Raw genomic sequence first — 57671 nt, 5'->3', positions numbered from 1 at the left:
CATGGTCGTGGCCATCGAACCTATGATAAACCTCGGTGTCCGAAATGTCAAAACACTTAAAGACGGTTGGACAATCGTGACCGCCGACAAAAAACCGAGTGCGCACTTCGAGCACGACGTAGCCTTAATCAACGGAAAACCGGAATTGCTTTCTACGTTCCAGTACATATACAAAGCACTTGGAATCGAAAGCGATGAAGAAAACGAATTCCGAAGCCATGCACTGGTGATTTCATGAAGAAACTGTTCAAATTTGTACTCAACACCATTCCGCGACCAATCCTGATCCGGCTGAGTTATGTGGCGCGTCCCGTCCTTGCCGCGTTTTTGAGCGGAAATGAATTCACAGATCCAATCGATGGCAAAAGCTTCCGCAATTTTTTACCCTACGGATACGGGAATCAGCGCAACAACGTATTATCTCCCAGCACACTTTCATTGGAGCGCCATAGATTATTGTGGCTGTATCTAAAGAATGAAACCGACTTTTTCTCGGCACCAAAAAAAGTGCTCCATTTTGCACCGGAACAAGCGTTTTACAAACTGTTTCGAAACCAGAAAAACCTTGATTACACCACAACTGACCTGAATTCACCATTGGCTGATGTCAAAGCCGATATCTGTAATTTGCCTTTTGAAGACAATGCCTACGATGTGATTCTGTGCAACCACGTTTTGGAACACATTCCGGACGACACCAAAGCGATGCAGGAATTATATCGGATCCTGAAACCCGGCGGTATGGGCATTTTACAGATTCCGCAGGATTTGAAGCGTGGGAAAACATTTGAAGACGATTCGATTACCGATAGAAAACAACGGGCCGAGATCTTTGGCCAATACGACCATGTGCGCGTTTACGGACGCGACTATTTCGACAAGCTCAGAAGCATTGGCTTTACAGTCGAAGAGATAGATTACACCAAAAAACTAAGCCCGGAAGAAGTGCGTCGTTACTGTCTTGCCCCGGGCGAAATCATTCCTGTGGTTTCCAAATAAGTTTCAATCTTTTGGTGTCGGATTGCCTTTGCCTGTATTGATCAGGTTTTGCAGGCTTCCGAGCAAATAATCATTCCAGGCATTGGAACAGGCGTCATAACATTCCACTTTTGGGTCAAGGCCAATTTGCGTAAACGTGACGCGCGTTCCTGATGCTTCAGTCGTAATCTCAAAAACAATTTCCATCCCTTTCCACTCTTCTTTATTTTTCACAAAGTTGAGTCGATTTTCCGTAGTCAGCCAAACGATTTTCCGGTCTGGAATTACAGTTGTGAGTTTGTGTTTCGAGTAATGTATATCTCCAAATTGTACCGAAAATTCATCACCTTCGTCTTTGGATTTTCCTTTTACATGCTGCGTCCACCATTTATCGACGGAACTGATTGCCTCGAAAACATCATGCGGAGACTTTTGCGTTACGAAACTCACGTGGTAATTATCGGATTGTCCTGAATTCATGTTATTTTTCCTGAGCAGATATTCGTTGAATCCGCCTTCCTTTGGATTCGGCTGGCCTTTTCCGGTAACGATCAGGTCCTTGAGGCTGTTCTGGATGTATTGCGCCCAGGCATCGTTGCAAATCTGGAAACATTCGTATTTGGGAGTCAATCCGTGATGTGTGAAATTCAGTTGTGTTTTGCCGCCGGATTCAGAAATGGTGAACTCGATAGTATTCCCAACCCATTCTGATGGATCACTTATAAAATTGAATTTATTTTCAAGCACTTCCCAAACCACCTTCTTATTTGGGATTGATTCGATGATTTTGATTTTGCAAATGTGGACGTCTCGGTAATGGTAATCGAAAACACCACCTGGCTTTTGAGTTTCTCCGGATATTTCCTCACTCCACCAGGCTGACGGATGATTCACCGCGTCGAATACGGCTTTTGCGGGTTTGTCTACAATAAATGATGTGGTAAAATCTTGTGGTTCCATAACTGTTGATTTAGATTGAGCGTGGCCTGTTATTGAAACAATCAGTGCCGAAATGCCGATAATGGCTTTTACTTTTCTCATGATAATTGGTTTGCAGATCAAAGTTACCGTACCGATTGCTACCTGAAGAATGGCAAAATCACCTATATGACGGGTTGATTCAGACAGGCGTTCTGTTTACCTTTATCAAAAATTCCAAACATGAAGCATTTGACAATCCTGGTTCCGGAAGGAAAAGGCAACAACATCAGCAGCATTGCCGGAGCCTATAAGATTTTTTCGCGTGCCAATGATTTCAGGTCACTGAACGGAAGCCGGCCTGTATTTACTATTGAACTCGTTGGGCTCAGTGGTTCGGCGACGTTTTATGACGGATTGTTCAGCGTCAGGCCGCACAAGCAGCTTCGTGAGGTCAAATCGACCGACCTCATCATCATTCCATCATTGAACCATGCGTTTGACGAAGCATTGAAGCAGAACAGTGAACTTGTAAACTGGCTCAAAGAACAGCATGCCAAAGGAGCTGAAATCGCTTCGATATGCACCGGTGCTTTCCTGCTGGCCGCGACAGGAATCATCGACGGCAAGAAATGTTCGACACATTGGGCAGCCGCCGATGAACTCAGAAAAAGATATCCTACAATAAATCTTCAGCCGGATTTATTGATAACTGATGAAGATGGAATTTACACCAACGGTGGTGCCTATTCCTTTTTAAACCTTATGATCTATCTGGTCGAGAAATTCTACGGACGCGAAACGGCCATCTATTGTTCCAAGGTTTTCCAGATTGATACCGGACGCGACAGCCAGGCTTCGTTTGCCATTTTCAACGGACAGAAAAGACATGGAGACGATTTGGTCCTGGCCGCCCAGGAATTCATGGAAAAACGCGTGGCCGAAAAATTCTCGGTAGATGGTTTATGCGATACATTCCGCATTGGAAGACGCAGTTTTGACCGCCGGTTTTTACGGGCGACGGGTAATTCCGCATTGGAATACATGCAGCGCATACGCATTGAAACGGCAAAAAAAGCGCTTGAAAGTTCGGTGGAAACGGTAGCCGAAATCATGTACGGTTCCGGATATTCAGATGCAAAGGCATTCCGGGATGTATTCCGGAAAATAACAGGATTGTCACCTGCGGAATATCGGCTCAAATACCAACAATTGGTTTTTTAGACCTCAAAGCCCAACCCCGATGCGAGCGGTTAGCTTTTGCCACGAACATGGCTTGATTTTTCGCGTATGGGGCAGCGACTAAAAGAAGCTCGCCCCATACGCTGAAAAATGCCATGACCGTGTCAAAACTATGAGCGGGCAGCGGGAACATGCTCCAAAAAATCAAAATAGAAGCCGTTGGTCTTTTTGTTATATTTACAGAATTGCAATTCATTGACCAATGACTAAATTCCTGACCGCCGCCCTGTTGCTGGTTTTCATTTCGATGACAGCCCAGGTGGAAACCGAAGTCCAGCCGCCTTACAATATCAAATCGGTAGCTTTTATCCAGGCCAGCCAAGGCACCATACCTATATTCGGCCTCAACGATGCATTTACGATCCAGTTTGATGATTTATTCGGGAACGAAGCGAATTACTACTATCAGATTGTGCATTGCGATTACGACTGGAAACCTTCGCAATTAGTCAAAAGCGAATATCTGGCGGGTTTTGACGATTTACGGATACAGACCTATACAAATTCATTCAACACCTTACAAGTATATTCACACTATACGTTGAGCCTTCCGAACCGTCAGACGCAACTCCGGGTAAGCGGGAATTACATGCTCAAAATCCTGAATGAAGACCGTGACGTGGTTTTCTCACGCAAGTTCATTTTGGTCGAGGAACTGGTTTCGGTGCCTTTGCAGATAAAACGCTCACGGACTATGTCTACAGTCAATTATATGCACAATATGGATTTTTCGATCAAATCCCAAAGTATCATTTTCCAGAACCCGCTGAGAAACGTAAAAGTATTGCTGATGCAGAACGGTCGTTTCGACAACGCCATCATGAACATCAAACCGCAATACACGATTGGGAACGACCTGATTTACAAATATGACCAGGAAACCCAGTTTTGGGCCGGGAATGAATACCTGTACTGGGAAAACAAAGACGTGAGAGCGGCCGGAAATGGTGTAAGCCGTATCGATTCGAACGGTTCGCTTTACAACACGCATTTATATCCGACACAGGCCAGAGGTTCGCAACCTTACACCTATTTTCCCGACTCGAACGGAAATTATTTCCCGTTGAATATCAATGCAGAAAACAATGATGTCGAGGCAGATTACACTTGGGTTTATTTCAGTCTTTCTGCCCCAGCCTATTTTGGAAATGGAAAAATCTATGTGAACGGCATGTTCAATAATTATGCGCATTCACCGGAATACGAAATGGAATATAACGAAAAAAGTGCCCTTTGGGAAAAGGCGGTCGTTGTAAAGCAAGGTTACACAAACTACCAATACACTATTGTAAATCCAGATGGAAACGTAGATAACGCAAATGCAATAGACGGGAATTTCTACCAAACCGAAAGCAATTATTTCGTCATTGTGTATTACCGCGAGAACAATTCCCGTTATGACCGCGTGATTGGAAAAGGTGTCGCAAGTTCAACGAATATCATCAATTAAGGAAAATTTCATATTGAAACTCACCTCTCTACACGATTTTTTGTAAATTTGGCACGTGTACTTTCACCGTTACTTCCTCAATATGGTATCGCAAATAACAAGAGGCATAAAAATTTCCGTGGCTACGAGTTTTGAAGGAACTTACTTCAAAAACCATAAGTTGCACTATGCGTTCAATTACCATATCACCATTGAAAATCACAGTAAAGATTCCGTTCAGTTGACGACACGTCACTGGGAAATATTCGATTCTCTTAACGATATCGAAACCGTTGACGGCGAAGGTGTAATTGGAAAAAAACCAGTCCTTAAACCGGGCGAAACACATACATACAGTTCCGGTTGCCTTATCGCTTCACCGTTTGGGGCTATGCGCGGCTGGTTCAATATGATCAACTTTACTTCTACCCGTAACTTTCGTGTTGCTGTCCCTACTTTCAGGCTGAGTGCGCCGTTTGCTTTAAACTAATTTGAAATCCGTTTAGATTCGCTCTCGGTTTTTAATCAATTGGTTTCTTCCGATCTCCCGATCTTCAAACTTAATTCCCAACTTCTCCTTATCTTTGAGCTGCCTTAAAAATCAGGCAACTTAAAAATATATAGCCATGCCGAAAGGATTCTTCCATGTACCCAAAGCCATAAACGAACCGGTAAAATCATATGCACCGGATTCACCAGAAAAAGCGTCGGTGCTTGCCGCTTACAAACAACAATGGAACGAGCAGATCGAAGTTCCGTTATTCATAGGAAAAGAGCAGATAAAGACCGGGAATACGCGCAACATGACTGCACCGCACGACCATCAGCATGTTGTAGGGAAATACCATCTGGCAGAAAAACAACACGTAGAAAAAGCAATCGCTTCGTGTCTTGAAGCCCGAAAGGAATGGTCTCAATTGGCGTGGGAACAACGTGCCGCAATCTTCCTCAAAGCCGCCGAACTTATTGCCGGCCCGTATCGTGCCAAAATCAATGCGGCGACCATGATTGCCCAATCCAAAACAATCTTCCAGGCCGAAATTGACGCCGCCTGCGAACTCATCGACTTTTTGCGTTTCAACGTGGAATTCATGGTCCAGATATACAACGATCAGCCAAAATCCACGTCAGATATGTGGAACCGTGTGGAATATCGTCCGCTTGAAGGTTTTGTATATGCCGTGACTCCGTTCAACTTTACTGCGATTTCCGCCAACCTTCCTGCGAGTGCCGCTTTGATGGGCAACGTCGTGGTCTGGAAGCCGAGCGATTCACAGGTTTTTTCTGCAAAAGTCATTATCGATGTTTTCCGTGAAGCAGGTGTTCCGGACGGTGTCATCAACGTGGTTTTTGGCGATGCGAAGATGATTTCAGAAACGGTTTACGCAAGTCCTGATTTCGCAGGAATCCACTTTACAGGATCGACCCACGTGTTCAAGGATATTTTCAAACACATAGGCAACAACATCGAAATCTATAAAACCTACCCCAGAATTGTCGGGGAAACCGGCGGAAAGGATTTTATCGTGGCGCATCCGTCGGCGAATGTACGTCAGGTCGTGACGGGAATCGTCCGGGGTGCCTTTGAATTCCAGGGACAGAAATGTTCGGCGGCTTCACGGGCTTACATTCCGCAGAGTTTGTGGCCGGAAGTCAAATCGGAACTTGAAAAAGACATGAAAACCCTCAAAATGGGTTCGCCGGAAGATTTCTCGAATTTCATCACGGCTGTAATCCATGAAGGTTCTTTCGACAAATTGGCCTCTGCCATAGATCAGGCGAAAAAAGACAATGACGCCGAAGTGATCATCGGCGGAAACTACGACAAATCCAAAGGCTGGTTCATAGAGCCAACCGTCATCTTAACCACGAACCCAAAATACGCGACCATGGAAACCGAATTATTCGGGCCAGTCATGACGATTTATGTTTACGACGATTCCAAATGGGAAGAAACGTTGAAACTTGTAGACCAAACATCTGCTTATGCCTTGACGGGAGCCATTTTCTCACAAGACCGTTACGCGATAAACCAGGCGACTAAAACTTTGGAAAACTGTGCCGGTAACTTCTACATCAATGACAAGCCAACCGGAGCCGTCGTGGGAATGCAGCCTTTTGGCGGCGCAAGGGCTTCCGGAACCAATGATAAAGCGGGTTCGATGCAGAATTTGCTGCGTTGGGTTTCTCCGCGAACCATCAAGGAAACGTTTGTTACGCCGGTGGATTACCGATATCCGTTTCTCGGTGAAAATAAATAAATCATTAAGCCTCTGAAATAGAGGCTTTTTTATTCAACTAAAATTCTATATTTGAAAAACCTTTAAATCCTACTTATGAAAAAACTTCTACTTTTTGCCAGTTTGACTTTTGCAGTTGCCGGATTTTCGCAATCAGAGATAACCCATTTTATGGGAAATACTCAAATTACCGGAGGCGATGATGGCTTTAGCGCAAGAGGGTATTATCGCGGCACTTTCGAATCTGCACCGGACGAGTCCGCTACCGGACCAAATGCAACCTGGGATTTTAGCGGCGTTGTGTTCGAACAAATGGAATCCTATAGTAATGCGCTTCCGACAGATGCCGAAATCGCGAACTACCCGGAATGTAATTTTGTTTCTACCGGATATGACATGGAAACCAGTGCTGAGGTGGGAAAACTGTACGCAAAGTTCTTCAACGTTGGAGAATTCGTAATCCTGGGAAACACGCTGGATGTATTGTCACTGACATTTTCCGGAGACGGCGCATCAGTAGGCCAATTTCCGATGAGCTATGAAAGTACGTCAAGCGATGTCGTTTCCGGAACTTTCGTTTATTCCGGGCCGCAGGGCGATTTCAACGGAGATTTTACCGGAACAATGACATCTACTTATGATGCTTACGGAACAATCGATTATGTCCTTGAAAATACCGAAACGTCTGCCAGTGTAAACAGGCTTAGCGTTGTGCTGAACCTAACTTTCGGGACGGCAGATTTTCCGTCGGCGGGAACACTGATGCAAACCTCGAATTACTATTACGATGGCAATGGGTTCTGGCCTTCCATCAGAAGCGTAAAAAGCCATTTTATGGTGCCGTTGCTGAGCATTGACCAGACCACGACATATCTTGAAAAAAGTACGGATGCCCTTCTTTCTACTCCTGAAACAGTGGCCAACGCACTATCCGTATATCCAAACCCGGTCAAGGACATTCTTAGAATTTCAGGCATATCTGGTAACATCCAAGCCAGCATATTTGATGTGAACGGCCGATTGATGCTAAATCAGCAAATCAATTCAAACGGAATCGACCTGAGCTCATTGCAAAATGGAATCTACCTGGTCAAAGTCTCCGACGATACCGGAACAACAACCCAAAAAGTTGTCAAGCAATAAAAAACAAGCCCTGATCTTCGGGGCTTTTTTAATACAATATTTGTGTACTTTTAATCAGGTAACCCATTCATTATGAAAAGAAAACTACTCTTGTCATTTTTTGTTTTTTCCATTGCCGCGTATGCTCAGCAACCTATAAGCCATTTCCAGGGAACGTTACCTGTTTCGGGTGATGTGGATGGTGTGACGGAAAGATTCTATTTCCGTGGAATCCCAAGCGTTCCCGTAGATCAATCTCCCCAAGGTGTCAATGCATCGTGGGATTTTTCGGCTGTATCTTTTATTCTGGATCACCACGATTATAAGAATAGTATTCCCGATTCTCAGGCAACAACGAACTATCCAGGTTGTAATTTCCAAACAACGATTACAGAAGACATTCCGGAAGAAACCGCAAATGTCTATGCCAATTATACAGATGGGGCTTATTCCATTTTAAGGGCCGATGGGGAAATAATGACGCTCGATTATTCTGTCAACAATGCCTTTGTCGGGCAATTCCCAATGGATTACGGATATATTTCATCCGATGCCACAGGCGGAAACTTTACCTATAACGGAAGCCTGGGAACTTTTCAGGGCACATTTGCGGGAACACTCGATTCTTATTTTGATGCTTACGGAACACTTTCTTATAAAAACGATGATGGTGTAACGGCTTCGACCACCGTTAGCAGGCTTAAGGTAACACAGGTCATTTCGCTTTCGGTTCCCTTTTTGCCAGATGCCGGCAACCTCATACAAACCTCTTATTATTATTTTTCAGAAGATGAATTCGGGATATGGCCATTTATCAGGAGCATCGAAACGACCCTTGTGGTTCCGATATTAGGAATAAACGAAAATTTGGTCATCCTCGAAAAAGGCACCGATGCATTTCTGGGAACTCCGGATGCAACTCTTGCTTCCGTTTCAATCTATCCGAACCCCACGTCAAGTGTATTGCACGTAAATTCACAGCATCTTCTAAAGTCGGTTGAGCTATTTTCCATCGATGGTAAAAAAATCAGCAAATCTCCCGGAAATTCAATTGACGTCAGCAACCTGAATAGCGGTTTGTATAGGGTTGGAATTGATAATGGCTCCGGAATTATCTATAAAAAGTTCATTAAAAAATGATGCTGCATTGTTCCTTTTGACTATTTTACTATCTGATTCAACAAAAAAACTATGAAAAAATACCTACTCGTTTGCCTTATCGGTTTCAGCGCTTTTGCACAATCGCCTATCCCTACATTTTATGGATACGGAAGCTGGCCCGCATACACCGTTTGTACAACTCCAACGCCAATCGACCAGACTGCCTCAGGTGAAAACATAACCTGGAATTTCGATCAGTTGGTGGAACTCGGATTATCTGAATCCCATACCATTGACCCGTTGCCTGCCGAAGTGACCACGTTTCCTAATACCACACTTGTCAACCAGACGAATACCATGGTTGGCGGGACTTCTTACCTGAATAACATTTATTTCTCAGATACGGCCGGAACCGTTTCAGTAACCGGCGTAAGCAATCCAGATGTAACCCTGAATTTCAGTACAAACAATGCGACCCTTGGCGCTTTTCCAATGGCATATGGTTTTTCAAATTCCGATGCGATTGCCGGAACTTTTGCCTATTCTACATACGAAGGAACTTTTACCGGAACGGCCGTTACAACCGTAGATGCCTACGGAACATTGAGCATGAACATATCGGGAATTGGACCGAACACCCCAATTGAAGTTACGCGCCTTAAAACCGTAATGACGCTTTCGCTTAACTATATCCTGCCAAACGTAGGGACAATTATCCAGACAACATATAGTTATTACGCTGCCAATTATCCCGGCTACCCCATTTTCCGTTCCACAACCAACGACATCAGTGTTCCCATTGCGTCCATCAATGATGTAACCACAACGTATGAAAGCTTCCAGATGGCGTTATTAAATGCTCCGGAAGCTTCTGTGCCGCAAATTTCACTCGCTAAAAATCCGGTACGTAATGTTCTTGAAATTGTTGGTGCCGACACTATTGAAAAGATAGAAATCGCCGATTTGAGCGGCAGGATCGTGTCTCAAACCAACTCTTCCGAATCAATCGATGTCAGCGGGCTTAGCAGTGGTGTTTACGTTGCCCTGATTCATATGGGACAAAATACTGTCAGTCGGAAATTCATCAAAATTACTGAGTAATCATTACTTTTTAATTAAGTCACTTTTGTTTTAAATGTCCCGACCCGACTTTAAACGATGCCCTTAAAAACAAAATCCTGCTTTACCGGCAGGATTTTTTTGTGGGTTTTCTTGACTTCATTTTGAATGATGCACCGTCTTCCGGGGCCACATTTCATTCGGTGCGGACCACACGACGTAAACGCGAATCCGGCTACTATTCCTAACAGCATAATCTTTTTCATGCGCAGATAACGCACTCGAATTATAATTATTGCTTCTCCACGAAAGTTAACTGCATGGATTTCAGTGTCTCCAGATAATCACGACTGTTTGAAAGCCTCGGAATCTTATGTTGACCGCCGAGTTTACCCTGATCACGCAGCCAGTCGTAAAATAAGTTGTCGCGGGCCGCATTTACAATTAGCGGATTCAACGTCATGTTGTTGTATCTTTTGGCCTCGTAATCTGAATTGAGGCTTTGGAGCGCTTCATCCAATATGCGTCCGAATTGTTCGACATCGGCAGGCGGAACCTTGAATTCGATCATCCATTCGTGTGCACCTTTTTGCTTTCCATCCATAAACACAGGGGCGACCGTGTAATCTTTGACTTCGCTTGACGTGGCGGCACAGGCTTTCGCTAAAGCAGAATCGGTATTTTCAACCATGAGTTCCTCACCAAAAACATTGATGTAATGTTTGGTGCGTCCGCTTACTTTGATGCGATATGGATTGAATGATGTGAATCTAACCGTATCGCCAATGACATAGCGCCATAAACCTGAATTCGTCGTAAGGACAACTGCATAATTCTTGTGCAGTTCGACTTCGGAAAGCGGAATGACACGCTGGTTTTCCGTTCCAAAAGAATCCATCGGAATAAATTCATAGAAGATGCCGTAATCGAGCATCAGCAGTAATTCAGATGAATCGTTACGGTCCTGTATCGCAAAAAAACCTTCCGATGCATTGTAGATTTCGTAGTATTTGAAATCTGACTTCGGAAGCAATCGCGCATATTGGTCGCGATACGGTTCAAAACTGACGCCTCCGTGGAAATAGACTTCCAAATGCGGCCACAACTCCAACAGATGCATCTTTCCGGAATCTTCGAGAATCCGGTTCATCAACACCAAAAGCCACGATGGAACGCCGGCAAAACTGGTCACGTTTTCATTTCTTGTTTCAGAAACAATCGCCTTGAGTTTGCTTTCCCATTCGCTCATCAATGAAACCTTATTGCTTGGGGTCGAACTGAATTCGGCCCACATAGGCATATTCTCGATCAGGATGGCAGACAAATCGCCAAAGAAACTGTTGTTGTCTTCATAAATCTGCGCACTTCCTCCGAGCCGGAGACTTTTACCCACGAACAATTGGGAATTTTCGTTGTTGTTCAAATACATGCACAACAAATCCTTGCTGCCTTTGTAATGGCAATCTTCAAGGGCTTCGTAGCTTACGGGAATGAATTTGCTTTTGGCATTCGTGGTTCCACTTGATTTGGCGAACCATTTTACAGGCGAATTCCAGAAAACGAATTGTTCACCCAGGCGCGTACGTTCGATCAGTGGCTGTATTTCCTCATAATTCCTGACGGGCACACGTTCGGCGAACTGGCGGTAATTTTTTATGGATGAAAAATCGAATTCTTTGCCGATGACCGTGTTTTCTGAACTTCCAATCAGATTCATCAGCAATTCCTCCTGTACCTCATTCGGATATTTGAGGAACAATTCGATTTGGTGGATGCGCTGTTTCAGCACCCAGGACGCAATCGAATTGATAATGGGAAGCGGCATTTTGTTTTATCTTTACGCTAAAATAACATTTTTTGATGCATTACGAAGGCACGCTTTCAAAAATGGCGACCGAGCCAACCGAGCCAATCCAGTATTTCTTAGTTTTCGAAGACAGTTTTCTCAATATGAATCAGGTTTTAGGACGTGATTTGAGTATAGAATTTACAGGTTATCAATGCCTCGAATGTGGCAAGCGCAAGAAAATTTTCAGACAAGGATTTTGTTACGATTGCTTTTACGCAAGTGCGTCTGCCGGCGATTGGATCATGCGGCCCGAATTGAGTACGGCACATTTAGGAATTGCCGATCGCGACCTCGATTATGAATCAAGTGTCCAATTGCAGCCGCATATCGTGTATCTGGCGTTGTCGAGTGAAGTAAAAGTCGGGGTTACGAGAAAAACCCAGGTTCCGACACGTTGGATCGATCAAGGCGCAGATGAAGCAGTAACTATTCTTGAAGTACCTAACAGATATTTGGCCGGAATCACCGAAGTCGCTCTCAAAAATCATTTTGTAGATAAGACCAACTGGCGCAAAATGTTGCAGAATGAAGTATTGACACTCGATCTGCTCGAAGAAAAAGGGCGCATTTTTGATTTTCTGCCGGAAGAAGTCAGGCCGTATTTCAATACAGATTTAAACGAACACCTCAAAATCAATTATCCGGTTTTGGCCTATCCCAAAAAAGTGACAAGCCTGAATCTGGATAAAACCACGCGATATTCAGGGAAACTTATCGGAATCAAAGGCCAATATCTGATCTTTGAAGACGGAACTGTCTTTAATATTCGCGGTTATGAAGGCTATCGGGTTTCGCTGACAGTCTAAGGTTTCTTTTCTTCTTTTTTCTTTTTCCCGAACATATCCAAAATTCCCTGGGCGGCTTTTTTGACATCATCGTTCTTGGCGGCCTTAGTCGTGTCTGTTTTTGTTCCGGATGAAGATTTCGTTCCATTTAATATATTGGTCAATGCAGACGAACCCTGATTTACCAATTTGTCTTTCTGTGCCGCAACTATCTGATTCGTCAAAGCTGTCATCGATGCTTTCAAGTCTGTATTAACAGTCGGATTCTTGAAATTCCCGCCAATGTTCGCAGTTACCGGAATATTTTTGAGTTTGCTGATGTCGGTAGCCGATAATTTCGCGAGCATACCGCCAGCTTCATTACCCAGATATTTCGCCGGAACGTCAAACGTGAGTTTATACGCCATAGTCTGGTCGAATCCGTGAGATCCTGAAATATCCACATTGATATCCTGATACTTTATCTTGAACGGCTTCACGTTGACGCGGCCATTGGTGAAAGTAAGCACAGCTTTGAGGTCGTTGAGATTGAGTTTGCTCAGGTCGATGAAACTCACATTCTGATCCAGTTTGTTCAGCAAAGGAGACGTCTTTTCATTGACGGTTGTCGACAATAACTGGCCAAGCAAATCTCCGTTGATCGTATTCAAAACCGGCGTCATTTCTTTTGCGTCGAGCTTTCCGTTGACCTTGATCGTAGAATTGAGTTTTCCGTTGACGACACCGGCAATCGGAGCGATGCTTTTCATCATTTCCAATTGGGTGAACGTCTGTTGGATATCCACTTTGTTCATGCCGAGGTCAAGATTGAATGTCGGAACCGCTTCTTTGGTCGACACATCGCCTGTAACCGCAATGGAACCGTCGAAAATATCGGTCTTTACATTTTCAAGCCGTGCCTTTTCATCTTTGAGAATGATTTTTCCCGACACATTTTTCAAAGTCAGGTTGTCATATAAAACCGTATTTGCTTTCGCGTTAAGCGTACAATCCAGAAATCCCGGAATCTTTACGGCTTCCTTAGGTTTTTCTTCAGCTTTCGTCGGAGTCGTTTCGCTCATAAAATCAGATACGGCGAATTGATTCGAAGTCAGGTTGAAATTCCCACGGATGGTTTGTTTCTTGAGCATAAAACCAAGCAGGTTTTCCAACGTCCCGTTGATACGCAAATCTGTCTTTCCGGTTTTGGCTGAGAAATCACGCAGGGTTATTTTGGCTTTGTTGAATTGAAGGTCTGCGGTTTGGATTTGGTATTTTTTCTTTGATTCATCGGTGTAATCGAACCCGGAAAGCACCAGGTTTCCGGAACCGTCGATTCTGTCATAGGCATTTTCTTCAACCGCTTTCATGTCGAAATTCGCGGCGATATCGGCTTTGAGGATTCCAGATAAAGGCGTGTCGAGTTTCACCGGATAGGCTTTGGTCACGTTCGCCAGGTTGATTGTTCCTTTAGCCTTAGCATCGACAAGTGGGTTTTCTGCGAGGTTTTTAATATTCGCGCTCATGTCAAAAACATCCTGATCTATGCGGAAAGAAAGTTTGTCAAGGTTCACATAGGTATCGTTCGGCAAGCCTGTCTCATTCTTGATTTTGGTGTCGATGACGATATTTTGTACCGATTTAGGCAAATCCGGATATTGGAACGAGGCATTGTTCGAAGCGATCGCGAGATTGAATTTCGGAACCGTCGTATCGGTCAAATCACCTTTGGCAAAACCTTCAACCTTGAAATCGCCTGTCGTCTTTACATTTTTAAGGCTTCCGGAATAGGCCGATGGAATAAGCGCAAGGAAATTCTGGAATCCCGATTCGGGTGTCTTGAATGTCAAATCGTAGCGTTGCCCGTTGTCAAGCAGCTGCAGATAACCGTCGAATTCGAGCGGCAGTTTATTGATAAGCGCTTTGTTCTTTTTGAAGCCGAATTTCATCTGATCCAGATCAATCGCAAGAACCGCATCGAGCTGCAAAGCGACTTTATTGAGGTAATTCATTTTGTCCATCGTCAATGAAACCAAAGCCGCCGATTTGGTGTCGAGGTCGAGTTTGCTTCCGGTGAAATCACCCGTTCCGCTATGGTTCAAACTGTCAATGACCATAGCGATTTTCGATTTTTCATCGGCGTATTTAAAACGGAAGTTTTCTATGGAATACTTCTGGACTTTGAATTTTAAAGGTGTGTCGTCACTCGGGCCTTTGTCTTCTTCTTTGTTTTTTAGGGCGATGTCGTAATTCCCGATCCCGTCTTTGTTGAAAAGGATGTTGACCTTTCCGCCTTTGCTTGAAAACGATTCTATTTCCATGCCTTCATCGGCGCTGTTGAAAAGCTGCTTTACCGACATTTTGAGGTTCAGTTCACCGGCATAGAAAAGCGTATCGCCTGCAAACGGCGCTTTATTGATGACGCTGATTTTCTCGATCTGGACATCGGCCATCGGGAATGCAGAAAACAAACTCAATCCGACATCTTCGACGGCAACCGTCGCATCAAGGTTTTTATTGATGGATGAAACCACCATTTCGCGGATTTTATCCTTGAACAGATAAGGGGCTGCAACTAAAATGATGATCAAGACCAATATGGTAATTCCGGTCCATTTGAGGATTTTCTTTAGCATAATCAAATTGTTGGGGAAACAAAAAACCCGCAATTCCAACGAACTGCGGGTCAAACTTAGAATTTTTCTTACGGCATCAAAAACCGACTGCGGAATTTTAGCAGTATTTTAATGTATGTCGATGGTAAACGGCATAGCAGCCTGTATTCCTTTGCGACGTGTGATGGCCTGGATCTTTTGAAGCGTCTGGTAATTCTCGTTCCCGATTTCTTCCTTGATGAATGCTTCGCGGCTCTGTCCGAAAGGGAAATTTGCAAACATGTCTTCAAATTTCTTGTCGTATTCCGGATAATCAACCGTGCGGTAATCATTGGTTTTTCCGAGTGCGGCAGCTTCTTTTATCGCGTCGTCCATACCTCCGATTTTATCCACAAGCCCAATTTTGAGTGCCTGTTCGCCGGTCCACACGCGACCTTGTCCGATTGAATCGACTGCAGCGACATTCATGTTACGGCCTTTAGCCACTTTTGTAGTGAAATCTTTGTAGATACGTTCGATTTCATCCAATACGACCGCGCGGTAGTTGTCATCGAGCGGACGGAACGGGCTATAACCTGCAGCATTTTGGTGTGTCTTGACCTGCTCGGTCGTAATCCCAATTTTGGTGGCAAGAGGTGTCACGTTCGGTAAGGTCCCGAAAACACCTATCGAACCAGTGATGGTACTTTTTTCTGCGAAAATCTTATTGGCGTTACAAGAAATATAATAGCCGCCTGATGCCGCATAATTACCCATGGAAACCACAACCGGCAGTTTCTTTTTGGTCAGTTCGATTTCACGCCAGATCAAATCAGATGTCAACGCGCTTCCGCCTGGACTGTTCACCCGAAGTACGACAGCTTTCACTTTTTTGTCCTTGCGGATTTCCTGAAGTGAACGGATGATTGATTTTTCCCCGATGTAATTCACGTCGCCTTCGCCTTGAAGAATTTCGCCTTGGGCATAGATGACGGCGATTTTATCGGAAGCTCCAATGTTTTTTGGTGTCAACGATACATTCCGGGCATAGTCTGACAAATCGATTTTGTTGTAGTCGTCGTCTTTGTCCTTAACGCCGAGTGCTTTTCTCAAACCCGCGTGATATTCGTCCTCGTAAGCGATTTTATCGATCAGTTTGAGGCTTTTGGCTCCTTCGGGAGTTCTGGCCAATAATCCATTTGCGATAGCATTCAGTTGATCTACAGGAACTTTACGGCTTTGTGAGATATCTTCCACGACAGAACTCCAGATCGAGTTCAACATCGCGGTCAATTGTTCGCGGTTCGGTTCGCTCATGTGGTTTTCAAGGAACGGTTCCACGGCGCTCTTGTATTTTCCATGGCGGATGACTTCCATATGCACACCCGATTTTTCCTGAAGGTCTTTAAAGTACATGACTTCCGTAGCCAAGCCTTTGAAATCGACTTCTCCCTGCGGATTGAGGTAAATGGTATCGGCTACCGAATTGAGGTAATATTCTTTCTGAGAATACGAATTGGAATATGCAACGATGAATTTGCCTGATTTTTTAAAGTCCACAAGCGCATCACGGACCGCTTTTGTCTGCGCTATGCCAATGCCGTTTTCATCGTTTAGAATCGAGATTCCTTTGATATTATCATCCTGGGCGGCTTCTTCAATAGATGCGATCACATCCATAAGGCCGACATTTTTTTCAGTTTCAAAAACAGTTACCCACGGATCCTTGTATTTTCCGGCGTAATCTTCGGTGACCTTACTCAAATTGAACTCAAGGACGGAATTGCTTTTGACCGAGACACTTTCCGAATCGCCTCCGCCAAAAATAGCCGCGACCAGGATCAGCATAAAGAAACCGATTACGAAAAACAGGAACAATCCTACGATTGTCGCCAATACATTACCTAAAAATTTCATCTTGATATTTTGTTTGTTACTAAGTCTTTGGAATAGACAGGATGTTACATCCAAAGCACCCGCTAATTTTGCAGGCACGCAAATATAATCCTATTACACCGATTCTTTTTAGTTATTTTGTGGCCTATGGAACTGCAGCATGAGGTAATTCTGGCCATTGGCAGCAATGAGGGAAATCGGTTGGAACAGGTTTCCGATGCCATCTTTGCATTGCACCAAAAAGTCGGAACGGTCATCAGGCTTTCAAAACTTTACGAGTCTGAATCCTGGGGATTTTCTTCGGAACCTTTTTATAATTGCGCTGTTCTTATACATTCTTTTTTTGAAGCGGAACACATTCTCGACCTGATTCTTTCCATCGAGGAAAAAGCCGGAAGAAAACGTTCAGGTGAACCCGGTTATACAGCACGAACGCTGGATATCGACATGATCACGTTTGATTCGGAAATCATCCAAAACGAACGATTGACCATTCCGCATCCGCTGATGCAGGAAAGGAAATTCGTTTTGTTGCCTATGCGTGATCTACAGACGATGTGGCATCATCCGATCACTGGAAGGACAGTTGCAGAAATGATTGCCGAAACTTCCGATGCATCTGATTGTCATCCGATAGGAAATCTGCCAAAACCATTGGCAAACATCAGGCTTGACCGATTGAATCATATTGCCATTGAAGGAAATATCGGAGCCGGAAAAACCACGCTGGCCAAACGGATTGCCGAAGATTTCAATGCGAAAGTTGTCTTGGAACGATTTGCGGATAATCCGTTCCTGCCCAAATTTTATGAAGACCAGAACCGGTATGCGTTTCCGCTTGAAATGTCGTTCCTGGCTGATAGGTTCCAACAGGTTTCGGATGATTTGTCGCAGTTCGATTTATTCCGCGATTTCATCATTGCCGATTACCATTTGTTCAAATCGCTCATTTTTGCAAAAGTGACGCTTGCCGAAGAAGAGTTCCGATTGTATAGAAAACTGTTCGACATCATTTACCGCGAAGTCCCAAAGCCCGATTTATATGTGTTTTTGTATCAGGATACGCCGAGGCTTCTGGAAAACATCCGAAAACGCGGCCGCAGTTACGAACAACAGATCCCGGCCGATTATCTCGAAAAGATCAACAAAGGCTATCTGGATTACATCCGCAATAATTCCGATACGAATGTGCTGCTGATTGATATAACCCACCGTGATTTCGTGAACCATCAGGAAGACTACATTTTTATCCTCGAAGAAATCAATTCCAAGATTGCCGCACTTAACGCTTAAGGGTAAAATGTCCGCGCACAACCGGTGTTCCGTTTGCCAGATCGAGCAGGAACCAATAATCGTCCGAAGGCATCTGACGTGAAATATACGTTCCATCCCAAACCAGATTGCTTTTATCCAACACCTGTATCAACTTTCCGAACCGGTCAAAAATGCTCAGGCTCGCACCAGGATAAAAGATGAGGCTTGTCGCCGTCCAGATATCGTTGAAACCATCCTGGTTTGGCGTAAAGAACAAGGGTATCGAAACGATCGCAGTAAACGGAACGGAATCATCGCCGCAGCCATGAATTTCGTTCGCCGTTATTTCTGAAATCGGGGAACCGTCGACCCCAAAAACAGGTGATGCCTGAAAAGGCCCGCCATCTATCGAATATTCAAAGTCACCTGCATTCTCTGTATAAACCGTCAGTACATTTCCAATAACCACTACAGAACTTATTATTGGCGCGCGTTTTTCAAGAACCGTAATGGTCTTTACCGCAGAACAATTTTCCGGAGCCGGACTCGTCACGGTAACAGTGTAAACCCCTGATGCACTTACCAGTTTTGTCTGTGTCGTTTCTCCACCTGGATTCCATAAATAGGTTTGTCCGCTTATTCCGGCATCAAGCAGTACGGAGTCGTTTTCACAAATGCCAACATTAGGTTCGTCTGTGACTTGCGGCTTTTCATATACTACAGCCGTTACGGCCTGTCGCGGTCCTCCTGGGCATGTTTGACTGAACGCTTCAAGATAATAGGTCGCAGATTCCGTGAGGAACGGTGTTGTAAAATCGGCACCTGTAAATACCAACGTGCCTGCAACCGGATCGTCGTACCAATTTACTGTGCCTGTTGTTGAAGTTGCATGTATCGTAACGATACCTTCACAGCTTGGTGCGGGCGGAGTAATCGTCAATGCAGGAATTGGGTTTACAGTAGCCGCGACCAATGTGCGTGCACCGGTAGTACATGAAGGCGGAAATGCGGAAGCGTAATAATTGGTAGTCGAAGTAAGAAAAGGAGTCGTAAACGAATTTCCTGTAAAAACAAGATTTCCTCCTGTAGCACTATCATACCAATACACCGATGAAAATTCTGCGGTTGCCGTAAGCGTCAAGGTCCCATCTCCGCAACGCGAAGCAGGAGTAGAAGTCAAAAGTCTCGGAACACTAATGGTGGTACTTGTCGAAATCTGAAGGATAGGATCACCTGGCATTCCGCCATATTCCACTATATACCCTTTAGGCTGATAATCCCCGCTGGCTTCTCCCGTATTGGAAAGATCGTTCCATGACCCCGGAGTTCCTACACCCGGAGCCGTGACGTGGGCGTAATCTTCATTGCCAGCATTGTTTGGCTCACCCACATTCCAATTCGAATACGTAAGCGTAATTCCATTATTCCAGAATATACTGCCATTTTCCGGGCCTGTTACCCACATCCACACCCCTTCAGTGGCCTGATCACTCCCTCCTATCCAACCTGCGCCGCTTGATTGTTCCCCGGAAAGTACAGCTTCATCCTGGGCGCCAATAGTTGCCAGATAACCTTGTAAACCATAATAGGTACTGTTCTCCGCTTCAATCTTTGCCTGAGACCAGGTGATTCCGATCGATGGGATAAACCTGTAATAATGATCTGTAGAAGGCAGATAATTAGCCTGTCCGATAGTAATCGAGAAATTCCTTGTTCCATTAGGAGCAGGAAGTGAAGAATTGTAAACGACATCTTCAATGATATCTTCAAAAACAGTAGTAAGCAACGGTCCGGAAACACTTGTGATGGAGAGTTTACCGGTTGCCGAATTCCATGTTGCAGTGACTTCCGGATGGCTGCCGGAAAGTGAAAGCTGGTCTGTGCCCGCCTGATAGCCGGTCGAAATCTGGATGTAGACCGCATCCAAGAAGTTGTCTGCGGGATCAGGAGTTATACTCATGCTCGTGACGATTGGAATAGGCGATCCGGGGCAATACAGTTGATTGCCCGTTGCTTGTAAAATGGGTTGTGCTTTTACAGAAATGAATCCGAGAAACAGGATTAATAATAAAAGATACTTTCGGAAAATCACTTGACAGACATAAATTTTGAATAAAAATCCCAAACAACAACACCGGCCGATACGGCAATGTTCAGCGAGTGTTTGCTTCCGGATTGTGGAATTTCCAAAGCGGCTTCGCAATATTCCAATGCGTTTTGTGATACGCCAAAGACTTCGTTCCCAAAAACCAATGCATACTTCTGACCATCTTCCGGTTCGAATTCGCGCAAATCGATACTGTTTTCAATTTGTTCCACTGCAAAAACACGGTAACCGTCTTTCTTTAGTTTTTCAAGAGCTGAATCTATGGAAGGAAAATGTTCCCAAGCCACGGTTTCGGTAGCGCCAAGTGCCGTTTTATTGATTTCCTTATTGGGCGGAGTCGCAGTGATGCCACAAAGGAATATCGATTCAACCAGAAAAGCATCGGCCGTGCGGAATACAGATCCTATGTTATTTCCGCTTCTCACGTCGTCAAGTACAATGACCAAAGGCATTTTTTGAGCCTCATGGAATGCTTCGGTCGTAAGCCTGCCGAGTTCTTCGTTCAGGAGTTTTCTCATGGATTAGAAGATAGTCAAATCTTTTGATATAAAAAAAGCCTCCCGTTTGGGAAGCTTTTATATGAATTTAGTTCCGAATTAGCCTTTTGGAGCTTCTTCTGCAAGAACATTACCTTTGATAGTCAAAACTTTAGGTGTTTCAGAGGCGTTTGTAGTAACAGTTACAGTCTTGGTAAATGCACCAACACGGTCCGTAGCATACTTTACACCGATAACTCCTTTTGCACCTGGCATAATTGGTTCAGTTGGCTTGGTAGGAACTGTACAACCACATGATCCGGTAGCATTTGTGACGATAAGCGGCTTGTTTCCGTTGTTAACGAATACGAATTCACGTTTTCCGTCGGCATTTTTGTTAATTGTTCCGTAATCGATGGTTTCGTTCTCAAATACGATTCCAGGTCCGTCAACTTTACTTTCGGTTTTAGCGGCAGGCTTGGCAGCAGCAGTTTTAGTTGTAGTTGTTGACTTCTTTGCTGTTTTAGTCTGGGCTTGAGAAACTGTCAATCCACCAACAGCCAAAAGGGCTAGCAAAACTATTTTTTTCATCTGATTTTGATTAAAGTAGTGACAAACTTATAGAAAAAAAGCACTGATAGCCTATTAAGAATCATAAAATTAATTTAATTTTTTTGCCCCGGACTTTTTAGGGCAAATTCAGTAAATTCGCCCTTCACTAATATTTTACCCCCGAAAATTTGAAAGCATCGCAAAAAGAGGTGAAAGAAACACCTTTGATGAAGCAGTACAACGAGATAAAAAACAAATATCCCGATGCCTGTCTGTTGTTTCGGGTCGGGGATTTTTATGAGACTTTCGGAGAAGATGCCATACGTGCTTCAGGCATTTTAGGAATTGTCCTGACCAAGCGCGGTGCGGGTTCCGAAACAGAAACGGCCCTTGCCGGATTTCCGCATCATTCCCTGAATACGTATCTGCCTAAATTAGTTAAAGCGGGGTTGCGTGTTGCCATATGCGATCAGCTCGAAGACCCGAAGATGACCAAGACCATTGTCAAACGCGGCGTGACAGAGCTCGTGACTCCGGGCGTTTCGTTCAATGACGAAGTATTGCAGGCGCGATCGAACAATTTCCTCGCGGCAGTCCATATCGGTAAAAAACTAATCGGAATATCATTTCTCGACGTTTCAACCGGTGAATTTCTTTCGGCTCAGGGAAGTGCCGAATACATCGACAAATTATTGCAGAATTTTTCACCGAGTGAAGTTCTCGTAAATAAAGGGTGTAAGTCAGATTTCCAACAGCACTTCGGAACCAGATACCATACTTTTTTTCTCGAAGATTGGATCTTCAAACCAGATTATGCCAATGAGGTCCTGACGAATCATTTCAAGACCAATTCACTCAAAGGTTTTGGTGTCGATGATTTGGCCGACGGAATCATCGCTGCAGGCGCCATATTGTATTATCTGTCCGAGACACGTCACGACCGGATGCAGCATATTTCCGCGTTGCAACGAATTGCCGAAGATAGATATGTGTGGATGGACCGATTCACGGTACGCAATCTCGAACTGTACTTCAGTTTGAACCAAAATGCGGTGACGTTACTCGATGTAGTTGATAAAACGCTGTCTCCCATGGGCGCGCGTTTGCTCAGGCGATGGATTGCACTTCCGTTGAAGGACATCGATTCAATCCGGGAACGACACGATATCGTTTCTGTATTTACATCTGATAAATCGTTGCTTTCGGGTTTCCGTTCCGGGCTTTCGGCCATTGGCGACCTGGAACGGTTGGTAGCCAAGATCGCTACCGGAAAAGTATCGCCCCGTGAAATGATCACATTGCGGAATTCACTCGAAGCCATTGTGCCTTTACAGCAATCTGCTTCAAAATCCGGTGATAAAGCTCTTCAGGAAATGGGTGCGAAACTCGATCCATGTGACTTGTTGCGTGAAAAAATATCGGCTACCTTAAATGAAGAAGCACCTGTCGCTATCTCAAAAGGAAACGCTATTGCCAAAGGCGTTCATGCCACATTGGATGAATTGCGCGATATTTCGGCATCGGGTAAAGGGTTTCTCGACCGGATTGAAAAAGAAGAAAGCGCACGTACCGGAATCTCATCGCTTAAAATATCGTTCAATAACGTATTTGGATATTTTATCGAAGTCCGCAATGCGCATAAGGATAAGGTTCCCGCGGAATGGATCCGCAAGCAAACCCTTGTCAATGCAGAACGATATATTACAGAAGAGCTAAAGGAATACGAACAGAAAATCCTCGGAGCCGAAGAAAAAATCCAGCAACTCGAACAGCAATTATTCGAAGAACTGGTTTCATGGACAGCCGGATATATACAAAAGGTACAGCATAATGCCAACCTGATTGCCCAACTCGATTGCCTGTGTGGATTTGCCCAGCTTGCCCTCGACAATAAATATGTAAGGCCACAAGTTACTGATTCATTTGTGATCGATATCAAATCCGGGCGACATCCGGTAATCGAAAAACAATTGCCCGTCGGGACGCCTTATGTGGCGAACGATGTATATCTGGATACCCAAAGTCAACAGATAATCATGATTACCGGGCCGAATATGTCCGGTAAATCGGCTATTTTAAGACAGACGGCACTGATTACATTATTGGCGCAAACGGGAAGTTTCGTTCCGGCAAAAGAAGCGTCAATTGGAATCGTAGATGCCATTTTTACGCGCGTCGGTTCATCGGACAATATCTCGATGGGTGAATCCACGTTCATGGTCGAAATGAACGAAACCTCATCCATCCTTAATAATCTTAGCCATAGAAGTCTGGTTCTGCTAGATGAAATCGGGCGCGGCACAAGTACGTACGACGGGATTTCAATCGCCTGGGCCATCGCAGAATTTTTGCACGAACATCCCGGAAAGCCCAAAACGTTATTCGCGACACACTATCACGAGCTTAATGAGATGACCGATATTTTACCCAGGATCCGTAATTACAACGTGTCAGTAAAAGAAATGAAAGACACGGTGTTGTTTTTGCGGAAGCTGGTTGAAGGCGGAAGCGAACACAGCTTTGGGATACACGTAGCGAAAATGGCCGGAATGCCGCAAACCGTGGTTGCCAAGGCGCAAAAGATGCTCAAAAGACTGGAGCGTGATCATTCTGCCGATGCATTACAGGGAAATTTGGTGGCCGAAGAACTGCAATTGAGCTTTTTCAACCTCGATGACCCGTTACTCGAAGAAATCCGTGAAGATATCAGCAGTATCGATATGGACAAATTGACTCCGATAGAAGCGCTGATGAAACTCAACGAACTCCAGAAAATGCTTACCCGGAAAAAATAAACCCTTAAAACAACAAAGGTTCAACGCATTAAATTTTTGTAATGAAATTTTTGCCGGATTGCGTTTGCATTATTGGATTTAAATATTAAATTTGCCCTCGCGTTACAGAAATGTAGGCGTTCTTTTAAAAAGTGAATTGCGAAAATAGCTCAGTTGGTAGAGCGCGACCTTGCCAAGGTCGAGGTCGCGGGTTCGAATCCCGTTTTTCGCTCTAAGGTGCGACTACCGCTCGGATGGTGAAATCGGTAGACACGCTGGACTTAAAATCCAGTGGGCAGTAATGCCTGTGCGGGTTCAAGTCCCGCTCCGAGTACGAAGTAAACCCGTAAGGAAATTTCCTTACGGGTTTTTTTATGTCTTTTCGGTTCGGTTCAGCGCAAAAAAAAGCCCCGCAATGCGGAGCTTATTTCTTTTCTGAAAACAGAGAGAATTATTTCTTCTCAGTTGTAGTTTCAGTTGTAGTAGTAGTTGTAGCAGCAGGTGCAGCAGCAGCTGTAGTGTCAGCAGCAGGAGCAGCAGCAGTTGTGTCAACAGCAGGCTCAGTTACAACTTCAGTTGTAGCTTCAGTTGTAGTTTCTTCTGGTTTCTCTTCGTTTTGCTTGCATGAAACAACTGTCAAAGCAGCAACCATAGCTAGGCTTAAAAATACTTTTTTCATCTTACTTAATTATAAAAGGTTAATTATTAATTCGTGGCAAAGATATAAATTTTTTAATTCGGTAATTTTTTTTTCAAAAATTTTCCGGCGTTGAACTTATTCGTTTTGCCGTCGCGCATTTTACAAGTACTGTGCCAGAAAATGCAGAATATGAAAAATTATTTGTTTTTTTTCGGATGAACCAGTTTAAGCTCATTCATAAGGTTTTGGGCATTGGCAAATTTGTCTATGATGAACAACAAATATCTCGCATCCATCATAATATTGCGGCAAATCGAAGGGTCGTAGTGAATATCGCTCATTGTTCCTTCCCAGACACGGTCAAAATTCAACCCGATAAGATTTCCCTTTGCATCAATAGCCGGGCTTCCTGAATTCCCACCTGTCGTATGGTTGGTCCCGATAAAACAAACCGGCATTTTTCCTTTAACGCCATAAGGCCCGTACTCTTTTTTGTTATACAGGTCGATCAGCTTTTGCGGCACATCGAACTCATAATCTCCGGGAATATATTTCTCCATCACCCCATCCAGATACGTCACGGGCTCATAGTAAACGGCATCTTTTGGCTGATAGCCTTTTACTTTGCCGTACGTTACGCGTAAGGTTGAATTCGCGTCGGGGAAAATCCGTCCGTCTTTATTCAATTCCAGTTGGGCCTTCATGTAATCGCGTTGCAGACCAGAAATGGAAAGGTTGATTTCTTCATATTTGGATGAAATCTTATCATAATAGGTATCGGCCATAGCTTTTATCACCTGATAACCCGGATCGGCGTTGAGTTTCGCCAAAACGGTTTTACTGTCGCCGTCCAACAGCTCTTTAACGCCATTCCAACTCGTAAGCTTTGTTCCGGAATACACTTTTTGGGTAAGATTCGTCGCATCGATATTCTTCAAAGACTCAGGCACGAACTGCTGAGGCGTCTTTTTGGAGTATATGCCGATCAATTGTTCGAAGACTTTCTCATCGACCTGTTTGTTGTAGTCCTTGTAAAAGTCACCGAGTCCGTCAGATAAATTCTGCTTACGCGCGTTGAACGCCTGTTCCCCTTTGGCCTGTAAAATCTGCTCAAGCTGATACATTTTAAATCCAACAGTAAGCAATTCCTGGTTCCGGAGCGCTACTTCCATAAAAATATCACGCGATAAGGCATACGGGGCAATCTCATTGTATTTGATTTCGAACTGCGACAATACATTTCCATATTCAGCCTGTTTCCCGGCTTTATTGACTTTCTGTGCAAACTCCTTTTCTTCCTGCTGTTTCAGGCCGATGGCATTCGTTTTTTTCAAACCTTGCGTTTCCCCAATCCACTTTTTCCAGTAGTTGGCAATGCTTGCATATTTTGAGGCATACTGTATTTTGATTGCCTGATCCTTACGCATGAAGCCGTCTTCCACTTTCAAAGCGGCTTCGCGTATTTCTATTTTTGCCGGATTCAGTTCGTTGACGATTTGCGCCACTGCAAACGATGGCAGGTATTCGGTCGTTCTTCCCGGATAACCGAAAACCAGCGTAAAGTCGTCTTCTGAAATCCCGTCAAGTGAAATCGGGAGAAAATGTTTCGGCACATAAGGCACGTTGTCTTTTGAATAGGCAGCCGGTTTGTTGTTTTTGTCGGCGTAAATCCGGAACAGTGAAAAATCGCCCGTATGCCGGGGCCAGACCCAGTTATCCGTATCGGAACCAAACTTTCCGATTGAAGATGGCGGTGCACCTACCAAACGGATGTCCTTGAATGTTTCGGTCACAAAAAGCATATATTGGTTACCTTCGTAAAACGTCCGGATCTTGTTTTCCTGCCAGCTTTCTTTTGGCAATGAGGCCGAAAGCGCCGTAATATTTTCCTGTATTTTTTTTTGCCTGTCGGCTTCGGCCAATGATGGTGTGCCTTCGAGAACCTTTGCCGTCACGTCTTCAATGCGTACAATAAAAGTCACGACCATATCCGGATTCGGCAACTCATCTTCCATCTTATACGCCCAGAAACCATCCTGAAGATAATCGTGCTCCACGCTGGAATGATTTTGTATCGCATCGAAACCGCAGTGATGATTCGTCAATACGAGTCCTTTTGGCGAGATCACTTCAGACGTGCATCCGCCGTTGAACTGTGGCACCGCATCTTTAAGGCTCGATTTGTTCACATCGTAAATATCGCTGACCGACATTTTCATGCCGAGGCTTTTCATTTCCTTTGCATTCATCCCGTCAAGCAAAGACGGAATCCACATGCCACCTTGTTGTGAAAAACAAGTTCCAGAAACAAGCAAGAGGAGTAACTTAAGTATTCGCATCAAATTATTAATTAGTAATCGTTAATTGTTAATTATCCCGGTTTCCAGGCGAGCAACTTTCGCTTGTGTTGTTTGAAACCTTTGTCGAGATATAATTTTTGTGCCGATTCATTATGCGGTTCGACTTCAAGATATAGCAATTTGAGTTGACGCCTTTTTGCTTCCGAGATGATGAAATCCACCGCGACTTTCCCGATGCCTTGCCCGCGGAATTCGTCCTTAATATACAGCTCATCCAAAAAACCGATCCAGCCGCCGTACTCGAAACTGAATATCAGTGTCAGGATGATGTACCCGCATGTCGTTTCCTCTTTTGTAACCAGCCAGACGCCTCCGTGTTTTTCGTCCTTGATGAATTCGGACAACAATGCGCCGGATTTCGTTTGATCCATCGGATAGCCGTCTATGGCATAAAAATCCTGCATCAGCTGCGTGATTTCTGGAACGTTTGTCTGCAATGCCGGTTTAATCGTTACGTCCATCTTCAAAATAAGTGACGATTTTATCCACGGCGCCTTTATTCATCTGGACAAACGTGCTGCAAATGTGGCCTTTTTCAAGTCGTTCATCTGAATTCGAAAGCAACGCATCCAGGGTTTCGGTAAGTTCGGAGCCAGTTTTGATTGAAACACATCCGCCCATATTGACCAAAGCAGTCGCCTCTGCAAAATGCGAGTAATTCGGCCCGATGACAACCGGAACGCCAAAAGTCGCCGGTTCCAGGATGTTGTGGACGCCCGGATTGCCGAAACCGCCGCCCACGTAAGCGATATCGGCATAACTGTAGATTTTGGTCAGCATGCCTACATTGTCCACGATCAGTACATCATATTCCGAAAGGTTTTTTCCTTCACGATCAGAAAACAACAGCACATTCTTCAAAAGACCGTCCTTAAGTTTGGCAATCTGCGGTTCTTTTATGTTATGAGGCGCGAAAATATATTTGATGTCATTCCGGCCTTGGTTAATGTACGCAGACAGCAACAATTCATCTTCCGGCCACGAACTTCCAATCACGACAGTCAGTTTGCCGTGGCAGAATTTTTCGATAACCTCAAGTGAGTTGTCTTTTTCAAGGATAGCTGCCACCCGATCGAACCTTGTATCGCCCGAAACCGTGGCATTGAATTTTTCCAGCTTGGCCAACAATTCCTTTGAAGTCGCATTCTGCACAAAGAAATGCTCAAAGGCATCAAGCGCTTTTCTGTAGAAGTTTCCGTACCATTTAAAGAAAACCTGGTTCTCGCGAAAAATTCCTGAAACCAGGAACGTCCGGATATTTCGTTTTTTTAGTTCATTGAGATAATTGGGCCAGTATTCGTATTTGATCATAAACACGATTTCCGGATGTACGATGTCGAGGAATTTTTTGGCATTTGACACCGTATCCATCGGCAGGTAAACCGTCACATTTGCCACTGTGTTGTTTTTACGGACTTCGTATCCGGATGGGGAAAAGAACGTCAACACCATTTTATGCGATGGGAATTTGAGACGCATCTGCTCCATGACCGGAAGTCCTTGTTCATATTCGCCCAGTGAAGCGGCGTGGAACCAGATGGTTTTATCTGAGCTTGAAATTTTTTCCGAAAGATTGGTAAAAACAGATTTTCGTCCGGAAACAAAAAGTTTCATTTTGGCACTGGACCCGGCCACGATACGCAGAAAAAACCACGCAATTGAAATGAGTATATCGTACAGGAAAAACATTGTGGCCAAATATACGGGTTTATATACAGCATTGGAACGGGGCTGCTTCGAATCATGGTTTAGTCTCGTTTTACTTTTGCCCCATTTTTGGCATATAGGTACGGCTGGCTGGCCCGTATTTTTGAAAATGCACCAAAGCGAGAGTAAAGCAAGAGTAAAACGAGAGTAAAACGAAACCTGCAGGAACCTGCAAAAACCGCCGGATTCGGTCAAAACTGGCAAAAAGCGGCAGAATCCGGCAAAATGATATAGTTGCCACTCCGCTTTGCTCCATACAATTCGGCAAAAAAGCGTCGGGTGTTCATTATTAATAATCAGTATTTATTAATTCAAAAACCTCATTTTCCTACCTTTGGTGGCAATTACAATCCTGCATGAAAAAAATCCAGATGGTCGACCTGAAATCCCAGTACGACCGCATCAAAGAAACAGTCAATTCCGGAATACAGGAAGTTCTTGACAATACGGCTTATATCAACGGGCCACAGGTACACAGTTTTCAAAAATCGTTGGAGGAATACCTCGGAGCCAAACACGTAATTCCGTGTGCCAATGGAACCGATGCCTTGCAAATCGCCATGATGGGTCTCGGCCTTCAACCCGGAGACGAGGTCATCACCGCCGATTTCACGTTTGCCGCAACGGTAGAAGTCATCGCGCTTTTGCAACTGACTCCGGTTCTCGTAGACGTCGAGGCTGACACGTTCAATATTTCCATCGATGCTATCAAAAAAGCCATCACGCCAAAGACAAAGGCTATCGTTCCGGTGCATCTGTTCGGGCAGGCGGCCAATATGGATGCCATCATGGAACTCGCGGCCGAGCATAATTTATATGTCATAGAGGACAACGCCCAGGCTATCGGCGCGAATTATAAATCCAAAGATGGTTCCAGCAAAAAAGTCGGAACAATAGGCCATGTCGCTTCGACTTCGTTCTTTCCCTCCAAAAACCTTGGTTGCTACGGTGATGGCGGTGCGATTTTCACCAATGACGACGCACTTGCCCACACCCTTCGCGGTATCGTGAACCACGGCATGTACGTGCGTTACCACCATGATGTGGTCGGGGTGAATTCACGTCTGGACAGTGTTCAGGCTGCCGTTTTAAATGCAAAATTACCGTTGCTTGACCAATATAACGACGCGCGTCAGTTGGCGGCTTCCAAATATTCATCGGCTCTTGCCAACCACAAAAACATAATTACACCAGTTATTGAAGGTGCCAAAGACAGCCACGTGTTCCACCAATACACGCTGCGTATCATCGATGCCGACCGCGATGCGCTGATGCAGCACCTGCTCGACAACGGCATTCCGTGTGCCATTTACTACCCTATTCCGCTTCACGCCCAAAAAGCGTATGCCGATTCACGCTACGACGAAAGTGATTTTCCGGTGACGAATCAACTGTGCAAAGAAGTGCTGTCGCTGCCAATGCACACCGAACTTGACGACGAACAGATTGGGTTTATTACGAATACGATATTGGATTTTTTAAAATAATTTCAGGAGCCGGGAACCTGCTGCCCGCTCCACCCGAGCGCAGCGAACGGATCGAACACAAAAAGAAAATCGAGTCCTGTGAGATAATCTTTGTTCGCCAACAAGGCTTCACAAAGGATTTTCACTCACATCAGGGCTAGGGCTTTCAGACCAGCATGCTTTATGAAAATACTTGTTACAGGAGGCTTAGGCTTCATCGGGTCTCACACCGTAGTTGAACTTCAGAAAGAGGGTTTTAACGTAGTCGTGATCGACAATCTGTCAAACGCCAGCGAATCGGTACTTGATGGCATTGCGGCTATTTCAGGTAAAAAACCGGCTTTTGAAAAGATTGACCTGCGGGACAAAGCATCAGTATCGGATTTCTTCAGGAGATACAATGATGTTTTGGGCGTCATCCATTTTGCAGCTTCAAAAGCGGTAGGTGAAAGTGTCGAGAATCCGCTGTTGTATTATGAGAACAATATCAATGCACTAGTCTATCTGCTTCAGGAACTATCCCAAAAACCGGAGGCACATTTTATTTTCAGTTCGTCCTGCACGGTCTACGGACAGGCCGAAAAAATGCCGATTACAGAAGATGCATCCGTTCAACCTGCGATGTCGCCTTACGGAAACACCAAACAGATTGGAGAGGAAATTATACAGGATGTCGCCAAAGTAACAGGCATCGATGCTATTTTGTTGCGTTACTTCAACCCAATCGGAGCGCATGATTCGGCGCAAATAGGTGAATTGCCTATCGGCGTGCCCCAAAACCTCGTCCCGTACATCACGCAAACGGCAATGGGATTGCGCAAGGAACTTTCTGTTTACGGAAACGATTATCCAACACCGGACGGGACGTGCATACGCGATTACATACACGTCGTCGATCTGGCCAATGCACATGTTACGGCATTGAAGCGTCTCGTTGAAAAGAAAAACATTCAAAAGGTAGAAACCTTCAACCTTGGTACGGGAACCGGAAGCTCGGTATTGGAAGTCATCAATGCCTTTGAAAAAGTCAGCGGCCAAAAACTGCCTTATAAAATAGTCGATCGTCGTGAAGGCGATGTGATTTCGGCTTATGCATCAACTGATAAAGCCAATGAAATCTTGGGCTGGAAAACCAAATTGACGTTGGAAGACGGACTTAGAAGTGCGTGGAAGTGGGAGCAAAAAGTGCGGTCATGACTTGGCTCCGTTTTTCCCTGTTAACGGCGTTTGTTTTTTGCCTGACCACTGTTTCTGTGCAGTCGCAAAGCCAGCCGTTGACTATTGGTGAAATACGGACGCTAAAGTCTGAAATACTTAAGGAAGACCGCGTCCTCAATATTTATCTGCCTCAAGACTACGATAAAGACAAAGCGTATCCCGTGATTTATTTGCTTGACGGGAGCCGCAATGAAGACTTCCTTCATGTGGTCGGGCTCGTGCAGTTTTTCAACATGACATTCCAAATGCCGGATTTCATTGTAGTTGGGATTGCCAATGTCGACCGTAAACGCGATTTTACATTCCATACAGATTTGGCCGACCTTAAGAAAAGTTATCCCACGACAGGTCATTCGGAAGCCTTCATCGATTTCATCGAAAAGGAGCTGCAACCTTTCATAGCATCGACATATAAAACCGACGGTACAAAATACATCATCGGCCAATCTTTGGGTGGTTTACTCGCTACGGAAATCCTGCTCAAAAAGCCGGAATTGTTTTCACACTATCTCATCGTCAGCCCAAGCCTTTGGTGGGATAATGAAAGCCTAATGTCTAAAATGGACGGATTGTTATCGGTTAATCCAAAAGATAAAAAGTACGTGTATGTCGCTGTCGGCAAAGACGAAGACAGGGTCATGCAGCGCGAAGCATCGGAACTTTCAAAGGTTCTTGGGAAACATGCAACCATTACGTCAGATTATATGCTGATGGAAAAAGACAACCACGCGACTATCCTTCACAATGCATTGTATCAGGGTTTGTTGAAGCTCTTTCCTTACAAAAACTGATAGTAGAAACAAAAAAAGGAGACCAATTAACGATCTCCTTTTTGTTTTATCAAGCGGCTGTCAATTCGCTCCGGCCACTTCCGCAGTCGGATCTATTTTCTTGATCAATCCCTGCAATACATTTCCGGGGCCGATTTCGGTGAACAAAGTGGCTCCGTCCTTCACCATTTGCTGAACCGACTGTGTCCATTTTACAGGAGCCGTCAATTGCACAATGAGGTTTTTCTTTATTTCAGACGGGTCGCTCACCGCATTTGCCGTCACGTTTTGATAGACCGGGCAAACAGGGGTTGAAAAATGGGTAGCTTCTATCGCAGCGGCGAGTTCTTCGCGTGCAGGTTCCATCATAGGAGAGTGGAAAGCACCGCCCACGGGAAGTATCAGCGCGCGTTTTGCACCGGCGGCTTTCATGGCTTCACAGGCTCTTTCGACGGCTCCGGTTTCACCTGAAATCACAAGCTGTCCGGGACAGTTATAGTTTGCCGGAACGACTACGCCATCTATCGAGGCACATACTTCCTCTACTTTTTCATCGGTCAGTCCTAAAACGGCAGCCATGGTAGAGGGTGTGATCTCGCACGCTTTCTGCATGGCGATGGCACGTTGGGAAACCAATTTGAGCCCGTCTTCAAAAGAAAGCGTCCCATTGGCTACAAGTGCGGAGAATTCGCCCAGCGAATGTCCGGCGACCATTTCCGGTTTGAAACTTTCGTTCATGGTTTTGGCCAGGATAACCGAATGCAGGAAAACGGCCGGTTGTGTCACTTTGGTTTGCTTGAGTTCATCGGCTGTGCCTTCGAACATAATATCTGTGATACGGAAACCCAGGATTTCGTTCGCGCGTTCAAAAAGTTCCCTGGCTAAGTCGGACTGTTCGTACAACTCTTTTCCCATTCCGGTGAATTGCGCTCCCTGTCCGGGAAAAACATATGCTTTCATAAAGTGTGTTCTGAGATTTTGAGTCACAAAAATACCTTTTTTTGGCAAACCACCTTATAAAAACAAAGAACCCGGACAATGCCGGGTTCTTTAACCAACCAACGGTTTTATAGAACAAAATAAACATTCTTGACATTCGCAGCGGCCAGGGGACTTGGAACCGGCTTGGGAAGTTCGCGCTCGTATTCCTCGCGGAATTCATTGACCATTTCGAGCAGGTTCTTTTCTATGTTGTGGGAAATCACCGTCATTGGCGTATCTGTCGGACGGCTTTCGAACGGATCCTGCAAATGGATCGCCATCTTCTCGATGAGGAAGAACGCCGCACCAATGGTAGAGGTCACCGGAATCACGAGCCATCCTAAATCCTGTATCATTCCAAAAGGCAACAACATAATAAAAAGACACAATGTGAAACGGATGTACATGCTGTACGTAGTCGGGAAAATCGTGTTCTTGATACGCTCACATTTCCCCATCGAATCACAAAGGCGCGTCAGGGTGTTATCGACTTCTACCTGTTGGAACGTATTGAGTTTTCCCCTATTCGTAGCCCTGGCCAATTCGCGTCCGTGCAATAGCAGCAGTGCGTTTGGAATGTGCCGGTGACGTTTGACGAACTGCATTTCTTCATCGTCGAGCAAATTCCGTATTGGCTTCAGGCTTTCTTTTCCTCTGAGTGTATTGGCAAGGCTGTAGCACCATGCGGCTTGTCTTTTGGCGAATTTTTCCTTGAAACGGATGGCTTCATCAGAAAAATCGTCTTCTTTATAAAACGCGATGACCTGTCGTATCAGCGATCGGGAGTCGTTTACGATTCCGCCCCATACGATACGTGCTTCCCACCAACGATCATAGGCCTGGTTCGATTTAAAGGCCAACAATAGTGATATGATGGTTCCTACGATTCCCGGAATCGCGATAGGAATGGTCAACGGAACGGCTTCGTAAAAGTGATGTATGAGCCAGAAAGCGGTGGAATAGATAACGACGAGTGCAAGTTCGATGCGTATTTTCCCAAGTACATATTGCATTGGGATTCTTTTTTTAAGTAGCATAAATTCAGGATTTAGGGTTATATGGCATTTTCATAGACAGATAGAACAGAGAGACCGAATGATTCCGGAAAGGCAGCATCATTTTTCCGGCGTCCTGTTTTTTCCGTGCGTCGGGTGTGTATCAGAACATCAATATCTCTTAAGTCGATGGTTTCAGACAGCAATTGTCTCAGGCTTTGCTCTTCGGAACTGATATTGGCCTGGCTGACGATTTGTATGGGAAGCTTTCGGTTAATCTGAAGCTGTAATTCGTGTACGGGTAATTGTCCGAGGCCATTTTCGATCAACAGCGCTTTTCGCAATTCCGGAGTCGCCGTTTCCGAAAGTTGTAAAATGGGAAGTTTGCTTAATGAAAGCCACTTGACACAACTCGTATGGGTCGATTGTGTTGAATTCGCATAAGAGGCTGGAATGATGACAAGGCCGGTTTCCATAGCCTGGAGTAAATTGCGCAGCAACGGACCCGAAAGCGAATACTGTGTATGGAATTTTAGTGAAAAGCCCGATTTCCTTGCCACATCGCGGCAATCGTCAAGAACCGATAATTGGCTTGCTGTCAATTCATGGCGCATGCTCCTTAAAAGTGCGGAGGCAGATTCCGAGGTTGGGGCATCGGCTGTAAGCAACAACATGATTTCCGTTCCGGTTCCGGAGGCGCTGCAAATGGCGGTGCGGACTGCGATTTCTGTATCTGGCGATAAATGGGTCGGGATGAGTATATTTTTCATGATGTCCATTTTTTAGTACATCACAAAACAACCTATCTCAAATTAGAGCAAACTTAAAGCACCATTAGAATTTCCTAAGAAACCACATTAGAATTTCTAATCTGTTTCCTGGTAAAGACAATCTGGGCCATTGTCCCTTTTTCCTGCTCGGACTGGATCTGGAGTTCGCCTCCATGCATACGGATGATTTTTGAAGCAAGGGGCAATCCGAGGCCATAACCTGTATATTTTGCGGCTTTTTTTCCGCGGAAGAACGGTTCGTATAAATGGGGCAAATCTTCGGCGGGGATTCCGATGCCGATGTCGGTTATACGAATTTTGATGGTTGTAGCATCGGCAGTCAATTCTACGAAAACCACTTCATTGTCGGAATATTTGACCCCATTCGAAATGATGTTGGCCAATGCCAGTTCAAGCAGCGGACGATTGCACGGTAACAAAAGCAATTCTTCATTCTCCGGCAGATGGTCAAGGCGCAGGCTAATTTTATTTTCGGGATAGATCTTGTCCAGATGATCCTTTACGGTTTCCAGCAATTCGTCCATCCGCGACACATCCAGAACTTGTTTGTTGCCGTCGTAACCGGTCTGTGTCAGTTTCAAAAGGCTTTCGGTGAGGTTGCCCAAACGTGCGGCCTGTGAATGGATGTTGTGGAGCGATTCTTCGTATTCGGCGATTGAACGCGGTTTGAGCAGCATGATTTCAGATTCTGCTATAATCGTAGTAATCGGCGTCTTGAGTTCATGTGAGGCGTTATTGATAAAATTAGCCTGTATTTCGAACGATGTTTCCAACCGGTCGAGCATATCGTTGAACGTCCGGGTCAGGCCGGCCACTTCGTCTTCGTCGCTGGTTTCCTCAAGGCGTTTGTGCAGGTTCGAAGCGGTAATCCGATTGGCTTCTTTCGTGATCCGTGCCATCGGGTTGAGCACGCGTCCGGCAAAAAACCGGCCCAGGAAATAAGCAAGCCCAATGAAAAGGATACACCCAATGATAAAAATCCGGATGATATATTGCGTTGTCGTGTCACCCCGTCGGTCACGCGCGGTAATGACTACTATGTATTTCGATTGTGCCGATTCGAATTGCTGACCGTAATAGTAGCGGCTGGTTTCGGTTTCTACCCAGCTTGAATCCGTCGCAAGTATTTCTTTATAGAATTCGGGTGGCAGATGCAGTTTCGGGTCGTATTGGAACGTTCCGTTTTCATGTACCGGAAGCACGAAATCATCTTCGTCTATGAGTTCTTCAAGGCCGTTGGTTTTTAGGTTGCGGTAATAAGCTGCCTTTTGCGGGTCATTCTGGTCGTGGATGGAAGCCACGATCTTCGCCCGGTCCTTAAGTCGTTTGATAAAATAATACTGGTTGTTCTGACGGAAAAGAATCACTACGATAACGCAAAGCAGCAACGTACTGAAGAACGAAAGGATTACATACGTAAAAGCGATTTTCTTGCGTAGCTTCATCAGGGTTTCAGCGTATAGCCCAAACCTTTGACGGTATGGATGAGCGGTTCTTTGTAGGGCTTGTCGATTTTTTTACGCAGGTAATTGATGTAGACATCGACCACATTGGTATTCATGTCAAAGTTGATGTCCCACACGTTGTCGAGTATTTGTTCACGGCTGACTACATTGTTCCGGTGTTTTGCCAGAAAATGCAACAGGCGGAATTCTTTGGCGGTCAAAGAAATGGAATCATCGCCCCGCTTGACTTTTTTGGTGCGGTTGTCAATAAACAAATCATCGATTACAATAGTGTCGGGCTGATGGTTTTCAATGGATGACCGGCGCACCAATGCATTGACGCGGGCTTCGAGTTCCGAAAAACGAAACGGTTTGACCATATAATCATCGGCTCCTGAATCAAGGCCGTTGACGACATTTTCCGTACTTCCGAGAGCAGTTAATAAAATGACAGGGACAAAGTTTTTGTTTTTACGCAGGTCACGACATATGGCGATTCCGTTTCCGTCCGGAAGCATCACGTCAAGGATGACCGCGTCAAAGGTGTGCTGGCTGAGTAACGAAAGTGCCGTGGTCGCATCGAGGGCAGCACTTACATCGTGGTTCTTCTCACTGAATCCTTTGCGGATAATGGCGAGCAATTGCGGTTCATCTTCAACGATTAGTAACTTCATAAAAACGGGTCGAACATCAAAAATAGAGATTGAAATCAAAAAATTTCGCTAAAACTGGGTTATTCAGTCAATTATTGTTGATTTCTCAGTGGTTTGGGAATCAAATTTTACGGAAACAAAAAAACCCCGCCAATTTTAGCGAGGTCATTATAAAAATAAAGCGGTTGCGATTATGGATGTACCGAAACCAGAGCAGCCGCAGCTTTTGCTTTTTCGACCAGTTCAGTGACCGGGGTTTCAGGGCTGTCGCTGACCAATGCAACGCCCATCCTTCTATACGGACGCGACGTCGGTTTTCCGAACAGGCGGAAATCTGTTTTGGGTAAAGCGGCAAGTCCCGCAATTCCGGAAAATGTTGGGTTTTGTGAGTTTTCAGACGCCAGTATCACGGCACTTGCGCCCGCTTTTTCAAGTCGTATCTCAAAAATAGGAAGGCTCAGGATGGCGCGCAGGTGCAATTCGAATTCATTGAAATTCTGTGTTCCGCCAAGTGTCACCATTCCGGTATCGTGCGGACGAGGGGAAAGTTCCGAGAAATACACGCCGTCATCGGCCAAAAAGAATTCGACTCCGAATATTCCGGCACCACTAAGTGCTTCGGTAACTTTTTCGGCCATGTCCTGTGCTTCATACAGGTCTTTGTCCGACACCAAAGCGGGTTGCCAGCTTTCCTGGTAATCACCGCGTTCCTGACGGTGGCCGATAGGTGAGCAGAACAATGTCGGACCGTTATTTTGGGTCACGGTCAGCAACGTAATCTCTGAATTGAACTTTACGAATGCTTCTACAATGACTTCCACAACATCTCCACGTGAACCTTCGACTGCGTATTTCCACGCCTTCTCAATGTCTTCTTCAGATTTTATAGTCGATTGGCCTTTGCCTGAGGAAGACATCAATGGTTTTACGACGCATGGAATGCCGACTTCAGAGACGGCTTTCTGCAATTCTTCGGATGAAGTCGCGTATCTGTAATTTGCGGTTTTAAGTCCGAGTTCTTTGGCCGCAAGATCACGAATCGCCTTTCGGTTCATGGTAAAGTTCGCCGCTTTGGCCGATGGGACAACCGTGATTCCCTGTTTTTCATAGTCGTAAAAACGTTCGGTACGGATGGCTTCAATTTCCGGAACGATAAAGTCCGGGTTGTGTTTGGCGACGATGCGGTCCAGTTCGGAACCATCGAGCATATTGATGACTTCAAAGCCGTGTGCGACCTGCATGGCCGGTGCATTTTCGTATGAATCGACGGCAATTACTTTCTGGCCGATACGTTGGGCGGCGATGACGAATTCTTTTCCGAGTTCACCTGAACCGAGAAGAAGTATTTTCTTTTGCATGGATGTTTGTCTTTTGTTGATTCGTTTATTTGAATCGATGGATTTTTGGCCGGAGCATGAGGTAAATCCGAAATAATTAAAATAAAAAAGCCCCGATAATTCGAGGCCGTATTGTTTAGGCCAGGGCCTCTTTGATTTGTGTGAATGCTTTGACGAGTTGTTCCTCGCTTGTTGCATAAGACAGCCTGATGCAGTTCGGGTTGCCAAAAGCATCACCGGTTACACAGGCCACGTTCGCTTCTGCCAAGAGATACATTGACAAATCATCGGCGTTCCTGATTTCTTTTCCGCGAAGCGTTTTTCCAAAGAACGAAGAAACATCCGGGAATGCATAGAAAGCTCCGTCCGGAACATTGATTTTCAAGCCCGGGATATCTTTGATCATGTTTATTACAAGGTCGCGGCGGGATTTAAAGGCTGAAACCATATCGTTTAAAACAGATGGATCGGCATCAACGGCAGTGATCGTTGCACGTTGGGCAATTGAATTCGCGCCGGACGTAACCTGGCCCTGCATTTTAGTACAGGCTTTGGCAATGAATTCAGGTGCGCCAATGTATCCGATTCTCCAGCCGGTCATGGCGAATGCTTTCGCGACTCCGTTTACGGTTATGGTCCTGTCAAACATTCCCGGGATTGAAGCGATGGAGCAGAATGTTCCGGAGAAGTTGATGTGTTCGTAGATTTCGTCCGAAACCACAAAAATATTCGGGTGTTTTTCAAGTACGGCGGCCAATGCGGTCAGTTCTTCACGACTGTATACGGAGCCGCTTGGGTTGCATGGAGAAGAATACCATACCATTTTGGTTTTTGGCGTAATGGCTTTTTCGAGTTGTTCGGCTGTGATCTTGAAATCTGATTCTACAGATGTCGGCACTTCGACAGGAATTCCGCCAGCCATCTTGACGATTTCGAAATAAGAAACCCAATATGGTGCAGGCAAAATGACTTCATCCCCATCATTGAGCATGACTTGTGCGATATTGTAGAGCGATTGTTTCGCGCCTGTAGAAACTACAATGTTCGCTGGTTTGTAATCCAGGTCGTTATCTCGTTTGAATTTGCGGCAGATAGCGTCTTTCAATTCCGCATATCCGTCAACAGGCGAATAGGTGCTGTAATTTTCGTCTATCGCTTTTTTTGCCGCTTCTTTGATGAAATCAGGCGTATTAAAATCTGGTTCGCCAAGGCTAAGGCTTATGATATCTTTTCCCTGAGCCTTTAATTCGCGGGCCAATGCAGCCATGGCGAGGGTTTGGGAAGTGGAAAGTTGGTTGATTCTGTCTGAAAGGAATTCGCTCATATGTGGTGTTGGATTGTTTTAATGTCAGGCCAGGCTGGGTTTGGTACCGAGTTCTTTCAAATGGCGAAAATGTGCCGCGATGGCCGAACGCATGGTGCGGAATTCATGGTACGGCAGGTTGCATTCCTGGGCTGTTTGTTTGACGATGCGTCCGATTTTGCCGTAATGGACATGGCTGATGTTCGGGAAGATATGATGTTCGATCTGATGGTTCAAACCGCCGGTGAACCAGTTGACTATTTTGTTGCGCGGTGCAAAATTGGCTGTCGTGTACAATTGATGGATAGCCCAAGTGTTGGCCAAGGCGCCGTTGTCGTCGGGAACGGGATTATCGGTTTCCTCGACAATATGGGCCAATTGGAATACGATGCTTAGGATCAATCCGGCGACATAGTGCATCACGAAAAACCCGATGAGGACTTTCCACCACGCAAGACCCAAAACCATCGGTACGACCAACCAAATGGAGAAATAAATCGCTTTTGTGATAAGCAATGTTGTCCATTGAAATACCGGGCTTTTGAATTTTCCATATGATAGTTTTCGCTTCAGATAACGTTTCATCTGACGGAAATCTGTCGTAATCGCCCAATTGAACGTCAATAAACCGTAAAGGAAAACAGAATAATAATGTTGGAATTTGTGGAATCTTCTCCATTCTGCATCTTTGGAAAACCGAATGATGCGACCTGCTTCGAGATCTTCATCGTGGCCGTGGACGTTGGTATAGGTATGATGCAAAACGTTGTGCTGCACCTGCCAGTTATAAACGTTTCCAGCCAGGACATAGATGGTTCCGCCCATGAATTTATTGACCCACGATTTTGACGAATACGATCCGTGGTTTCCGTCGTGCATAACGTTCATCCCAATTCCGGCCATCCCAATTCCCATGACTATAGATAACAGCAAATGTGCCCAGAAAGGCAAATCAAGTGAAAGGATCAGGAAATAAGGCGCTAAGAAAATAGCGAAAAGAATGGCTGTTTTCAGGTAGATTTGCCAGTTGCCCGTTTTCCGGAGGTTGTTTTCGCGGAAATAGGTATTGACCTTGGAATTCAGTGTCCTGAAGAATTTGGTCTGATCCTGGGTCGAAAATGTCGGGAGATTCTGTGTCATAACGAAAATAGCTTGGCAAAGGTAATTAATTAATAGGCGGTCAAAAAGTAATGAACGCGGATTTTATGCCTGTAATATGTACTTTTGCCAAATGGACGAAATCATTCACTATTTTCCGGAAATTTCTGATATGCAGAGACACCAATTTGCACTGCTGTCAAAGGTTTACGCCGATTGGAACTCAAAAATAAACGTGATTTCACGAAAGGACATAGATGAGCTTTACACCCGTCACGTATTGCATTCATTGGCTATTGCGAAGATCCAGCCTTTTTTGCCAGGAGCTTCCGTTTTGGATGTCGGGACAGGCGGCGGCTTTCCGGGAATTCCGTTGGCGATTTTGTTTCCTGAGACTGATTTTTACCTGATAGATGTGATCGGGAAAAAGATAAAAGTAGTTCAGGCCGTAGCTGATGAGCTCGGATTAAAGAATGTTCGTACAGCTCAGATGAGGGCGGAAAATGTAGACGAGAACTTTGATTTTATCGTCAGTCGTGCCGTAACCAATATGCCTGATTTCGTGACTTGGGTGAGAGGAAAAGTTAAAAAAGAATCGAAGCACGAACTCCAAAATGGAATCCTCTATCTAAAAGGCGGAGATTTGACCGAAGAACTCAGCATATTCCAGAAAACGGTATTGTATGATATTCCGGAATTCTTTAAAGAGGAATTCTTTGAGACTAAAAAAGTCGTCTATTTGCCGTTGAAATACAAATAATCCCTTACTTATTTTTACAAACTGACCCCAAAAGTCAAGCACCTTTGGGGTCAATTCAATAAATTTATTTTTCTATCGACAAACTCTTTAAGACGCTATTTCAAGTCGTTTAAGCAAGTTTTTGTTAAGCCGCTCGTACGCATATTCCTTATCGATGACCAGCAATTTCTCGTCGGTTGCAGGAAGTTCATACATGGCATCGGTCAAAATCGCTTCGCATAAGGAACGAAGTCCGCGGGCACCCAATTTGTATTCGAGCGCTTTTTCCACAATGAAATCAAGAGCTTCGTCTTCAATCCTGAAATCGACTCCGTCCATGGAGAACAACTTTGCGTATTGTTTGATCAGGGCGTTTTTCGGTTCGGTCAGAATGGCCCTGAGCGTTTCGGCATCAAGCGGATCCATATGAGTCAATACCGGCAAACGACCAATGATTTCAGGAATCAGACCGAAATCGCGTATGTCTTTCGGGATGATGTATTGCAGCAGGTTGTCTTTATCGATTTTGGTCGAATTTTTAGTCGTATAACCTACAACCTGGCGATTCAGACGTTTGGAAATTAATTTTTCCACACCATCGAAGGCACCTCCGGCAATAAACAAAATGTTTTGCGTATTGACTTCGACGAACTTCTGGTCCGGATGCTTTCGCCCACCTTTTGGCGGAACATTGACAACCGTTCCTTCGAGAAGCTTGAGCAATGCCTGTTGTACGCCTTCACCGGAAACATCACGGGTTATGGAAGGATTATCACTCTTACGGGCAATCTTATCGATTTCATCAATGAAGACGATTCCGCGTTCGGCTTTGGCCACATCGTAATCGGCGGCTTGCAATAGACGGGTCAGAATGCTTTCGACATCTTCACCAACATAACCGGCCTCCGTAAGTACCGTGGCATCGACAATCGCCAACGGAACGTCAAGCATACGGGCAATGGTTTTGGCCACCAACGTCTTTCCGGTTCCGGTTTGGCCGACCATGATGATGTTGCTCTTTTCGATTTCGACATCGTCGCTTCCTGCAGGCTGCATCAATCGTTTGTAATGATTGTAAACCGCCACCGACATCACCTTTTTGGTCTGATCCTGCCCGATCACATATTCGTCGAGGAACGCACGTATCTCATGCGGTTTCTTTAAAACAAGGTCTGTCGAGAGTTTGGATTGTCCGCTCGATTTGAGCTCTTCCATCACAATCCCGTGCGCCTGTTCGATGCATTTGTCGCAAATGTGCGCGTTGATTCCGGCAATCAGCAGGTTGGTTTCGGGTTTTTTCCGTCCGCAGAAGGAACAATCTAAAATTTCTTTCGCCATGGCATCAGAAGAAAATTCCCGGCTTTGGTTAGTCCGGGAATTCGAGTTTGTTTTTAATTAGGACTTGCGAAGTACTTCGTCAATCATTCCGTACTCTTTGGCTTCTTCGGCCTTCATCCAGTAATCGCGCTCGCTGTCTTTGTGGACGCGGTCATACGATTGTCCTGAATGATCGGAAATGATCTTATACAGTTCTTCTTTCAATTTTAGCATTTCACGCAGGTTGATTTCCATATCGGTAGCAACACCTTGTGCGCCGCCTGAAGGTTGGTGGATCATGACACGTGAATGTGGCAAAGCCGAACGTTTTCCGGCAGCACCGGCACAAAGCAATACAGCACCCATCGAGGCAGCCATGCCTGTACAAATCGTAGCCACATCCGGCCCGATGAATTGCATGGTATCATAAATCCCAAGACCTGCATAAACGCTTCCGCCCGGAGAATTGATATAGATTTGGACGTCTTTTGACGAATCGACGCTCGCCAGAAACAGCAACTGCGCCTGTACGATGTTCGCGATCTGGTCGTCGATCCCCGTTCCAAGGAAAATGATGCGATCCATCATCAGACGCGAGAAAACATCGAGCTGTGAAATGTTCAGCGGACGTTCCTCAATGATGTAAGGCGTCAGGTTTGTCGGTGTCATCGCACCGACGATTTTATCGTAATACATGGAGTTCACCCCGTGTTGTTTGGTGGCAAACTTTTTAAATTCTTTACCGTAGTTCATGTTGTGTAAAAGATTTGCTTAAAAATTAAGAGGCGCCAAGCAAAAAGTTTGGCGCCTCAAAGATACTGTTTTTTTAATCCGCTTATTCGCCGTAGCTGGCTTTAACGAACTCTTCGTAAGAAACTTCTTTCGTCTTGGCTTTTACCTTTTCTTTGAACAGATTCAACATTTTTTCGCTCATCACCTGCTCGCTCAAACGCTTGATTTCGTCCTGGTTCTGAAGCACTCGCGCAACAATATTATTCACGTCTTCTTCTGTCGGATCAAGTTGTCCGAACTGCGCCATTTGCTTGCGGATCATCGTCGCTGTATAATCTTTGAGATCGTCGAACGTAATCTGAAGTCCGTTTCCGGTGATGATCTTGCCTTCGATCAATTGGTAACGAAGACCATTTTCTGAACGGCTGTATTCTTCTTCTGCCTGTTCAGCGGTAAGCGCTTTTTCACCTGCCGTCTGGATCCATTTTTTAAGGAAAGTCGATGGAAGGTCGAATTTGGTATCGGAGATCAACGATTCGGTTACGTCGTTCAAAAACTTCTGGTCGGCTTGCTGTGCGAATTGCTTCTCTGCATCTTGCTTTATTTGAGCTTTCAGGTCTTCCAGGCTGGAAACTTTTCCTTCTCCAAAAAGCTTTCCGAACAATTCTTCATTCAATTCAGCCGGTTCAGTCGCCGTTACTTCTTCGATTTTGAAATCGACATCGATGTCAAGTCCGTGAACCTGATCATGATCGAGTTTGAGGTAATCCATCAGTTTGTGATCGTCATCGAACAAACCTTTCGTATTTACAGTTACGATATCACCGACTTTTTTCCCGATGAATTTCGCAGCTTCTTTCTTGTTTTTGAAAACGTCAAGACTGAAACGCGCCGGGCTGTCGATTCCTTTTTCTTCGTTAAGGAATGTTCCGGAGAGATCGTCACCTTCGGCTACTTCGTCTTTCTGGATCATTTTACCGTATTGCTTGCGGATGCGTAGTACTTGATCGTCAAGCAACTTCTCATCGGCAACTACTTTATATTGTGTCAGATTTTTGACGGTAGATAAATCGACATCGAATGAAGGCGCAAAACCAAGTTCGAACTCGAAGCTTATATCGTCTTTGTCCAGATCAAGGTCTTCTTTGACAACCGGAAGCGGATTTCCGAGGATTTCGAGCTTTTCGTCCTGCATGTATTTGTTCAGGCTTTGTTGCAAAACTTTATTGAGTTCTTCGAGTTTTACAGCTTTCCCGTATTGCTTTTTGATCAGGCTCATTGGAACGGTTCCTTTGCGGAAACCGGGAATATTTGCAGTCTTGCGGTAATTCGTCAATACTTTTTCAACTTCGCCTTCGTAATCAGATTTATTGAGTTCAATGGTTACGATGGCATTCAGTGCATCGACATTATTTCTTGTGATATTCATATCAGGTACATTGTAAAATTGGTCGGCAAAATTAGTCTTTTTTTGCCTGCGTTACAAGTGAAGGAAAGTATAAAATTTTGATACTTAATCTTTACTGAATGAAAACAGTATCGATTGGAAAACAGAAAGGATGATACTGAAAAGCAAAGCCGTAAGAAACGACGACACATCGAACCCGCCGACAATGTAATCGCAAAGCATTATCACCAGTGCATTGATCACCAAAAGGAACAATCCAAGCGTAAAAATCGTCACCGGCAATGTAAATAAAACCAGTATCGGCTTGACGAACAAATTCAAAAGCGCCAATACGACGGCAACGATCAACGCCGTCACGAATCCGTCGACATGCACGCCTGGTAAAAAATACGAAATGCCCATAACGAGCAACGCGGTTACAATAAGTCTCAAGAGTAAATTCATAAATAACTATTTTATTATTGTTTCAGAAAAAGCAACGTGCTTTGCAGGAAAGCGGCAGGTTGTTCGGCATGGAGCCAGTGACCTGCATCTTTTAAAGTTACGATAATTGCTTTGGGGAATTGCTTTTTTATATCGTCAATGTCTTCATCTTTGATATAATTGGAATTGGCGCCGCGAAGGAACAACGTCGGCTTATCGAAAATGACATTTTCCGGCAACGCTTCACCGATATTTTCAATTTCTTTTGTCAGCACCGGAAGATTGAACCTGAAATCCAGTTGCCCAGGTTCCTTCCAATACAAATTCTTGGCGAGGAACTGAACGGTTCCGGCATCATCAACATAGGTTTTCAGTTGCTCTTCAACTTGCGAACGCGATGGTTTTTGAGAGAAATCAATCGAATTCAAACCGGCGAGAATATCCTGATGGTGCTGACGGTAATATTTAGGCCCGATGTCCGCAATAATCAACTTCTGTACAAGATCAGGATTCCGGGTCGCGAGCAACATAGCGATTTTCCCGCCCATAGAATGCCCAATCACATCAACCGATGCCAATTGATGATCGCTGCAATATTCGAGCACATCGTCAACCATTACTTTATAATTGGATTCGTCGGAATGACCGCTTTTTCCGTGGTTCCGCATATCGATGGCATGGACTTCATAACCTTCTTCCGCATATTGTCCGGCGAACGTTTTCCAGTTGTCGGACGAACCAAGGAATCCGTGGATGATCAAAAGCGGCTGGCCGGAACCTTCTATTCTTGAATTTAGTTTCACGAAAAACTATTTTTTATTGGTATTTTTTATTTCAGGCGTTGCAGATACATCTGTACCGCATTTTCCAAACCAAGATAAAGCGACTCGGCAATCAAAGCGTGCCCAATTGAAACTTCAAGCAAATTCGGGATGCTGTTCTTAAAGAAGCTCAGATTGTCGAGGCTCAAATCATGGCCGGCATTGATCCCAAGGCCGAGTTCATGTGCTTTATGTGCAGCGGCGACATAAGACAAAATCCCGTCTTCGTTTCCGCCTGCGTATTCCGTCGCATAAGATTCGGTGTATAGCTCTATACGGTCTGTTCCGGTTTCGGCGGCACCTTCTACATATTCGATTATCGGATCGACAAAAATGGAAGTCCGGATTCCGTTGCGTTTGAATTCCGAGATGATTTCAGACAGGAAACTTCTATTGGCTTTTGTGTCCCAGCCGGCGTTCGACGTGATCGCATCATCTGCATCGGGAACCAAAGTCACCTGATGCGGCTTGACTTCAAGTACCAGATCGATGAATTTTTGGGCCGGATTTCCTTCGATATTAAGTTCCGTTTTTACCACCGCTTTCAAATCGCGCGCATCCTGATACCTGATATGTCGTTCGTCCGGACGCGGATGGATGGTGATTCCTTGTGCGCCGAAACGCTCTATATCGGCAGCCGCCTTTAACAAATCGGGCACATTTCCGCCTCTTGCATTTCGCAGGGTCGCGATCTTATTGATGTTTACGCTGAGCTTCGTCATGAGTGTCGCTAAAGATTATCTTACAAAAATACAAAGTAAAGCCACGGCCTTTGTTGCAAAATTTGATTAATTTGCAATCGTTATGAAAGAGACAAAATGAGCGATGTTACCCAATATCTGAACAATGACTTTCGGGCGATAGACAGTTCCGAAACACTTTCATCGGTAAAAGATTTTTTCGCCGATGGCCATTTTACGCATTTTCCGGTTACTGAAAACGATATTTACATAGGTTCGATCGGTGCCGACGATGCCGATACTTTTGAAGACGACAAACAATTATCGCATTACAGATACGCCTTGGAAGGATTTTTTGCCCGGACGAATATGTTCTGGCTCGACGTTCTGGAACTTTTTGCCATCAACGCAACCAATGTGATTCCGGTTCTGGATGAATCGAATAAATACGTTGGCTATTATGAAATGGCCGATATTGTCCGATTGTTCAACGAAACACCTTTTTTGAAAGAGCAAGGCGGAATCATCGTGGTTGAAAAAGGCGTCGCCGATTATTCCATCGGGCAGATTACCCAAATCGTGGAAAGCAACAATGGGAAAATCCTCGGATTGTTTATTTCTGAATCGACTGTCGATACGGTTCAGGTGACGATTAAAATCGCGATTGGCGGCATCAATGAAATCATCCAGACGTTCCGTCGATACGATTATGAGATTATTTCGGAACATCAGGAAGATAATTATTTGAGGAACTTGAAGGATCGTTCGGATTATTTGGATAAGTATTTAAATATTTAGTCCGGAAAGTTTTTGGTCCGAAAAGTCCGAAAAGTCGGGAATGTCAGAAAAGACCGAAAGACCGGTAGAAAAAGAAGATTAAAAATAAGACAACCTATGGCTGGAAAAATTAATACAGCTCTAACTTTTAGATCTTTTCGGACATTCCCGACTTTTCGGACTTTCCCGACTCCAAACACATGAAAGTAGCCATCTACGGACAATATTACCAAAATTCCACCGAGCCTATCATTAAGGATATCTTTGTTTTCTTCAACAAGAACAATGTAGACCTGTATATCGAATCGAATTTCCTCAAGATTCTTTACGACAAGGAAATCGTCAAAAAGGAATACAAGACCTTTTCATCCCACGAAGAACTCGACAATTCTTTTGACATCCTGATAAGTATCGGTGGGGACGGAACCATACTTCGCGCAGCCACTTTAGTCCGCGATTCCGGAATACCGATTTTGGGAATCAACGCCGGACGACTTGGGTTCCTGGCAAGCGTCCAGAAAGACCATATCGAAGACTTCATGCAATTCGTGATCGACAAGAATTACAGTTTGTCTCCACGGACTTTGCTCAGCCTTGAAGTGGAACCTGAAATAGCAGATGTCAAAGCGATAAATTTCGCGATGAACGAGATTTCAGTCAGCCGAAAAGACACGACTTCAATGATCACGATAGAAACCTGGCTCAACGGCGAATACTTAAATTCGTATTGGGCAGACGGACTCATCATTGCAACGCCTACTGGATCGACCGGTTATTCATTGAGCTGTGGCGGCCCGATTCTGACGCCGGACGCCGGAAGCCTTGTCATTACGCCAATCGCACCACACAACCTGAACGCCCGTCCGTTGGTGATTCCGGACAATACCGAAATCCGACTCAGGGTTACGGGCCGTGAAGAACAATACCTGGTTTCATTGGATTCGAGGATTGCATCGGTCCCAAATGAATCTGTGCTGACCATCAGGAAAACACCTTTCCAGATCAACATGGCAGAAATTCCGGGTGAGACTTTCCTCAAAACACTGCGTAAAAAACTGCTTTGGGGCGAAGACAAAAGAAATTAGCCAATTTAACTTGCATTCATACTAAGTCCACAGCCCTGCCGTTTTGGTTTGGGGCCGATTAATTTTGTGCCTGGCTGAGATTTCTGATTTAACTTCCCTCAGGCTTACCATTATTGTTATATTTGCACGCTATTTTAAACCCGATGACGAAACGGTTTTTTTTATTGCTTTCCTTGTTCTGCCTCAATGCGGTATCTGCCCAGATTTATGAAATCGGAATTTTCGCAGGCGCCAGTAATTACATAGGCGATGTTGGGGCAACAACGTACATCCGTCCAAACGAACCTGCATTCGGGGCTTTATTCAAATGGAACCGGAGCCCGCGCCATTCATGGCGAATTTCCTACACACAAACGACTCTTAGCGCAGATGACCGCGATTCTGATACCCAAGCCCGCCAACAACGCGGCCTGAAGTTCAAGAACGATATGAAAGAACTATCTTTGGGGCTTGAATTTGATTTTTTCGACTTCAACCTGCACGATGGGAAAAAGAAACTCACGCCATATGTGTATTCCGGATTAAGCGCGATGATGTACAACGAAATGTATTACGACGGCATAGACAACAATGCAAAATCTGATGGAAATGGTTTTTCTATGGCCATCCCGATGATTGTCGGCATCAAGACCAATGTCGCCGATCATTTCGTAATTGGCCTTGAAGCAGGAGCACGCTGGACTTTCACCGATAACATTGACGGCAGCGCCCCGAAAAACGAAACTGCATCGGTGCAAAAATTCGGGAATATAAATAATAAGGACTGGTATATGTTCACTGGCCTTACCTTAACTTATACGTTCGGCAACAAGCCTTGCTATTGCGCCCAGTGATGGATTTACTTTCGCAAATACAACCGGAAAAACTTCCGCAACATCTCGCCATTATTATGGATGGCAACGGCCGATGGGCCAAACAACAGGGAATGCTGAGGGCTTTCGGACATGAAAACGGGACCAAATCTGTAAGAAGGACTGTCGAAGCCTGCGCAAGGCTCGGAATACCCAACCTGACCCTTTACGCTTTTTCCACCGAAAACTGGAACCGCCCTAAACTTGAAGTGGATATGCTGATGAAATTGCTCATCGGCGCACTTAAAAAGGAACTCAAGACATTGACCCAAAACGACATTAAATTAAATGCGATTGGCAATCTCGACACACTTCCCGCTAAAGTAAAAAAAGAACTTTCGGACGTTATGGAAAAGACTTCCGGCAATAAGAGAATGACGCTTACACTGGCACTCAGTTATGGTTCCAGGGAAGAACTAACCCGCGCCATCCGTGAGATTTCGGCCTTAGTTAAAAATAATATAATTTCAACAGGCAGTATTGATGAATCGATTATTAATCAGCATCTTTACACGCAAAATTTACCGGACGTCGACCTGCTGATACGTACCAGCGGCGAGCATCGGATCAGTAATTTCCTGCTTTGGCAAATCGCTTATGCAGAACTTTATTTCACCGATGTATTATGGCCAGATTTCAAGGAGGAAGACTTGTATCAAGCTATTATCAGCTATCAGACCAGAGAGCGAAGATTCGGTAAGACCAGCGAACAAATAAAATAATTTCTTAGTGTTACAAAGTACCTTTCGGCTAGTTCTGACCCTTCTGTTTTTTTCTTTTTTCTCCCAACTGAGCGCGCAGGACAGGCTGCCTTTTGACCAAGGCCGCAAATATTTTTTGGCCGATGTCAATGTAACGGGCAAGATTTCGTTCAACCAGGCGACCGTTGTTACGTTTGCCGGATTGCAGAAAGGACAGGAAATTACGGTTCCAGGAGAACAAATCAGCAACGCAATCAAAAAACTGGGAAAGCTCGGCTTGTTCAGCGATATCGATTTTTACGTCGACAAGATCGAACAGGACTCTATCTGGCTCGAACTCAACATCAACGAACTTCCAAAACTAAACGAAGTCAAAATAACCGGTGTCAAAAAGAGTAAAGTCGAAGGTCTCATCAAAGATACAGGTCTTACGAAAGGTAAAGTCGTAAACGAAAACCTGGTCACGACGACCCGAAATTACATTGAAAACAAATATCGCAAAGACGGTTTTTACAATACTAAGGTAAACATCAATACCGTCGCCGCCGATTCAACGGGCGGAAGCACCGTGAATATGGTCGTTGCGATTGATAAAGGCAAGAAAATCAAGGTTCGCAGCATTGAATTCGAAGGCAATGAGAAGTTTACGGATGGAAAACTTCGCGGGGCCATGAAAAATACCAAGCGCAAAAGTTTCTTCCGCGTTTGGAAAGCCTCCAAATTCATCCCTGAAAAATATAAGGAAGACCTTACCAAGATTGTAGACAAATACAAAGAAAAAGGATATCGCGATGCACGTGTAGTCTATGATTCGGTCAAATTCGACTCCAAACGCAAAGACATAAACATTGACATCAAGCTTGAAGAAGGGCGCAAATATTACTTCGGAGACATCAAATTCCTTGGAAATACGGTCTATTCCAACCAACAATTGCAGAGTTTGCTCGGCGTAAAAAAGGGCGACGTCTACAATGGTGTCCTCTTGGAAAAACGAATTGCCGACAAGACCAACCCAGACAGTGAAGACATCACCAACTTATACCAGAACAACGGTTATCTGTTCTCTTCGATAAACGCAGTGGAAGTCCGCACAGCCAATGATACCATCGATTTTGAGATACGGATTATCGAAGGCCCGGTTGCCTACTTCAACAAAATTTCGGTAATCGGTAACGACAAGACGCACGATGAAGTCATCTATCGGGAATTACGTACCAAGCCGGGACAGAAGTACAGCAAAGAGGAAATTGTGCGTTCGGTGCGTGAAATCGGGGCACTTGGTTTCTTTGATCCGGAGACGATCCGTCCGGAACTTAAAAATGTAGATCCATCGGCTGGAACTGTAGATGTGGAATGGAACCTGACCGAAAAGGGTTCGAGCCAGATTGAACTGCAAGGCGGTTATGGCGGCGGTGGTTTCATCGGGACACTCGGTTTGTCTTTCAACAACTTCTCGATGCGAAATATCTTCAAAAAAGATGCATATAAGCCGCTTCCGATGGGTGACGGCCAGAAAGTATCGCTAAGGCTTCAGGGGAGTTCGTACTTCCAGACTTATAGTGCGTCGTTTTCAGAGCCTTGGTTCGGAGGCCGCAAACCGGTTCAGTTCAGCGCCTCGGTTTCCCACTCCAAACAGTTCTTGTATTCTTACGGAACGGGTAGCGCTAATGTGGACAGAAGCAAAAGTTTCAATATTACTTCACTCTCAGTTGGTATTGCCAAACGCCTTAGTGTGCCTGACGACTCCTTCGTGCTCTCTCATAGCGTAAGTTTCCAGTATTACGATTTGAACAATTACAATACGGGATTGTTCACCTTCGGAAATGGATCTTCGCGAAACCTTGCGTATACCATTGGACTTAGTCGTAATAATAAAGGGGTGAACCCAATTTTCCCGACTTACGGATCTGAATTTAGCGTAACGGCTAAACTGACGCCTCCGTACTCGATGTTCAACAAAATTGATTATGCACATTTAGGGGATTTGCCAGATTATAAAACGACAAATGATACAGGATCCGGTTATTTTGGAACCGATGGTGTTTGGGTGGCTCCGGGAGATTATATCACTTCTACAGGCGTCAAGGCGAATAGCGTTGATGAAGCCGCGGTAGACCAGTCAAAAGTAGACCAGAAAAAGTTTAACTGGCTGGAATACTATAAAATAAAATTCAAAGCCGATTGGTATACCAAAATTTATGGTAAATTAGTCCTCCGTACATTAGGGGAATTCGGTTTCCTTGGTGCGTATAACAGTAACAGGGGACTTGTTCCTTTTGAGCGTTTCTTTTTGGGCGGGGATGGATTGGCCAACTTTGCACTTGACGGACGTGAGGTTATCCAATTGCGTGGGTATCCGAACCAATCGCTATCTAATACAGATGGAGGAACAATCTATAACAAGTTCTCGTTAGAATTGCGTTATCCGGTCACAATGGCTGCATCTGCCTCGATATTTGTACTTACATTTGCCGAAGCCGGAGCGTCTTATGACAATTTTCAGGAATATAATCCGTTTGCGTTAAAACGCTCCGCCGGATTTGGTCTGCGGGTTTTCATGCCTGCGTTCGGATTGTTGGGAATTGATTTCGGACACGGATTCGACCCGCTACCAGGCCAGACAGTTAAGAATGGCTGGGAGACGCATTTTATTATCGGTCAACAATTTTAAGTATAGTTGATACGATATTTATCAAGCAATTTTTGTCTATGAAAAGAATATTGTTTTTATTATTTACCCTTGGTTTTTTTGCAACAGAAGCGAATAGCCAGGGTCGGGGCATCAAAATCGGTTATATAGATATGGAGTATATTCTCCAGAACGTCCCTGATTTTGCCCAGGCCAATAATGAACTCGAACAAAAAGCCCAGAAATGGAAGCAGGAAATCGAGACCAAAAAGAACGATATCGCCAAATTAAAAGACGGGCTTAAAACCGAGCGTGTCTTACTCACCAAAGAACTTATAGAAGAACGCGAAGAAGAAATCGCTTTCCAGGAAAAAGAGTTGCTTGATTATCAGCAAAAGCGTTTCGGCCCGACCGGCGACCTTGTCACACAAAAATCAGTATTGATCAAACCAATACAGGATCAGGTTTTTACTGCAGCCCAGGATATTGCTGATGCCAAAAAATATGATTTCATTTTCGACAAGTCTTCCGATTTGACCATGCTTTTCGCCGCAAAAAAATACGATATAAGCGATCAGGTAGTGCGTTCATTGACACGTGCAAGCCGCCGCGAACAAATGTCGAAAAAACAGCTTAAAGAAGAAGCCGCCAAAGAAGCCAAAGAAGACATGATTGACGAAAATCCTGCACTTCAGGAGCGTCAGAAAGTCTTGGACGAGAAAAAGGCTGCGCGTGAAAAGCTAATGGCCGACAGAAAAGCCGCTGCCGATGCGAAACGCCAGGAAGCTGCAGACAAACGTGAGCAGCAAAAGGCAGAAAGGGAAGCTAAGAAAAACGGAACAGCAGTTCCGCCAACAACTCCACCCGCCAGTCCGGAAGCTACCGAGGGAGCAAAATCTGAAGATAAAACCGAGAAACCAGCTGCAGCTGCCAAGACTGCTCCTTCTGAAACAACCGAAGCAACAACCCCGGCTCAGGACGCCAAGAAAAAATCTGCTGAAGAACGTGCACAAATTTTGGAGGATCGCCGCAAAGCCTTAGAAGAGAAGCGTAAAAAGGCTATAGAAGACAGAGAAGCCGCAAAAAAAGCAAAACAGCAAAAAGCAGCGGAAGCAAAAGAAACAACCGAAACACAAAAAGACACCATTAAAAATTAAAACCCTTTAAATACAATTGAAAATGAAACAGTTAAAAGTTCTGCTAATTTCGGCGATAGTAGTTTTGATGGCACAGGCCGCGACAGCGCAAGCCAAGGTTGCCCATGTTGATGTAGCTGATATTATGCAGAAAATGCCGGCAATGGTAGATGCGCAAAAACAACTCGCAAAACTTGGGGAAACCTATGACGCCGGATACAAAACATTGGTCGATGAGTATCAGGCAAAAATCAAGAAATACGATCAGGAAGCTGCAACAGTAACCGATGCAATCAACGACGAACGTTCAAAAGAAGTTCAGGAAATGCAAAAGCGCATCGTTGACTACCGCGACAACGCACAAAAAGAATTACAGAAAAAAGAGTCTGATCTTGTAAAACCAATAATGGACAAGGTTAAGGCATCTATTGAGAAAGTCGGTAAAGCCAAAGGTTTCCAATATGTCCTTAACGCTGCAGATTTACTTTTAGCTGATGGTCCGAACATTACGGCTGACGTAAAAAAAGACCTTGGTTTCCAATAAGAAATAATCATCATTACTTCCGGAACTGCCTCCCAAAAAGAGGCAGTTTTTTTATATTTGCCTATGACCAACAACAATCCGGTAGGCTTTTTCGATTCTGGCGTCGGTGGAATTTCTATCTGGATGGAATTCCATAACCTGCTGCCGAACGAAAGTTCGATTTACCTGGCAGATAGCAAAAACGCACCTTATGGTCAAAAAACAAAGAACGAGATCATTGCGTTAAGCAAAAAAAACACTGAATTCCTTCTAAGACAAAACTGTAAATTGATTGTTGTGGCTTGCAATACGGCAACTACGAATGCCATTGCAGAACTTCGGGACGAATATGATATTTCATTCATTGGGATTGAGCCTGCCATCAAACCCGCCGCATTAGGCTCACAGACGCACACAATAGGCGTCCTGGCCACCAAAGGAACGTTAAGCAGCGAATTGTTCAGCAAGGCCGTGGAAACCTATTCAAATACCAAAATCATCGAACAGGTAGGATTCGATCTGGTCCGATTGATCGAGCAAGGCCAGATGCATTCCGAACGAATGTCTGAACTGCTATATTCTTACATGGAACCTATGATTCGGGAAAATGTAGATTATCTGGTATTGGGCTGTACACACTACCCGTTTCTGATACCTCAGATAAAGAAACTACTACCGGATCATGTGCGTATTATAGATTCAGGGGAAGCCGTGGCAAAAAGGACATATCGTATTTTGGAATCGGTAGGTTTTTCAGACAATCCAAAGCCAATCAACAGCTTTTACACAAACGGCAATCCTGACGTTTTACAACAATTGATCGGCGATTCATTTAAAGCTGAAATCCGCGACTTTTAATCATTCACGGAACCAACTCGCATACATCACGTAATTATTGGATATACGTCCTATTTCCCCTGCAAAATCAGACTGGTCGATATCCTTTACTTTCTTCGCAGGAACGCCCGCATAAATACTTCCGGATTCCACAATGGTATTTTGAGTGACGACGGCTCCGGCAGCTATGATGGAATTGCTGTTTATGATACAATTATCCATAATTATCGCCCCCATTCCAATCAGCACATTGTCATGTAACGTACACCCATGTACAATGGCGTTGTGTCCTATTGAGACATTGTTTCCTATCACAGTCGGATGTTTCTGATACGTACAATGAATAATCGCACCATCCTGGATATTAACTTTATTGCCGATTTTGATAAAATGGACATCGCCACGAATGACAGCATTGAACCACACACTACATTCTGTTCCTAAAACCACATCCCCAACAATTGTAGCATTTTCTGCAACAAAACAATCCTGCGGTATGCTTGGGAATTTTCCGTTTACTGCTTTGATTATCATATAAAAAATAGTCCCGGTGTTATTCCGGGACTTGTTATTAGTTTACTGCTGGACAGTTACAGTGATATTTTTCACGTTTACACAGGAAGTTGAATCCGAGGGTAAGTTGATGATAGCCTCCTTCTGCAAACTTAATTTTTCCGGCGATGTGCGAATACGTATAGGCGAACATGAAGTTCCCGACGTTGATTCCCACTAAAGGAGAAATTGACTGATAGTATTGTTCAGAGGTTGTATTCCCATCACGGAATTCAGCACCATCAAAACTTCTTCTGTAAGATACACCACCCCAAAGACGACCGAAGTCAAGGTTTTTATAAACTTTCAGGTTGACGTCGATGCTTTTTTCCGCAGTTTGGTCGGTGTATTGAAATAATACCGATGGTTCCCACAACAATCTCTCTTCATCTCCAAAAGTATAACCTAAGCTCAAGAGAAATCTGCGAATGTTGTCAGATTCATAAGCCGAATAAATTTCACGACGCGTTTCCAAAACATTCTTCGCCGTAAAATGTGCATAAAAATCAAGATAGTTATATGACGCTCCAATATCGACATTGATATAAGAATCCTTTTGTACGATTCCACCAATGTTGGGATCAAAATCACCCGATTCGATAAAATCCGTTTCATCAAGTGAACTTTGGATAAGACCTACGTTCACACCGAATGACAACTGATTCAAATCTACCGCATCCCTTGAAAACATGATGTGGTGGGCATAACTGAATTTAATACCGGTTTGATAGTGATATCCGTTACGGTCATTAAAAACTATCGCACCAATACCTTCATGTTCGCCTACCGGGGCATTGATGCTGAGAGTCTGCAATGATGGTGCATCCTTTTCTCCGAACCATTGCTGGCGGCCTGTCAAACGCACTTTAGCGCAATTCGCAGCACCCGCCATAGATGGATGGATCAAATAATAGTTATCTGTCAAGTAATCGGAATATACGGCAATTCCTTCCTGAGCAAATGATAATTGTGTTAGCAGTAATAGGCCAAATAAATACCGTTTTTTTAGATTCATGGGGGTTTATCGTTTTAATGCAAAATGTGCTTTAAACTCCTTCTCTACCCCATTTTCCGTATAGATGACATTAAACCAGTAATCAGTTGAAGGCACTTGATGCCCATTATATGTACCGTCCCAGCCATCTCCCGGAGCATGGATTTGCTTAAGGAGTTTTCCATAGCGGTCAAATATATAAATTTTTGGGCTTGCCTGAGCGGTTGGCCAACTAATATTCCACGTATCGTGTATTCCGTCCCCGTTCGGAGTGAAATAATGCGGGTAATCGATGATGAATACATCGGGTATGACGATCTCGTCGCAATAGCCCACCACGCGTACGC

53 protein-coding genes and 2 tRNA genes (1 of these 55 running past the window's edge) are annotated in these 57671 nt (G+C 44.6%); 26 read left to right on the top strand and 29 right to left on the bottom strand.

What is annotated here, in order from left to right; translation table 11 throughout:
• Both map and G6047_RS05545 read left to right on the top strand, forming a co-directional pair.
• Positions 1-238 carry the 3' end of a type I methionyl aminopeptidase gene (gene map, locus G6047_RS05550; protein WP_169526493.1) on the top strand. The gene continues 584 nt to the left of window position 1, outside the view, so the window shows 238 of its 822 coding nt (coding positions 585-822); its start codon lies off the left edge, out of view; its stop codon occupies positions 236-238.
• Positions 235-999: a class I SAM-dependent methyltransferase gene (locus tag G6047_RS05545; RefSeq protein ID WP_169526492.1), complete on the top strand. Its 765-nt coding sequence runs from the start codon at positions 235-237 to the stop codon at positions 997-999. Before map ends, G6047_RS05545 begins: the two co-directional genes overlap by 4 nt.
• A gap of 3 nt (positions 1000-1002) precedes the next feature.
• Here the strand turns inward: G6047_RS05545 and G6047_RS16710 are convergent, their stop codons facing one another.
• Positions 1003-2019 carry an SRPBCC family protein gene (locus G6047_RS16710; protein WP_211165386.1) on the bottom strand — a complete coding sequence of 339 codons (1017 nt, stop codon included), beginning with the start codon at positions 2017-2019 and terminating at the stop codon, positions 1003-1005.
• 120 nt (positions 2020-2139) lie between these two features.
• Between G6047_RS16710 and G6047_RS05530 the strand changes: the two genes are divergently transcribed.
• The 7 genes from G6047_RS05530 (at position 2140) to G6047_RS05500 (ending at position 10131) form a co-directional block, all read left to right on the top strand.
• Entirely contained in the window at positions 2140-3120 is a 981-nt protein-coding gene (locus G6047_RS05530) for a GlxA family transcriptional regulator (RefSeq protein WP_169526491.1), read from the top strand.
• A gap of 220 nt (positions 3121-3340) precedes the next feature.
• The gene (locus tag G6047_RS05525; protein ID WP_169526490.1) at positions 3341-4588 is read left to right on the top strand and encodes a type IX secretion system plug protein; all 1248 of its coding nucleotides are present in this window, start codon (positions 3341-3343) and stop codon (positions 4586-4588) included.
• 82 nt (positions 4589-4670) lie between these two features.
• Positions 4671-5057 carry a Co2+/Mg2+ efflux protein ApaG gene (gene apaG / locus G6047_RS05520; RefSeq protein ID WP_169526489.1) on the top strand — a complete coding sequence of 129 codons (387 nt, stop codon included), beginning with the start codon at positions 4671-4673 and terminating at the stop codon, positions 5055-5057.
• Positions 5058-5193: 136 nt separating this feature from the next.
• The gene (gene pruA / locus G6047_RS05515) at positions 5194-6828 is read left to right on the top strand and encodes an L-glutamate gamma-semialdehyde dehydrogenase (protein WP_169526488.1); all 1635 of its coding nucleotides are present in this window, start codon (positions 5194-5196) and stop codon (positions 6826-6828) included.
• Between the two features lie 75 nt (positions 6829-6903).
• Positions 6904-7950 carry a T9SS type A sorting domain-containing protein gene (locus tag G6047_RS05510; protein ID WP_169526487.1) on the top strand — a complete coding sequence of 349 codons (1047 nt, stop codon included), beginning with the start codon at positions 6904-6906 and terminating at the stop codon, positions 7948-7950.
• Between the two features lie 72 nt (positions 7951-8022).
• Positions 8023-9069 carry a T9SS type A sorting domain-containing protein gene (locus G6047_RS05505; RefSeq protein WP_169526486.1) on the top strand — a complete coding sequence of 349 codons (1047 nt, stop codon included), beginning with the start codon at positions 8023-8025 and terminating at the stop codon, positions 9067-9069.
• A 51-nt stretch (positions 9070-9120) separates the two neighbouring features.
• Positions 9121-10131 carry a T9SS type A sorting domain-containing protein gene (locus G6047_RS05500; protein WP_169526485.1) on the top strand — a complete coding sequence of 337 codons (1011 nt, stop codon included), beginning with the start codon at positions 9121-9123 and terminating at the stop codon, positions 10129-10131.
• A 250-nt stretch (positions 10132-10381) separates the two neighbouring features.
• On the opposite strand, the gene G6047_RS05495 is transcribed toward G6047_RS05500, so the two are convergent.
• Entirely contained in the window at positions 10382-11914 is a 1533-nt protein-coding gene (locus G6047_RS05495) for a GH3 auxin-responsive promoter family protein (protein WP_169526484.1), read from the bottom strand.
• Between the two features lie 35 nt (positions 11915-11949).
• On the opposite strand from G6047_RS05495, the gene G6047_RS05490 reads away from it, so the two are divergent.
• Entirely contained in the window at positions 11950-12744 is a 795-nt protein-coding gene (locus G6047_RS05490; protein ID WP_169526483.1) for a DUF2797 domain-containing protein, read from the top strand.
• Here the strand turns inward: G6047_RS05490 and G6047_RS05485 are convergent.
• Positions 12741-15338, bottom strand: coding sequence for an AsmA family protein (locus G6047_RS05485; protein ID WP_169526482.1), 2598 nt, complete (start codon positions 15336-15338; stop codon positions 12741-12743). The genes G6047_RS05490 and G6047_RS05485 overlap by 4 nt on opposite strands.
• Positions 15339-15446: 108 nt before the next feature.
• The gene (gene sppA, locus G6047_RS05480) at positions 15447-17213 is read right to left on the bottom strand and encodes a signal peptide peptidase SppA (protein ID WP_169526481.1); all 1767 of its coding nucleotides are present in this window, start codon (positions 17211-17213) and stop codon (positions 15447-15449) included.
• A 126-nt stretch (positions 17214-17339) separates the two neighbouring features.
• Here sppA and folK point away from each other — a divergent pair, with 126 nt between their 5' ends.
• The gene (gene folK / locus G6047_RS05475) at positions 17340-18485 is read left to right on the top strand and encodes a 2-amino-4-hydroxy-6-hydroxymethyldihydropteridine diphosphokinase (protein WP_169526480.1); all 1146 of its coding nucleotides are present in this window, start codon (positions 17340-17342) and stop codon (positions 18483-18485) included.
• Here folK and G6047_RS05470 read toward each other — a convergent pair.
• From G6047_RS05470 to G6047_RS05460, 3 genes are all read right to left on the bottom strand, one after another.
• Positions 18475-20406 carry an Ig-like domain-containing protein gene (locus tag G6047_RS05470; protein WP_169526479.1) on the bottom strand — a complete coding sequence of 644 codons (1932 nt, stop codon included), beginning with the start codon at positions 20404-20406 and terminating at the stop codon, positions 18475-18477. The two genes, folK and G6047_RS05470, sit on opposite strands and share 11 nt — an antisense overlap.
• Before the next feature lie 128 nt (positions 20407-20534).
• Positions 20535-21071, bottom strand: a complete 537-nt coding sequence (locus G6047_RS05465; RefSeq protein WP_169526478.1) for an RNA methyltransferase — start codon at positions 21069-21071, stop codon at positions 20535-20537.
• 78 nt (positions 21072-21149) lie between these two features.
• Positions 21150-21620, bottom strand: coding sequence for a DUF1573 domain-containing protein (locus tag G6047_RS05460; protein WP_169526477.1), 471 nt, complete (start codon positions 21618-21620; stop codon positions 21150-21152).
• Between the two features lie 149 nt (positions 21621-21769).
• Between G6047_RS05460 and mutS the strand changes: the two genes are divergently transcribed.
• From mutS to G6047_RS05445, 3 genes are all read left to right on the top strand, one after another.
• Positions 21770-24376 (top strand): DNA mismatch repair protein MutS, encoded by a 2607-nt coding sequence (gene mutS, locus G6047_RS05455; protein ID WP_394352498.1) that lies wholly within the window; start codon positions 21770-21772, stop codon positions 24374-24376.
• A gap of 138 nt (positions 24377-24514) precedes the next feature.
• A tRNA-Gly gene (locus G6047_RS05450) sits at positions 24515-24587 on the top strand.
• A gap of 16 nt (positions 24588-24603) precedes the next feature.
• Positions 24604-24689 (top strand) — tRNA-Leu (locus G6047_RS05445).
• Between the two features lie 117 nt (positions 24690-24806).
• On the opposite strand, the gene G6047_RS05440 is transcribed toward G6047_RS05445, so the two are convergent.
• From G6047_RS05440 to G6047_RS05425, 4 genes are all read right to left on the bottom strand, one after another.
• Positions 24807-25034 (bottom strand): hypothetical protein, encoded by a 228-nt coding sequence (locus G6047_RS05440; protein ID WP_169526476.1) that lies wholly within the window; start codon positions 25032-25034, stop codon positions 24807-24809.
• 158 nt (positions 25035-25192) lie between these two features.
• Positions 25193-27334, bottom strand: a complete 2142-nt coding sequence (locus G6047_RS05435; protein WP_169526475.1) for a S46 family peptidase — start codon at positions 27332-27334, stop codon at positions 25193-25195.
• A gap of 32 nt (positions 27335-27366) precedes the next feature.
• Entirely contained in the window at positions 27367-27816 is a 450-nt protein-coding gene (locus G6047_RS05430; protein WP_169526474.1) for a GNAT family N-acetyltransferase, read from the bottom strand.
• The gene (locus G6047_RS05425; RefSeq protein WP_169526602.1) at positions 27800-29044 is read right to left on the bottom strand and encodes a 3-deoxy-D-manno-octulosonic acid transferase; all 1245 of its coding nucleotides are present in this window, start codon (positions 29042-29044) and stop codon (positions 27800-27802) included. Before G6047_RS05425 ends, G6047_RS05430 begins: the two co-directional genes overlap by 17 nt.
• A gap of 374 nt (positions 29045-29418) precedes the next feature.
• Here G6047_RS05425 and G6047_RS05420 point away from each other — a divergent pair, with 374 nt between their 5' ends.
• Positions 29419-30549: a DegT/DnrJ/EryC1/StrS family aminotransferase gene (locus G6047_RS05420; RefSeq protein WP_169526473.1), complete on the top strand. Its 1131-nt coding sequence runs from the start codon at positions 29419-29421 to the stop codon at positions 30547-30549.
• Positions 30550-30551: 2 nt separating this feature from the next.
• Here the strand turns inward: G6047_RS05420 and G6047_RS16840 are convergent, their stop codons facing one another.
• Complete coding sequence (locus tag G6047_RS16840) at positions 30552-30674, bottom strand: hypothetical protein (RefSeq protein WP_262887848.1); 123 nt, start codon at positions 30672-30674, stop codon at positions 30552-30554.
• A 37-nt stretch (positions 30675-30711) separates the two neighbouring features.
• Here G6047_RS16840 and galE point away from each other — a divergent pair, with 37 nt between their 5' ends.
• Positions 30712-31725, top strand: coding sequence for a UDP-glucose 4-epimerase GalE (galE, locus tag G6047_RS05415; protein ID WP_169526472.1), 1014 nt, complete (start codon positions 30712-30714; stop codon positions 31723-31725).
• Positions 31722-32537 (top strand): alpha/beta hydrolase, encoded by an 816-nt coding sequence (locus G6047_RS05410; RefSeq protein WP_169526471.1) that lies wholly within the window; start codon positions 31722-31724, stop codon positions 32535-32537. The genes galE and G6047_RS05410 overlap by 4 nt, the downstream gene beginning before the upstream one ends.
• A gap of 60 nt (positions 32538-32597) precedes the next feature.
• Here G6047_RS05410 and fabD read toward each other — a convergent pair whose 3' ends face one another.
• From fabD to G6047_RS05370, 8 genes are all read right to left on the bottom strand, one after another.
• The gene (gene fabD, locus G6047_RS05405; protein ID WP_169526470.1) at positions 32598-33476 is read right to left on the bottom strand and encodes an ACP S-malonyltransferase; all 879 of its coding nucleotides are present in this window, start codon (positions 33474-33476) and stop codon (positions 32598-32600) included.
• Positions 33477-33583: 107 nt separating this feature from the next.
• Entirely contained in the window at positions 33584-34534 is a 951-nt protein-coding gene (locus G6047_RS05400) for a bestrophin family protein (protein WP_169526469.1), read from the bottom strand.
• Positions 34535-34551: 17 nt separating this feature from the next.
• Entirely contained in the window at positions 34552-35262 is a 711-nt protein-coding gene (locus G6047_RS05395) for a hypothetical protein (RefSeq protein ID WP_169526468.1), read from the bottom strand.
• Between the two features lie 74 nt (positions 35263-35336).
• The gene (locus G6047_RS05390) at positions 35337-36728 is read right to left on the bottom strand and encodes a HAMP domain-containing sensor histidine kinase (RefSeq protein ID WP_169526467.1); all 1392 of its coding nucleotides are present in this window, start codon (positions 36726-36728) and stop codon (positions 35337-35339) included.
• Positions 36728-37402 carry a response regulator transcription factor gene (locus G6047_RS05385; RefSeq protein ID WP_169526466.1) on the bottom strand — a complete coding sequence of 225 codons (675 nt, stop codon included), beginning with the start codon at positions 37400-37402 and terminating at the stop codon, positions 36728-36730. The genes G6047_RS05390 and G6047_RS05385 overlap by 1 nt, the downstream gene beginning before the upstream one ends.
• Before the next feature lie 170 nt (positions 37403-37572).
• On the bottom strand, positions 37573-38916 hold the full coding sequence (gene purT, locus G6047_RS05380) for a formate-dependent phosphoribosylglycinamide formyltransferase (protein WP_169526465.1): 1344 nt from the start codon (positions 38914-38916) through the stop codon (positions 37573-37575).
• Complete coding sequence (locus G6047_RS05375) at positions 38855-40042, bottom strand: pyridoxal phosphate-dependent aminotransferase (RefSeq protein WP_169526464.1); 1188 nt, start codon at positions 40040-40042, stop codon at positions 38855-38857. The genes purT and G6047_RS05375 overlap by 62 nt, the downstream gene beginning before the upstream one ends.
• 24 nt (positions 40043-40066) lie before the next feature.
• Entirely contained in the window at positions 40067-41161 is a 1095-nt protein-coding gene (locus G6047_RS05370) for a fatty acid desaturase family protein (RefSeq protein ID WP_169526463.1), read from the bottom strand.
• 91 nt (positions 41162-41252) lie between these two features.
• On the opposite strand from G6047_RS05370, the gene rsmG reads away from it, so the two are divergent.
• Complete coding sequence (gene rsmG, locus G6047_RS05365) at positions 41253-41879, top strand: 16S rRNA (guanine(527)-N(7))-methyltransferase RsmG (RefSeq protein WP_169526462.1); 627 nt, start codon at positions 41253-41255, stop codon at positions 41877-41879.
• An 87-nt stretch (positions 41880-41966) separates the two neighbouring features.
• On the opposite strand, the gene clpX is transcribed toward rsmG, so the two are convergent.
• The 6 genes from clpX to G6047_RS05335 all read right to left on the bottom strand — a co-directional run bounded on the left by clpX (position 41967) and on the right by G6047_RS05335 (position 47281).
• Complete coding sequence (gene clpX, locus G6047_RS05360) at positions 41967-43196, bottom strand: ATP-dependent Clp protease ATP-binding subunit ClpX (RefSeq protein WP_169526461.1); 1230 nt, start codon at positions 43194-43196, stop codon at positions 41967-41969.
• A 57-nt stretch (positions 43197-43253) separates the two neighbouring features.
• Complete coding sequence (gene clpP, locus G6047_RS05355) at positions 43254-43928, bottom strand: ATP-dependent Clp endopeptidase proteolytic subunit ClpP (protein ID WP_169526460.1); 675 nt, start codon at positions 43926-43928, stop codon at positions 43254-43256.
• Positions 43929-44010: 82 nt separating this feature from the next.
• Positions 44011-45336 (bottom strand): trigger factor, encoded by a 1326-nt coding sequence (gene tig, locus G6047_RS05350; protein WP_169526459.1) that lies wholly within the window; start codon positions 45334-45336, stop codon positions 44011-44013.
• 84 nt (positions 45337-45420) lie between these two features.
• A complete protein-coding gene (locus G6047_RS05345) occupies positions 45421-45759 on the bottom strand; it encodes a phage holin family protein (RefSeq protein ID WP_169526458.1) in 339 nt (112 codons plus the stop codon).
• A gap of 14 nt (positions 45760-45773) precedes the next feature.
• Positions 45774-46541 (bottom strand): alpha/beta fold hydrolase, encoded by a 768-nt coding sequence (locus G6047_RS05340; RefSeq protein ID WP_169526457.1) that lies wholly within the window; start codon positions 46539-46541, stop codon positions 45774-45776.
• Between the two features lie 26 nt (positions 46542-46567).
• Entirely contained in the window at positions 46568-47281 is a 714-nt protein-coding gene (locus G6047_RS05335) for a pyridoxine 5'-phosphate synthase (RefSeq protein WP_169526456.1), read from the bottom strand.
• 96 nt (positions 47282-47377) lie between these two features.
• On the opposite strand from G6047_RS05335, the gene G6047_RS05330 reads away from it, so the two are divergent.
• The 8 genes from G6047_RS05330 to murI all read left to right on the top strand — a co-directional run bounded on the left by G6047_RS05330 (position 47378) and on the right by murI (position 55799).
• Positions 47378-48037, top strand: a complete 660-nt coding sequence (locus tag G6047_RS05330; protein WP_169526455.1) for a CBS domain-containing protein — start codon at positions 47378-47380, stop codon at positions 48035-48037.
• 179 nt (positions 48038-48216) lie between these two features.
• Entirely contained in the window at positions 48217-49101 is an 885-nt protein-coding gene (locus G6047_RS05325; protein ID WP_169526454.1) for an NAD kinase, read from the top strand.
• Positions 49102-49244: 143 nt separating this feature from the next.
• A complete protein-coding gene (gene porG, locus G6047_RS05320) occupies positions 49245-49934 on the top strand; it encodes a type IX secretion system protein PorG (protein ID WP_169526453.1) in 690 nt (229 codons plus the stop codon).
• Entirely contained in the window at positions 49934-50674 is a 741-nt protein-coding gene (locus G6047_RS05315) for an isoprenyl transferase (protein WP_169526452.1), read from the top strand. Before porG ends, G6047_RS05315 begins: the two co-directional genes overlap by 1 nt.
• Before the next feature lie 7 nt (positions 50675-50681).
• On the top strand, positions 50682-53324 hold the full coding sequence (locus G6047_RS05310; RefSeq protein ID WP_169526451.1) for a BamA/OMP85 family outer membrane protein: 2643 nt from the start codon (positions 50682-50684) through the stop codon (positions 53322-53324).
• Between the two features lie 38 nt (positions 53325-53362).
• On the top strand, positions 53363-54439 hold the full coding sequence (locus tag G6047_RS05305; RefSeq protein ID WP_169526450.1) for an OmpH family outer membrane protein: 1077 nt from the start codon (positions 53363-53365) through the stop codon (positions 54437-54439).
• Between the two features lie 22 nt (positions 54440-54461).
• Positions 54462-54962: an OmpH family outer membrane protein gene (locus G6047_RS05300; RefSeq protein ID WP_169526449.1), complete on the top strand. Its 501-nt coding sequence runs from the start codon at positions 54462-54464 to the stop codon at positions 54960-54962.
• Between the two features lie 63 nt (positions 54963-55025).
• Positions 55026-55799, top strand: coding sequence for a glutamate racemase (murI, locus tag G6047_RS05295; protein ID WP_169526448.1), 774 nt, complete (start codon positions 55026-55028; stop codon positions 55797-55799).
• Here murI and G6047_RS05290 read toward each other — a convergent pair whose 3' ends face one another.
• The 3 genes from G6047_RS05290 to G6047_RS05280 form a co-directional block, all read right to left on the bottom strand.
• Complete coding sequence (locus G6047_RS05290; protein ID WP_169526447.1) at positions 55800-56312, bottom strand: gamma carbonic anhydrase family protein; 513 nt, start codon at positions 56310-56312, stop codon at positions 55800-55802. It lies immediately after the preceding gene.
• 37 nt (positions 56313-56349) lie between these two features.
• Positions 56350-57345: a PorP/SprF family type IX secretion system membrane protein gene (locus G6047_RS05285; RefSeq protein ID WP_169526446.1), complete on the bottom strand. Its 996-nt coding sequence runs from the start codon at positions 57343-57345 to the stop codon at positions 56350-56352.
• A 6-nt stretch (positions 57346-57351) separates the two neighbouring features.
• Positions 57352-57671, bottom strand: a 320-nt coding sequence (locus G6047_RS05280) for a T9SS type B sorting domain-containing protein (protein ID WP_169526445.1), incomplete at its 5' end; no start/stop codon positions are given.

The sequence above is a fragment of the Flavobacterium silvaticum genome, from assembly GCF_012911565.1.
In the GTDB taxonomy this organism is placed as follows: Bacteria; Bacteroidota; Bacteroidia; order Flavobacteriales; family Flavobacteriaceae; genus Flavobacterium; species Flavobacterium silvaticum.
The sequence above is the reverse complement of the archived record's forward strand: the minus strand, read 5'-3'. Positions and strand labels throughout refer to the sequence as shown.

What these genes read in the sequence shown, in the direction of transcription:
- G6047_RS05530 (WP_169526491.1), top strand. Translation starts at nt 2,140, where the DNA reads ATGAAGCATTTGACAATCCTGGTTCCGGAAGGAAAAGGCAACAACATC.
- G6047_RS05335 (WP_169526456.1), bottom strand. Translation starts at nt 47,281, where the DNA reads ATGACGAAGCTCAGCGTAAACATCAATAAGATCGCGACCCTGCGAAAT.
- G6047_RS05500 (WP_169526485.1), top strand. Translation starts at nt 9,121, where the DNA reads ATGAAAAAATACCTACTCGTTTGCCTTATCGGTTTCAGCGCTTTTGCA.
- G6047_RS05490 (WP_169526483.1), top strand. Translation starts at nt 11,950, where the DNA reads ATGCATTACGAAGGCACGCTTTCAAAAATGGCGACCGAGCCAACCGAG.
- G6047_RS05290 (WP_169526447.1), bottom strand. Translation starts at nt 56,312, where the DNA reads ATGATAATCAAAGCAGTAAACGGAAAATTCCCAAGCATACCGCAGGAT.
- G6047_RS05345 (WP_169526458.1), bottom strand. Translation starts at nt 45,759, where the DNA reads ATGAATTTACTCTTGAGACTTATTGTAACCGCGTTGCTCGTTATGGGC.
- G6047_RS05460 (WP_169526477.1), bottom strand. Translation starts at nt 21,620, where the DNA reads ATGAAAAAAATAGTTTTGCTAGCCCTTTTGGCTGTTGGTGGATTGACA.
- G6047_RS05330 (WP_169526455.1), top strand. Translation starts at nt 47,378, where the DNA reads ATGAGCGATGTTACCCAATATCTGAACAATGACTTTCGGGCGATAGAC.
- G6047_RS16710 (WP_211165386.1), bottom strand. Translation starts at nt 2,019, where the DNA reads ATGAGAAAAGTAAAAGCCATTATCGGCATTTCGGCACTGATTGTTTCA.
- pruA (WP_169526488.1), top strand. Translation starts at nt 5,194, where the DNA reads ATGCCGAAAGGATTCTTCCATGTACCCAAAGCCATAAACGAACCGGTA.
- G6047_RS05285 (WP_169526446.1), bottom strand. Translation starts at nt 57,345, where the DNA reads ATGAATCTAAAAAAACGGTATTTATTTGGCCTATTACTGCTAACACAA.
- G6047_RS05410 (WP_169526471.1), top strand. Translation starts at nt 31,722, where the DNA reads ATGACTTGGCTCCGTTTTTCCCTGTTAACGGCGTTTGTTTTTTGCCTG.
- G6047_RS05305 (WP_169526450.1), top strand. Translation starts at nt 53,363, where the DNA reads ATGAAAAGAATATTGTTTTTATTATTTACCCTTGGTTTTTTTGCAACA.
- tig (WP_169526459.1), bottom strand. Translation starts at nt 45,336, where the DNA reads ATGAATATCACAAGAAATAATGTCGATGCACTGAATGCCATCGTAACC.
- G6047_RS05485 (WP_169526482.1), bottom strand. Translation starts at nt 15,338, where the DNA reads ATGCTAAAGAAAATCCTCAAATGGACCGGAATTACCATATTGGTCTTG.
- galE (WP_169526472.1), top strand. Translation starts at nt 30,712, where the DNA reads ATGAAAATACTTGTTACAGGAGGCTTAGGCTTCATCGGGTCTCACACC.
- G6047_RS05465 (WP_169526478.1), bottom strand. Translation starts at nt 21,071, where the DNA reads ATGAGAAAACTCCTGAACGAAGAACTCGGCAGGCTTACGACCGAAGCA.
- G6047_RS05390 (WP_169526467.1), bottom strand. Translation starts at nt 36,728, where the DNA reads ATGAAGCTACGCAAGAAAATCGCTTTTACGTATGTAATCCTTTCGTTC.
- rsmG (WP_169526462.1), top strand. Translation starts at nt 41,253, where the DNA reads ATGGACGAAATCATTCACTATTTTCCGGAAATTTCTGATATGCAGAGA.
- sppA (WP_169526481.1), bottom strand. Translation starts at nt 17,213, where the DNA reads ATGAAATTTTTAGGTAATGTATTGGCGACAATCGTAGGATTGTTCCTG.
- porG (WP_169526453.1), top strand. Translation starts at nt 49,245, where the DNA reads ATGACGAAACGGTTTTTTTTATTGCTTTCCTTGTTCTGCCTCAATGCG.
- G6047_RS05370 (WP_169526463.1), bottom strand. Translation starts at nt 41,161, where the DNA reads ATGACACAGAATCTCCCGACATTTTCGACCCAGGATCAGACCAAATTC.
- G6047_RS05510 (WP_169526487.1), top strand. Translation starts at nt 6,904, where the DNA reads ATGAAAAAACTTCTACTTTTTGCCAGTTTGACTTTTGCAGTTGCCGGA.
- murI (WP_169526448.1), top strand. Translation starts at nt 55,026, where the DNA reads ATGACCAACAACAATCCGGTAGGCTTTTTCGATTCTGGCGTCGGTGGA.
- G6047_RS05315 (WP_169526452.1), top strand. Translation starts at nt 49,934, where the DNA reads ATGGATTTACTTTCGCAAATACAACCGGAAAAACTTCCGCAACATCTC.
- G6047_RS05385 (WP_169526466.1), bottom strand. Translation starts at nt 37,402, where the DNA reads ATGAAGTTACTAATCGTTGAAGATGAACCGCAATTGCTCGCCATTATC.
- G6047_RS05430 (WP_169526474.1), bottom strand. Translation starts at nt 27,816, where the DNA reads ATGGACGTAACGATTAAACCGGCATTGCAGACAAACGTTCCAGAAATC.
- purT (WP_169526465.1), bottom strand. Translation starts at nt 38,916, where the DNA reads ATGCAACAAGCGAGGAACAACTCGTCAAAGCATTCACACAAATCAAAG.
- G6047_RS05495 (WP_169526484.1), bottom strand. Translation starts at nt 11,914, where the DNA reads ATGCCGCTTCCCATTATCAATTCGATTGCGTCCTGGGTGCTGAAACAG.
- clpX (WP_169526461.1), bottom strand. Translation starts at nt 43,196, where the DNA reads ATGGCGAAAGAAATTTTAGATTGTTCCTTCTGCGGACGGAAAAAACCC.
- G6047_RS05325 (WP_169526454.1), top strand. Translation starts at nt 48,217, where the DNA reads ATGAAAGTAGCCATCTACGGACAATATTACCAAAATTCCACCGAGCCT.
- G6047_RS05420 (WP_169526473.1), top strand. Translation starts at nt 29,419, where the DNA reads ATGAAAAAAATCCAGATGGTCGACCTGAAATCCCAGTACGACCGCATC.
- G6047_RS05525 (WP_169526490.1), top strand. Translation starts at nt 3,341, where the DNA reads ATGACTAAATTCCTGACCGCCGCCCTGTTGCTGGTTTTCATTTCGATG.
- G6047_RS05375 (WP_169526464.1), bottom strand. Translation starts at nt 40,042, where the DNA reads ATGAGCGAATTCCTTTCAGACAGAATCAACCAACTTTCCACTTCCCAA.
- G6047_RS05300 (WP_169526449.1), top strand. Translation starts at nt 54,462, where the DNA reads ATGAAACAGTTAAAAGTTCTGCTAATTTCGGCGATAGTAGTTTTGATG.
- G6047_RS05440 (WP_169526476.1), bottom strand. Translation starts at nt 25,034, where the DNA reads ATGAAAAAAGTATTTTTAAGCCTAGCTATGGTTGCTGCTTTGACAGTT.
- G6047_RS05505 (WP_169526486.1), top strand. Translation starts at nt 8,023, where the DNA reads ATGAAAAGAAAACTACTCTTGTCATTTTTTGTTTTTTCCATTGCCGCG.
- G6047_RS05470 (WP_169526479.1), bottom strand. Translation starts at nt 20,406, where the DNA reads ATGAGTATAACTCCTGATCCCGCAGACAACTTCTTGGATGCGGTCTAC.
- G6047_RS05435 (WP_169526475.1), bottom strand. Translation starts at nt 27,334, where the DNA reads ATGCGAATACTTAAGTTACTCCTCTTGCTTGTTTCTGGAACTTGTTTT.
- G6047_RS05545 (WP_169526492.1), top strand. Translation starts at nt 235, where the DNA reads ATGAAGAAACTGTTCAAATTTGTACTCAACACCATTCCGCGACCAATC.
- G6047_RS05400 (WP_169526469.1), bottom strand. Translation starts at nt 34,534, where the DNA reads ATGCTACTTAAAAAAAGAATCCCAATGCAATATGTACTTGGGAAAATA.
- apaG (WP_169526489.1), top strand. Translation starts at nt 4,671, where the DNA reads ATGGTATCGCAAATAACAAGAGGCATAAAAATTTCCGTGGCTACGAGT.
- clpP (WP_169526460.1), bottom strand. Translation starts at nt 43,928, where the DNA reads ATGAACTACGGTAAAGAATTTAAAAAGTTTGCCACCAAACAACACGGG.
- fabD (WP_169526470.1), bottom strand. Translation starts at nt 33,476, where the DNA reads ATGAAAGCATATGTTTTTCCCGGACAGGGAGCGCAATTCACCGGAATG.
- G6047_RS05425 (WP_169526602.1), bottom strand. Translation starts at nt 29,044, where the DNA reads ATGTTTTTCCTGTACGATATACTCATTTCAATTGCGTGGTTTTTTCTG.
- folK (WP_169526480.1), top strand. Translation starts at nt 17,340, where the DNA reads ATGGAACTGCAGCATGAGGTAATTCTGGCCATTGGCAGCAATGAGGGA.
- G6047_RS05395 (WP_169526468.1), bottom strand. Translation starts at nt 35,262, where the DNA reads ATGAAAAATATACTCATCCCGACCCATTTATCGCCAGATACAGAAATC.